Origin of the sequence: Sedimenticola hydrogenitrophicus (assembly GCF_029017505.1) — a bacterium.
Lineage (GTDB): Bacteria > Pseudomonadota > Gammaproteobacteria > Chromatiales > Chromatiaceae > Sedimenticola > Sedimenticola hydrogenitrophicus_A.
In genome coordinates this window covers 1-56,198 of sequence record NZ_JAQGEI010000031.1, presented here as the reverse complement: position 1 = coordinate 56,198, position 56,198 = coordinate 1, and the positions used below count along the sequence as shown (strand labels likewise).

General features: G+C 61.9%; 56 protein-coding genes (1 of these 56 running past the window's edge). 33 read left to right on the top strand and 23 right to left on the bottom strand.

Translation table 11 applies throughout. The features are described 5' to 3' along the window. Together soxA and soxX are read left to right on the top strand one after the other, a co-directional pair. A protein-coding gene (soxA, locus tag O9K64_RS17585; RefSeq protein ID WP_275099416.1) for a sulfur oxidation c-type cytochrome SoxA crosses the window boundary here: on the top strand, positions 1-308 show its end. The gene continues 529 nt to the left of window position 1, outside the view; 308 of the gene's 837 nt are visible here — the last part of the coding sequence; its start codon lies off the left edge, out of view; the stop codon is at positions 306-308. A gap of 27 nt (positions 309-335) precedes the next feature. Continuing rightward, the gene (gene soxX, locus O9K64_RS17580; protein WP_275099415.1) at positions 336-1,025 is read left to right on the top strand and encodes a sulfur oxidation c-type cytochrome SoxX; all 690 of its coding nucleotides are present in this window, start codon (positions 336-338) and stop codon (positions 1,023-1,025) included. A 284-nt stretch (positions 1,026-1,309) separates the two neighbouring features. Here the strand turns inward: soxX and O9K64_RS17575 are convergent, their stop codons facing one another. Both O9K64_RS17575 and O9K64_RS17570 read right to left on the bottom strand, forming a co-directional pair. Beyond that, a complete protein-coding gene (locus O9K64_RS17575) occupies positions 1,310-2,071 on the bottom strand; it encodes an ABC transporter permease (RefSeq protein ID WP_275099414.1) in 762 nt (253 codons plus the stop codon). Then, positions 2,068-2,994, bottom strand: a complete 927-nt coding sequence (locus tag O9K64_RS17570; RefSeq protein ID WP_275099413.1) for an ABC transporter ATP-binding protein — start codon at positions 2,992-2,994, stop codon at positions 2,068-2,070. Before O9K64_RS17570 ends, O9K64_RS17575 begins: the two co-directional genes overlap by 4 nt. A 229-nt stretch (positions 2,995-3,223) precedes the next feature. Here O9K64_RS17570 and O9K64_RS17565 point away from each other — a divergent pair, with 229 nt between their 5' ends. Then, a complete protein-coding gene (locus tag O9K64_RS17565) occupies positions 3,224-3,490 on the top strand; it encodes a hypothetical protein (RefSeq protein WP_275099412.1) in 267 nt (88 codons plus the stop codon). A 156-nt stretch (positions 3,491-3,646) separates the two neighbouring features. Continuing rightward, complete coding sequence (locus O9K64_RS17560) at positions 3,647-4,012, top strand: hypothetical protein (RefSeq protein ID WP_275099411.1); 366 nt, start codon at positions 3,647-3,649, stop codon at positions 4,010-4,012. A 93-nt stretch (positions 4,013-4,105) separates the two neighbouring features. Here O9K64_RS17560 and O9K64_RS17555 read toward each other — a convergent pair whose 3' ends face one another. The 6 genes from O9K64_RS17555 to O9K64_RS17530 form a co-directional block, all read right to left on the bottom strand. Continuing rightward, positions 4,106-4,297, bottom strand: a complete 192-nt coding sequence (locus O9K64_RS17555; protein ID WP_275099410.1) for a hypothetical protein — start codon at positions 4,295-4,297, stop codon at positions 4,106-4,108. A 48-nt stretch (positions 4,298-4,345) separates the two neighbouring features. Then, on the bottom strand, positions 4,346-4,966 hold the full coding sequence (locus tag O9K64_RS17550) for a WD40/YVTN/BNR-like repeat-containing protein (protein WP_275099409.1): 621 nt from the start codon (positions 4,964-4,966) through the stop codon (positions 4,346-4,348). A gap of 328 nt (positions 4,967-5,294) precedes the next feature. Then, a complete protein-coding gene (locus tag O9K64_RS17545; RefSeq protein ID WP_275099408.1) occupies positions 5,295-6,950 on the bottom strand; it encodes a GGDEF domain-containing protein in 1,656 nt (551 codons plus the stop codon). Next, the gene (locus O9K64_RS17540; RefSeq protein WP_275099407.1) at positions 6,950-8,068 is read right to left on the bottom strand and encodes a substrate-binding domain-containing protein; all 1,119 of its coding nucleotides are present in this window, start codon (positions 8,066-8,068) and stop codon (positions 6,950-6,952) included. The genes O9K64_RS17545 and O9K64_RS17540 overlap by 1 nt, the downstream gene beginning before the upstream one ends. Positions 8,069-8,165: 97 nt before the next feature. Beyond that, positions 8,166-9,215 carry a sensor histidine kinase gene (locus tag O9K64_RS17535; RefSeq protein WP_275099406.1) on the bottom strand — a complete coding sequence of 350 codons (1,050 nt, stop codon included), beginning with the start codon at positions 9,213-9,215 and terminating at the stop codon, positions 8,166-8,168. Continuing rightward, positions 9,215-10,327: an FIST N-terminal domain-containing protein gene (locus O9K64_RS17530; protein ID WP_275099405.1), complete on the bottom strand. Its 1,113-nt coding sequence runs from the start codon at positions 10,325-10,327 to the stop codon at positions 9,215-9,217. Before O9K64_RS17530 ends, O9K64_RS17535 begins: the two co-directional genes overlap by 1 nt. A gap of 178 nt (positions 10,328-10,505) precedes the next feature. Here O9K64_RS17530 and O9K64_RS17525 point away from each other — a divergent pair, with 178 nt between their 5' ends. Both O9K64_RS17525 and O9K64_RS17520 read left to right on the top strand, forming a co-directional pair. Further along, the gene (locus O9K64_RS17525; protein WP_275099404.1) at positions 10,506-10,925 is read left to right on the top strand and encodes a GNAT family N-acetyltransferase; all 420 of its coding nucleotides are present in this window, start codon (positions 10,506-10,508) and stop codon (positions 10,923-10,925) included. 4 nt (positions 10,926-10,929) lie between these two features. Further along, positions 10,930-11,190, top strand: a complete 261-nt coding sequence (locus O9K64_RS17520) for a DUF5062 family protein (RefSeq protein WP_275099403.1) — start codon at positions 10,930-10,932, stop codon at positions 11,188-11,190. Positions 11,191-11,655: 465 nt separating this feature from the next. Here O9K64_RS17520 and O9K64_RS17515 read toward each other — a convergent pair whose 3' ends face one another. The 3 genes from O9K64_RS17515 to nifL all read right to left on the bottom strand — a co-directional run bounded on the left by O9K64_RS17515 (position 11,656) and on the right by nifL (position 16,142). Beyond that, positions 11,656-12,804, bottom strand: a complete 1,149-nt coding sequence (locus O9K64_RS17515) for an IS110 family transposase (RefSeq protein ID WP_275099402.1) — start codon at positions 12,802-12,804, stop codon at positions 11,656-11,658. 139 nt (positions 12,805-12,943) lie between these two features. Then, complete coding sequence (gene nifA, locus O9K64_RS17510; protein ID WP_275099401.1) at positions 12,944-14,506, bottom strand: nif-specific transcriptional activator NifA; 1,563 nt, start codon at positions 14,504-14,506, stop codon at positions 12,944-12,946. A 4-nt stretch (positions 14,507-14,510) separates the two neighbouring features. Continuing rightward, entirely contained in the window at positions 14,511-16,142 is a 1,632-nt protein-coding gene (gene nifL, locus O9K64_RS17505) for a nitrogen fixation negative regulator NifL (protein WP_275099400.1), read from the bottom strand. A 438-nt stretch (positions 16,143-16,580) separates the two neighbouring features. Here nifL and rsxA point away from each other — a divergent pair, with 438 nt between their 5' ends. The 9 genes from rsxA (at position 16,581) to modC (ending at position 24,073) form a co-directional block, all read left to right on the top strand. Beyond that, positions 16,581-17,159 (top strand): electron transport complex subunit RsxA, encoded by a 579-nt coding sequence (gene rsxA / locus O9K64_RS17500; protein WP_275099399.1) that lies wholly within the window; start codon positions 16,581-16,583, stop codon positions 17,157-17,159. A 12-nt stretch (positions 17,160-17,171) separates the two neighbouring features. Next, the gene (gene rsxB, locus O9K64_RS17495) at positions 17,172-17,702 is read left to right on the top strand and encodes an electron transport complex subunit RsxB (RefSeq protein WP_275099398.1); all 531 of its coding nucleotides are present in this window, start codon (positions 17,172-17,174) and stop codon (positions 17,700-17,702) included. Position 17,703: 1 nt separating this feature from the next. Continuing rightward, on the top strand, positions 17,704-19,236 hold the full coding sequence (rsxC, locus tag O9K64_RS17490) for an electron transport complex subunit RsxC (protein ID WP_275099397.1): 1,533 nt from the start codon (positions 17,704-17,706) through the stop codon (positions 19,234-19,236). Next, positions 19,233-20,327 carry an RnfABCDGE type electron transport complex subunit D gene (locus O9K64_RS17485; protein ID WP_275099396.1) on the top strand — a complete coding sequence of 365 codons (1,095 nt, stop codon included), beginning with the start codon at positions 19,233-19,235 and terminating at the stop codon, positions 20,325-20,327. Before rsxC ends, O9K64_RS17485 begins: the two co-directional genes overlap by 4 nt. Then, positions 20,327-20,977 (top strand): electron transport complex subunit RsxG, encoded by a 651-nt coding sequence (rsxG, locus tag O9K64_RS17480; protein ID WP_275099395.1) that lies wholly within the window; start codon positions 20,327-20,329, stop codon positions 20,975-20,977. Before O9K64_RS17485 ends, rsxG begins: the two co-directional genes overlap by 1 nt. Then, a complete protein-coding gene (locus O9K64_RS17475; protein ID WP_275099394.1) occupies positions 20,970-21,665 on the top strand; it encodes an electron transport complex subunit E in 696 nt (231 codons plus the stop codon). Before rsxG ends, O9K64_RS17475 begins: the two co-directional genes overlap by 8 nt. A 292-nt stretch (positions 21,666-21,957) precedes the next feature. Further along, on the top strand, positions 21,958-22,218 hold the full coding sequence (locus O9K64_RS17470) for an RnfH family protein (RefSeq protein ID WP_260292423.1): 261 nt from the start codon (positions 21,958-21,960) through the stop codon (positions 22,216-22,218). 34 nt (positions 22,219-22,252) lie between these two features. Continuing rightward, positions 22,253-22,927 (top strand): molybdate ABC transporter permease subunit, encoded by a 675-nt coding sequence (gene modB, locus O9K64_RS17465; RefSeq protein ID WP_275099393.1) that lies wholly within the window; start codon positions 22,253-22,255, stop codon positions 22,925-22,927. Between the two features lie 72 nt (positions 22,928-22,999). After that, positions 23,000-24,073: a molybdenum ABC transporter ATP-binding protein gene (gene modC / locus O9K64_RS17460; RefSeq protein ID WP_275099392.1), complete on the top strand. Its 1,074-nt coding sequence runs from the start codon at positions 23,000-23,002 to the stop codon at positions 24,071-24,073. An 11-nt stretch (positions 24,074-24,084) separates the two neighbouring features. Here modC and O9K64_RS17455 read toward each other — a convergent pair whose 3' ends face one another. The 6 genes from O9K64_RS17455 to O9K64_RS17430 all read right to left on the bottom strand — a co-directional run bounded on the left by O9K64_RS17455 (position 24,085) and on the right by O9K64_RS17430 (position 29,462). Then, positions 24,085-24,528, bottom strand: a complete 444-nt coding sequence (locus O9K64_RS17455) for a PaaI family thioesterase (protein WP_275099391.1) — start codon at positions 24,526-24,528, stop codon at positions 24,085-24,087. A gap of 251 nt (positions 24,529-24,779) precedes the next feature. After that, a complete protein-coding gene (locus O9K64_RS17450; protein ID WP_275099390.1) occupies positions 24,780-25,490 on the bottom strand; it encodes an ABC transporter ATP-binding protein in 711 nt (236 codons plus the stop codon). Position 25,491: 1 nt separating this feature from the next. Then, the gene (locus O9K64_RS17445) at positions 25,492-26,694 is read right to left on the bottom strand and encodes an ABC transporter permease (protein ID WP_275099389.1); all 1,203 of its coding nucleotides are present in this window, start codon (positions 26,692-26,694) and stop codon (positions 25,492-25,494) included. Next, the gene (locus tag O9K64_RS17440) at positions 26,691-27,842 is read right to left on the bottom strand and encodes an efflux RND transporter periplasmic adaptor subunit (protein WP_275099388.1); all 1,152 of its coding nucleotides are present in this window, start codon (positions 27,840-27,842) and stop codon (positions 26,691-26,693) included. The genes O9K64_RS17445 and O9K64_RS17440 overlap by 4 nt, the downstream gene beginning before the upstream one ends. Then, entirely contained in the window at positions 27,839-28,447 is a 609-nt protein-coding gene (locus tag O9K64_RS17435; protein ID WP_275099387.1) for a TetR/AcrR family transcriptional regulator, read from the bottom strand. Before O9K64_RS17435 ends, O9K64_RS17440 begins: the two co-directional genes overlap by 4 nt. A 133-nt stretch (positions 28,448-28,580) precedes the next feature. Beyond that, the gene (locus tag O9K64_RS17430) at positions 28,581-29,462 is read right to left on the bottom strand and encodes a LysR family transcriptional regulator (protein WP_275099386.1); all 882 of its coding nucleotides are present in this window, start codon (positions 29,460-29,462) and stop codon (positions 28,581-28,583) included. 143 nt (positions 29,463-29,605) lie between these two features. Here O9K64_RS17430 and O9K64_RS17425 point away from each other — a divergent pair, with 143 nt between their 5' ends. Next, positions 29,606-29,971, top strand: coding sequence for a TusE/DsrC/DsvC family sulfur relay protein (locus tag O9K64_RS17425; protein ID WP_275099385.1), 366 nt, complete (start codon positions 29,606-29,608; stop codon positions 29,969-29,971). Between the two features lie 241 nt (positions 29,972-30,212). Continuing rightward, a complete protein-coding gene (locus O9K64_RS17420) occupies positions 30,213-31,688 on the top strand; it encodes a phospholipase D-like domain-containing protein (RefSeq protein ID WP_275099384.1) in 1,476 nt (491 codons plus the stop codon). A gap of 5 nt (positions 31,689-31,693) precedes the next feature. On the opposite strand, the gene O9K64_RS17415 is transcribed toward O9K64_RS17420, so the two are convergent. Further along, the gene (locus tag O9K64_RS17415) at positions 31,694-33,184 is read right to left on the bottom strand and encodes a sigma 54-interacting transcriptional regulator (protein ID WP_275099383.1); all 1,491 of its coding nucleotides are present in this window, start codon (positions 33,182-33,184) and stop codon (positions 31,694-31,696) included. A 210-nt stretch (positions 33,185-33,394) separates the two neighbouring features. Between O9K64_RS17415 and O9K64_RS17410 the strand changes: the two genes are divergently transcribed. The 9 genes from O9K64_RS17410 (at position 33,395) to O9K64_RS17370 (ending at position 44,556) form a co-directional block, all read left to right on the top strand. Then, positions 33,395-35,182, top strand: coding sequence for a bifunctional alpha/beta hydrolase/class I SAM-dependent methyltransferase (locus tag O9K64_RS17410; RefSeq protein WP_275099382.1), 1,788 nt, complete (start codon positions 33,395-33,397; stop codon positions 35,180-35,182). 2 nt (positions 35,183-35,184) lie between these two features. Then, positions 35,185-36,519 carry a dual specificity protein phosphatase family protein gene (locus O9K64_RS17405; protein WP_275099381.1) on the top strand — a complete coding sequence of 445 codons (1,335 nt, stop codon included), beginning with the start codon at positions 35,185-35,187 and terminating at the stop codon, positions 36,517-36,519. After that, entirely contained in the window at positions 36,512-37,123 is a 612-nt protein-coding gene (locus O9K64_RS17400; RefSeq protein ID WP_275099380.1) for a CDP-alcohol phosphatidyltransferase family protein, read from the top strand. The genes O9K64_RS17405 and O9K64_RS17400 overlap by 8 nt, the downstream gene beginning before the upstream one ends. After that, positions 37,120-38,049 carry a phosphatidate cytidylyltransferase gene (locus tag O9K64_RS17395; protein WP_275099379.1) on the top strand — a complete coding sequence of 310 codons (930 nt, stop codon included), beginning with the start codon at positions 37,120-37,122 and terminating at the stop codon, positions 38,047-38,049. Before O9K64_RS17400 ends, O9K64_RS17395 begins: the two co-directional genes overlap by 4 nt. A 31-nt stretch (positions 38,050-38,080) precedes the next feature. Then, a complete protein-coding gene (locus tag O9K64_RS17390) occupies positions 38,081-38,722 on the top strand; it encodes a lysophospholipid acyltransferase family protein (RefSeq protein ID WP_275099378.1) in 642 nt (213 codons plus the stop codon). Between the two features lie 329 nt (positions 38,723-39,051). Next, on the top strand, positions 39,052-42,507 hold the full coding sequence (locus O9K64_RS17385) for an acyl-[ACP]--phospholipid O-acyltransferase (protein ID WP_275099377.1): 3,456 nt from the start codon (positions 39,052-39,054) through the stop codon (positions 42,505-42,507). Next, complete coding sequence (locus O9K64_RS17380; RefSeq protein WP_275099376.1) at positions 42,504-43,487, top strand: amidohydrolase family protein; 984 nt, start codon at positions 42,504-42,506, stop codon at positions 43,485-43,487. Before O9K64_RS17385 ends, O9K64_RS17380 begins: the two co-directional genes overlap by 4 nt. Before the next feature lie 167 nt (positions 43,488-43,654). Beyond that, positions 43,655-44,275 carry a cytochrome c oxidase subunit 3 family protein gene (locus O9K64_RS17375; RefSeq protein WP_275099375.1) on the top strand — a complete coding sequence of 207 codons (621 nt, stop codon included), beginning with the start codon at positions 43,655-43,657 and terminating at the stop codon, positions 44,273-44,275. Positions 44,276-44,277: 2 nt separating this feature from the next. Next, on the top strand, positions 44,278-44,556 hold the full coding sequence (locus tag O9K64_RS17370) for a cytochrome C oxidase subunit IV family protein (protein WP_275099430.1): 279 nt from the start codon (positions 44,278-44,280) through the stop codon (positions 44,554-44,556). Here the strand turns inward: O9K64_RS17370 and rrtA are convergent. Further along, the gene (gene rrtA / locus O9K64_RS17365) at positions 44,494-45,216 is read right to left on the bottom strand and encodes a rhombosortase (protein ID WP_275099374.1); all 723 of its coding nucleotides are present in this window, start codon (positions 45,214-45,216) and stop codon (positions 44,494-44,496) included. The two genes, O9K64_RS17370 and rrtA, sit on opposite strands and share 63 nt — an antisense overlap. Then, complete coding sequence (locus O9K64_RS17360; protein WP_275099373.1) at positions 45,206-47,284, bottom strand: VIT and vWA domain-containing protein; 2,079 nt, start codon at positions 47,282-47,284, stop codon at positions 45,206-45,208. The genes rrtA and O9K64_RS17360 overlap by 11 nt, the downstream gene beginning before the upstream one ends. Before the next feature lie 169 nt (positions 47,285-47,453). On the opposite strand from O9K64_RS17360, the gene O9K64_RS17355 reads away from it, so the two are divergent. Further along, positions 47,454-48,053, top strand: coding sequence for a TetR/AcrR family transcriptional regulator (locus tag O9K64_RS17355; protein ID WP_275099372.1), 600 nt, complete (start codon positions 47,454-47,456; stop codon positions 48,051-48,053). Between the two features lie 221 nt (positions 48,054-48,274). Here O9K64_RS17355 and O9K64_RS17350 read toward each other — a convergent pair whose 3' ends face one another. Next, entirely contained in the window at positions 48,275-49,117 is an 843-nt protein-coding gene (locus O9K64_RS17350) for a hypothetical protein (protein WP_275099371.1), read from the bottom strand. Between the two features lie 55 nt (positions 49,118-49,172). On the opposite strand from O9K64_RS17350, the gene O9K64_RS17345 reads away from it, so the two are divergent. Both O9K64_RS17345 and O9K64_RS17340 read left to right on the top strand, forming a co-directional pair. Then, entirely contained in the window at positions 49,173-49,442 is a 270-nt protein-coding gene (locus O9K64_RS17345) for a hypothetical protein (protein ID WP_275099370.1), read from the top strand. 22 nt (positions 49,443-49,464) lie between these two features. Continuing rightward, entirely contained in the window at positions 49,465-50,385 is a 921-nt protein-coding gene (locus O9K64_RS17340; RefSeq protein ID WP_275099369.1) for a replication protein RepA, read from the top strand. 373 nt (positions 50,386-50,758) lie between these two features. Here the strand turns inward: O9K64_RS17340 and O9K64_RS17335 are convergent, their stop codons facing one another. Continuing rightward, complete coding sequence (locus O9K64_RS17335; RefSeq protein ID WP_275099368.1) at positions 50,759-51,082, bottom strand: helix-turn-helix domain-containing protein; 324 nt, start codon at positions 51,080-51,082, stop codon at positions 50,759-50,761. Then, complete coding sequence (locus O9K64_RS17330; RefSeq protein WP_275099367.1) at positions 51,079-51,441, bottom strand: type II toxin-antitoxin system RelE/ParE family toxin; 363 nt, start codon at positions 51,439-51,441, stop codon at positions 51,079-51,081. The genes O9K64_RS17335 and O9K64_RS17330 overlap by 4 nt, the downstream gene beginning before the upstream one ends. A gap of 811 nt (positions 51,442-52,252) precedes the next feature. Here O9K64_RS17330 and O9K64_RS17325 point away from each other — a divergent pair. The 4 genes from O9K64_RS17325 to O9K64_RS17310 form a co-directional block, all read left to right on the top strand. Further along, the gene (locus tag O9K64_RS17325; RefSeq protein WP_275099366.1) at positions 52,253-52,990 is read left to right on the top strand and encodes a hypothetical protein; all 738 of its coding nucleotides are present in this window, start codon (positions 52,253-52,255) and stop codon (positions 52,988-52,990) included. Beyond that, positions 52,983-53,333, top strand: coding sequence for a hypothetical protein (locus tag O9K64_RS17320; protein WP_275099365.1), 351 nt, complete (start codon positions 52,983-52,985; stop codon positions 53,331-53,333). Before O9K64_RS17325 ends, O9K64_RS17320 begins: the two co-directional genes overlap by 8 nt. Next, positions 53,330-53,881 carry a hypothetical protein gene (locus O9K64_RS17315; RefSeq protein ID WP_275099364.1) on the top strand — a complete coding sequence of 184 codons (552 nt, stop codon included), beginning with the start codon at positions 53,330-53,332 and terminating at the stop codon, positions 53,879-53,881. Before O9K64_RS17320 ends, O9K64_RS17315 begins: the two co-directional genes overlap by 4 nt. A gap of 205 nt (positions 53,882-54,086) precedes the next feature. Beyond that, positions 54,087-56,198, top strand: a 2,112-nt coding sequence (locus O9K64_RS17310) for a type IV secretion system DNA-binding domain-containing protein (protein ID WP_275099363.1), incomplete at its 3' end; no start/stop codon positions are given.

The following is a 56,198-nucleotide window of genomic DNA, read 5'->3' as shown; positions in this document are numbered from 1 at the left end:
TCTATCGCCGTGCCGGGCCGATGGATTTCAGCTGCGCCACCTGCCACACCCAGACCGGCAAGCGCATTCGCGCCTCGGTGCTGCCGAACCTGTACGAGCCGCAGGAATGGACCAAGGCGGTTTCGTGGCCTGCGGAACGTGTCGGCCAGCACAACGTGCGCAGCAGCCAGCATCGTCTGCGCGGCTGCCTGTACCAGATGCGCTATCCCAACATCAAGCCCGGTTCCGACACGGCCATAGCGTTAATCTTGTTCTGGACCGATGCGGCGCGGGGCCAACCGGCCATCCTGCCCGACCTGAAACGATAATCGCCGACGGACGAGAGGACTCGAGATATGTTCAAGAAAACTACCAACACGCCCGTCATCGCTGCCGCCACTGCGCTGCTCCTGGTCACCGCCGGCTGCACCGCAACCGGCACGGGCAAGTCCGGCTCCGCCAACGCAGAGGCGGAGGCGCTGGCCGAGCAACTGGTGTTCGCTGCCGATGGCTTCTACCAGGATCAGCCGACCCAGGAAGGCACCACCGGGCGCGTACGCCTGACCCAGGACGAGACACAGAAGATCTGCTCCGCGGTCGCGCGCAACGGCAACGGGATCGATACCCAGACGGCGGAGAAGGTCCGCAGCCTGGCGCTGGCGTCTATCAAGTACCCGGAGGGCGGGATCAAGCTCGGCGACTGGAAAAAAGGCCGCGAACTGGCCTGGTCCGGCTTCGGTTTCCGCACCGCGCACAATCCGGACAAGCATGAGACCCGCGAGCCCGGCGCCACCTGCTACAACTGCCACCAGCTGGCCACCGACCGCACTGGCGGCAGTATCGGTCCCAGCCTGACCGGCTTTGGTAAGCAGCGCGGTACCGGCGAGGAGGTACTCAAGTACGCCTACGACATGATCTATAACCCACATGCCTCCTTCCCCTGCACCAACATGCCGAGGTTCGGCGCCAACGGAATCCTGACCGAGCAACAGATCGCCGACGTCATGGCCTATCTGCTCGATCCGGAATCGCTGGTCAACAAGTAAGCGGGCACGAGCCTGGCGGCCGCTTGATCGCAACTGCATGCAAGGCCACTGATGGTGACACCAGTGGCCTTTTTTTCCTTACCTCACCGGAGTACTCTGAAGAACATTAAAGTACTAAAATACCTAGCCGTCCGGCGATCACGCCTCGCCAGCGTCAACCGGCTTCCAGTAAGGGGAAATCAAAGGCTTCGGAGCCCTTTACGCTGGGCGGTTGACGGCCAAAACAGTGAGTATCTCGACCTCACGAGCCCGGCTCTGTAAAACCAGGGCTATGTGAAATCGGATTACTGCTTGAGGCGGTACCCTGTTTTAAACATCCACCACACGATGCCGGAACAGATTCCCAGGAACAGCAGGATGACGCCCAGGCTGATGCCTACATTGACATCCGACACCTCGAAAAAACTCCAGCGAAATCCACTCACCAGATAAAGCACCGGGTTGAACAGCGTAACGGTTTGCCACACGGGCGGTAACATGCTGACCGAGTAGAAGGTTCCACCAAGGAACACCAGCGGCGTGATGATTAACAGGGGTACTACCTGTAACTTTTCGAAGTTGTTTGCCCACAGACCGATAATAAAGCCCAGCAGACTGAATGAGACGCAGGTCAGGATGAGAAACATGGCCATCCAGATCGGATGATCGATGCGTAACTCGACAAAGAAACTGGCGGTGATCAGGATGATTGTGCCGATGATCAGGGACTTTGTCGCCGCGGCCCCAACATAGCCCAGCAGGATTTCGAAGAAGGAGATCGGGGCCGACATGACCTCATATACCGTGCCGGTAAATTTGGGGAAAAAGATACCAAACGATGCATTCGAAACGCTCTGCGTCAGTATGGATAGCATCATCAGCCCCGGCACGATAAACAGCCCATAGGTGACGCCATCAACTGACTGTATGCGCGAGCCAATGGCCGAGCCGAACACAATAAAATAGAGCGCGGTGGATAAAACCGGTGATGCGATACTCTGGAACAGGGTGTGCCAAGTGCGTAACATTTCGTATTTGTAGATGACTTTTACGGCTTGTATGTTCATCGTTGTGCCTGCACCAGGTTGACAAATATATCCTGTAACGAACTCTGCGTCGTATTGAGGTCTTTCATGGATATTCCGGCTGCATGCATCGACTGGAGCAGTGCCGTGATACCGGTGTTCTTACCCTGGGTGTCGTAGGTGAAAATCAGTTCATGGCCATCATCGGAAAGTTCAAGCGCATAGGAAGCCATCGACTCGGGTATGTTATTAATCGGTTCCTTGAGTTCAATGATCAGTTGTTTACGCCCCAGCTCCTGCATCAGGTTGACCTTGTCATCGACCAGTAACAGCTCCCCATGATTGATGACGCCCACCCGGTCCGCGATCTGTTCGGCCTCTTCAATATAGTGCGTGGTCAGGATGATGGTGACACCCGAGTCACGCAGCCGGTTGACGATTCGCCACATATCCTTGCGCAGCTCAACGTCAACCCCGGCCGTCGGCTCATCCAGGAATAGGATTTTCGGCTGATGGGACAGCGCCTTGGCGATCAGCACCCGGCGCCTCATGCCCCCCGAGAGGGTGCGCAGTTCGTTGTTCCGCTTATCCCATAATGACAGATCCTTGAGCAGCTGTTCGAGATAGGCGTTATCCGGTCTTTTCCCAAACAGGCCGCGACTGAAACACAGGGTATCCCAGACCCTGTCGAAGGCCGCCAGGGTGAGCTCCTGCGGGACCAGGCCGATCTGGCTGCGGGTTTGCCGATAGTTCTCAATGATGTCGAAACCACCCACGGTAACCGTACCGGAAGTGGGGGACACCAATCCGCATATCACCGAAATCATTGTGGTTTTCCCGGCACCATTGGGGCCGAGCAAGGCGAGTATCTCGCCCTCCTGGATATCGAGATTGACCTGCTTGAGCGCCTGGTGGCCGCCCTCGTAGGTCTTGCAAAGATTGGCAATGGAGATGATCGTTGTCATGTGCGGATGATACGGTAAATTGGACGGTGATGGGAAACAGGCGATGACTTGTTTATGGGACAACCTAAGAGTTTGTATGGTTGAATGGGCGAGGCCGGATGGACCTCCGCATTGGAACAGCATCTCCCATCGGATGAGGAAACCCGGTGTTCGTGATCCGACGAAGGCAACGCCATTCGCCGATCAACAGCTATAATCTGCCTTCAGTAACAGTAACCGGATAAAGATCATGCCCTCCGTGGATGAGTTGAGTGAGGAAGCAAGAATAGCCTACCGGGCCTTTCTCGACATGAGCAATAGCAAGATCGCCCATTTTGACTACCTGGTCGCCATTGAAACCAAGTACAAGTTGGGCGGCGCACCCAGTGCCGCGGAGAATCTGGAACTGGAACGATTGCTCGCCCATCACGATAAAAACGTGCAGGCTTTCACAACGGCCATGGCCGCCGTGACGGACAGCGAGGAAAAGCAAATCTTGTTCCAACTCTTTTCTTAGCTCGAATCGGGATAGGACCCACCGTTTTGCTACTACCGGCTAAATCGGATACCCGGACGGGTGATTCAATAGGTGGAAGTCGAAATAAAGCTCATTATTGCCGGGTCTCCTAGGGTGAATGTCAACAATGACTTGGCAACTTCAGGAGGCATCTCCATGAAAACACTGACCACCGCCACCCTCTGTATACTGGCCACTCTTGTATCTTCCGGCGTGGCCCTGGCCTCAGCCGAAAGCATCGGGAAAGAGGAACAGGCCTTCCGCAACGCACTGCAGGGTACCGTTGCCTATATGGCTGAAAAGGACTTCAGATCAATGCCCGCTACCGCAGCCGGAAGCAGTTCGGTGAAGATCGGAAAAGAGGAACAGGCCTTCCGCAAGGCGTTCCGGGGTACCGTGGCCTATACGGCTGAACACGACTTCAGCTCAATGCCCGCTACCGCAGCCGGAACCGATTCGGTGAGGACCAGAATAGAGGAACAGGCCTTTCGCAAGGCGCTGCGGGGACCCAGCGGACTCTAATAAACAGCGACTGGACCGCGAACCATCCGGATGGCCTTGCCATCCGGATTTTTTATGTGCCGGAACAGACGAACCGGACCACTTGCGGCCGGATCAGAACGGCGACCACTCGATGCCACCATTTTGGCTAACGAGGATTTCCGCATCGTTGGTGATGGCATACAGGCGTCCGGGGTTGTTCGGGTCTTCGGCCAGGTGGAGCAGGTAGCGCTCGCCCCACTGAGGACCGAGCGGGCGCCAGCCGAGCGTGGATTCGTCGGCGCGCAGCAGACCCCGGCCTGCCATGAAGGCGTAGATCGATCCCCCGGTGCCGGTGTAAACCAGCGTGGCGGGCTAGCGGAAGAGATATGCGGTGCGCCAGGTTCGACCCCCATCGTCGCTGCTCAACAACCCCTGTTGCGTGGCGGCATAGAGCCGGTTGACGTCTTGCGCCGAGGCCGCGATGTCCATCAGCCCTTTCGGCGCCGGCGCCACGATGTTCCAGCTGTCTCCACCGTCCGCGCTATGCTGCAAGTTCCCCCGGTAGACACCGTACACATGACTCGGATCCGCGCGACTGACATCCATCTGGTGAAAATCGGCCGGTCCTTCAACGCCCTTGGAGACCTGCTGCCAGGTTTTTCCGCCATCGTTGGAGCGGATGAACCCCATGTTCCCGCCCCGCGCCGGATGCCCGGTGGCATAAAGAATATCGACATCCCGCGGGTGTGGCGTGAAGCCCATGTAGTCATTGCGATCCTCGGAAAGCCGTGTCGCCGATCCATCGGGCGCCAGGTGGTAAAAACCATGATGCGTCGCCAGGTAGAGGTGGCCCGGTGTCCGCGGATCGACTGCAATTCCGTGGAAATGCGTGTTTTGCCGCAGCTGGCTCAGTGGCGCGGATTCGGCCGCACCAATAGCGGGGACCAGGATCAGGGCCAGGATTGCGGCCAGGCATTCAATATTCGCTTTCACAACATTTCTCCCGGGTACCCGATGTGGCTTTTCGCAAGGACCGATCGGCATGAGGCCGGCGGCTAATTGTAGTATCAGTGGATATTCTAGCCGGGTTGATCGCTATTGCACGGTTCGAGGCGGTTGGATGGTCGCCCTGGCCGGCACCCCTTACTATCACTGCATCAGTCATGGTGTGCGGGGCCTTTCACTGCCGAATCCAATATCACCGCGACAGCGGGTTGCGCCGTGAGTGTGGCAGAAACAAGCGAAAAACGGCTGTTCGCCACCGACCGGCGGAGAGATCCGGGAATTGCGGGGCTCATAACGGTGCACCGTGCAGCCACCCTCAAGCGGCGTTCTCGGCGTCTGGATTCCAGCATACCAGGCGGTTGCGCCCGTCGGATTTTGCCCTGTACAGCGCCTGATCCGCCCGCTTCAGGGCTTCTTCGATGGTAACGCGGCTGAGATCGACCTGCACCATGCCGATACTCAAGGTAAACCGCAACTGCTCCCCGCCGCCCAAGGGGATCCGTAACGCCTCGACCGCCTTGCGGATGCGTTCCCCCGCCGCCATACCGGGAGCGCAATCGGTATCCGGCAGCAACAGCACGAACTCTTCGCCCCCATAACGGGCAAACAGATCCAGGGGGCGAATCGACCCCAGGCAGGTTTGGGCGCAGGCTTTCAACGCCCGATCCCCCGTATCATGGCCATGGGTATCATTGACGACTTTGAAGCGGTCGATATCCAGCATCAGTAGGCAGGCCGGTTTGGCATCGCGTTTGCTCTGTTCGGCGACGAGCGCCGCCCGTTCAAGAAAGCGTCTGCGGTTATCCACTCCCGTCAGTTCATCTTCGGTAGCCAACTGCCTGAGCCGCAACGCCTGGGCCAGAAACCCTTCCAGCGCCCTCGCCATGGAGGCAATCTCATCGGTTCCCGCAACCGGAACCAGGGTGTGGGACGACTTGCTGGGAACCCGTTCCATGGCGGCGCTGATCTGGGTCAAGCGATCACCAAAGCCTTTCACTACCAGCTTCCGATGGACAATAAACAGCGCCAAACTGGCCATCAGAATCAAACCCAGGGTCAACCCGATAACCTGCCGCTGGCGGGTCAACAGCGCGTCGGCTCGGAGCTGAAAGTGGTTGAACACCCGGCGGGAGTGGTCGCTGGCGACCGCCGATAACTGGGTCATCTCTTGATTCAGCTGGTTCAGGAACACCGCGATGGCGGCATCCAGCCTGATCTGCTGGCTGCGCAGGGCAAACAGGCCGGCGAAGCGCTCCAATTCAGCGAAGGGGTCGTCCGAGGTCGAGGGCTCGGCCACGTGGCTGAAATGAAAATGGCCGGCGACCTCCTGGAACTGTGCCATGTGCCGCCGGTATCGCTGATGCTGCTCTTCGACGGCGGCTTCCGAGCCGGCCACCAAACCCCGCTCGGCGCTGTTCAGCATCGCCAGCACCGTTCGGTGCCGCACCTCGGGCGGCGCGGCCTCCGCACCCGAAGCGTCCGCGGCGTGTTGGACCGCCATCTCTTGCAACCCCTGTCGGGCCCGTCGGCTCAGAGTCTCCACCTGGGTCTGCAGCAGGAGCCGTTGAGTCGACACCTGAAACACCAGCTGGGCCTGCGTACGTATCGCCTGGCTGGCCCGGTTCAGACTCAGGATATTGGTATGCCCATCTTCCTGGGACATGGCGGCCGTCAACCGCTCAAGCTGTTCCAGCAGATCGCTGGTCGTAGCGAAGTAGAGATTCAACTCCCTGCGATCACGGCCGTTCATCAGGCGATGGATATTGACATCGATGTCCCGGGCCGTGATATCCAGGTGTTTGGCGGCATTGATTTTCGGCAGGGTGTCATCGACAAAACCCTGGGTGGTGGCGAGAATATCGTTAAAGAAAACGATGGTTACCACCCCGCCGCCGCTGAAAATCAATGCCGCCGTCACAAAGACCGCCAGCAGTTTCGAGCGGATGCGATACAGTTTGAAGCAATCGAGCATCAAGGGGCTCCCCCGCTCCAGATGAGGCGATAGTAGTTGCGATAGTCGTTGGCAGGATCGAATACCTGATGAACGTTCATGCTGCCGCGGATATTGTCCCCGGTCACCAGAAAGGGAGGATTTACGTAGCCGCTCGGGGCCACCCCGGAAAAAATCCGGTTCAGCTCATCAACCAGCTGCCATCCCTGCAGAAACAGCGGTTCAGGCACCGTCGCCAACTGGTAGCTGCGGTTGCTGATGCGCATGAATGCAGAAGGACTGCCATCGCCGGCGGACACATTCGCCGGTGCCCCGTCGGGAAAGCGTCCCATCATCACCAGGGTGGCCACGGCATGATCAAAGTAGAGGTCGTTGATCCCCAGGCTGTGGGTCCAGCGCTCACCATAACGCTCGAGTAGCGATTTGGTAATCACCGGCATTGCGCGGGCCGCATCGTTGAGAGCCACATCTTCCACGCTGAGCAGGGAGCAGGCGGCGCAACGGCGAATGATTTCGGCCATTGCCGCGGATTTTTGCAGGGCGATAGCGAATCGGCTATCGGTGAAGATCACCACGCCCGCCTTTCCCTGCGAATCTTCAATCACGTACTCCGCGGCCCGGCGGGCAACGCTCAGCGAATCGGTGGTGACATTGAACAGAACCGGCGTCCCGGCGATGGGCCCGGGGGAAGGCCCCGTATGCCAACCGACCACGGGAATTCCGGCGCGCTGGAAGCGCTGCAGCTGCTCTTTATTGGTCACGGCATCCCCCCCGCCGAAGATCAAACCGTCGGGCTTAAGGGCAAGCGCCCGATCAAAGACCGCTTCGCGCTGGGCATCCGCCAAGCCTATATCCAGAAAATGCACTTGCCAGCCGATCGCTTTCGCGGCTTCGCGCACCGCTTCGCCCACCGTGAGGATACCGGCGTTTCTAAGGTCCTCGGCGATATACACCAGGGTGCGGTTCACCTGGGCGGCGGGCCCGGTCCGGGGCCCATCCCAGACCAAGGGGTCCACTGTCGCCCCCCGCTTCATCGACCCCGGCTCCATTAGCTCAGCGCCCTGCTGCGCCCAGCTCTCTGCGCTCAGCAGCAGGAGCAAAAACCACCAAACCGACTTCCCGTTGATTCTGTTCTTCATCAATAAGCCCCTCAGTGAGTGTACGCCCGGGTTGCCATAACATGCTTTTCCGTATTGGCCGGGCCGCCAAGGTCGACCGCGCCCGGGGCCGGGCGCCTCAGGAAGCCATCGGCAGCCGCACGGTAAAGATGGTTCCCTGGCCGGGTGCGGAGTCGACTGTCAATTCGCCATGGTGCTTGTCCGTCACCACGTGGTAGACGATGGCCAGTCCCTGCCCGGATCCCCGACCCACCTCCTTGGTGGTAAAGAAGGGCTCGAATATTTTCTGTCGCAACTCCATTGGTACCCCGCAGCCATTATCCTGAACCTGAATCTCGGCCCAGTCGCCGTCGCACCGGGTGGCGATGCGGATGAGCCCCATTTTGTCACCCGCGGTTTTGCCGTCGGCAATGGCGTGGGCGGCGTTGACAATGAGGTTCAACAGGACCTGGCCGAGTTCATCCTTGAGCCCGAGCACCGAGGACATTACGGGATCGAGTTCTGTTTCCAGTTCGGCGATCAGTTTCCACTCGTTGCGGCAGATCTCCACGGTGGAGCGGATGAGATGATTCAAGTCCACCGGCTGCATGATGCCGCCGCTGGGGTGGGCGAACTCTTTCATTGCGCCGACAATGCCGGAGATGCGTTTTACGCCATCCTTGCACTCCTTCAGGGCACGCGGTATCTCCTCTTTCAGGTAATGATAATCGGCCAGTTCCATGGCCCGGGCGAGCGTGCTTCGGCACTCTGGCGGGGATTCGCCATCGGGTGTTTCGGCCAACATCGATTCGCACAGCTGCAGGGCCTGCAGCAGGTCGGCAAACGATTCGGTGATGAACGTGATGTTGTCGCCCACGTACTGGGTCGGTGTGTTGATTTCGTGGGCGATGCCGGAGGCGAGCTGGCCGATGGCCTGAAGTTTCTGGGCCTGCAACAGTTCCGACTGGGCGGCCTTCAGCTCCGTCAGGGCGCGTTCCAGTTCTATGCGGTGGGCTTCAAGCTCCCGCGTGCGGGTGGTGACCACGTTTTCCAGCACAATGTTCTGCTCAAATAGCGCAAAGCCGGATATGTTGTCGGCAGTCTGTTGTTCCAGTCGTTCCGAGAGTATCCGGATGGTCTTTTCCTGGGCCGCGATTTTTTGCTCCAGCAGATGAACCTGCTCATCCATTACATTTCTCCAATGGCAAGGCCGGTGAATGTCTGGTTCATATGCAGCGCATTGAACTGTTCGCCATAGGTGCTGAAGCCGATCACCCTGTTGCGCGCCAGCAGTTCCCCCACTGGCCCGATCTGTCCGGTCTGCTCGAATTCCAGACGGCGCAGTATGCAGTCACAGCCGATAATCAAACTGGGGTTCGGCACCAGGCGGTGCACGTCGGCGAACGCCTTCTCCGCCGCTTCCAGGGGGCTGACCGCTTCTCCCAGGCGCAGCACGATGCCCTTGGCGATCGCGCAGTAGAAGGTCAGGCTCAGGTCGGCGTTGCATTGCTGTATCGAGCGGACGTAATAGTCCGTGCCCAGTTTGAACATGACCGGAAAACGCGAATAAATTTCCGGTGACAGCTCATCGACCGTGAGTCCCAGGCGCTGTGCATAGGCCAGGGCGGCGGGTTCGCCGTTGAACTCCCGCACCGTGCGGTTTTCCGAGTCGGCCTCGGTGACCACCAGCAGCTCCTTGGTGGGTACGAAATGCTGGAACTTGAAGGCCGCGAACGGGGCATCCGTCTCGAACAGCGCCAACACGGCGGCATTGGACAGGAAGCGCCCATCGGCGTACACAAAAGTGGAATGGAAGGAGAGATCGTCGCCGGCGGATCCGCCGATCAGGGGCATGTCCGGAAAGCAGTGATGCAGCGCCGCCGCCAGCCGCTCTTCCAGGCACGACAGGCCGTCCACCAGCAGTATGCCGAAACGCCGGGTCTCCTTGCGGAGAGGATCGGAGTGGATTTTCTGTCCCAGTGCGGAGACGGCCGCCTGGCACTGGTCCAGTGGATGGATCAGCTCGATCGTCACGGATACCGAGGAGCCGTAGATGCCGGTGGCCTGCAGGCCCCGGCGCTGGTAACCGCCCGGGCCGATATGGCCGGCGGTGGTGCAGCCGAAGACCGGGACCGAAAAGGCCCCGCGGAGCTCGCCGGCCAGCGCTTCCAGGTCGTAGTCTATCGAGACGAAGAGCAGCACGGCCTTGAGGCCGGCGGGGTCAAGTTGCCGTCGGATCTCCTCCACCGCCCGGGATGCATCCCGGGTCTCGGTCAAGGCAGTGTTGCTGTATAGCCCCATGAACCAGTCTCCCGCGCGGAACGTCCGCCTTGTTTCCTTAGCGGCAGGGGGGCGCCCGCCTTGAAGGGCGTGCTGCAAAGTTCCTGAATGCCCCGGGCGTTGCGCAAAGTTGTTGCGAAGTCACCCTTATTCGTGTTCAGTTGGTTCGCACCACCCTGTGAATTGCAAGAGGAGAGCGATGAGTATCGAATACAGGATCAACGCAGCGGTTTCCACCGATCAATTCATCAACCTGCTGGTTCATTCAACACTGGGAGAGCGCCGGCCAATCGATGATCGTGAGTGCATGGAAGGCATGTTGAACAACAGCAACCTGACGGTCAGCGCCTGGCATGGCGACACGCTGGTCGGCATGGCCCGTTCGATGACGGATTTTCATTATGCCTGTTATCTATCCGACCTGGCGGTGCATCTCGACTACCAGAGACGCGGCATAGGCAAGCAGCTGCAAATCATTACCCAGGGTCAATTGGGTCCGAAATGCAATCTGATTCTGCTGGCGGCGCCGGCGGCAAATTCATATTACGGACATATCGGTTACAGCAACAACCCGCGGTGCTGGGTTATTGCCCGCAATCAGCCGATCGGTAGCGAGTAGATCGATGAAGAAGATCAAGAATGAGAAGGAGCTGCTGAAAGAGGCCATCCGTGTGGGCATGATCTATGCCGAGAAACGGGGAGCCGCCGAGTTTGATGCCACCGATTCACAACAGCTCAAGGTGGAGTTCCTCTACAAGCTGCTGGTCCACGACAAGCAGATCCAGCCGCTGGCCAAGGACCAGATGGGCGATGCCGGGATGCGCCACAAGCTGGCGATCTGGATCGCCAAATTGCTGCCGGACGATCACCCGCTGAAGCGGTAGCGGGGATGCGCGGCAGGGGTGATTGATGCGGTTCGCAAGCTCACCGCATCCTGCCCCACCGAGTTCTCCGCGTGGGCACAAAAAGCGTGCCCACCCTTCTATGAGGCGAGCCCTGTCAACCCTCCATGAGGTGATTTCGCTTCGTACTACATCTTCATCATGCCGGCCTGTTGCTCACAATCTCACTGCTGTCGAAGCGTGTACTTGAAGGATTTGGTTTGAGCATCTCGTGCAGGATAAATCCTGTCACCACCTTCTATCCGCGCCGGACCCTATGCCGGCCACCCAAAACTGCATACGCCCTCAGGACTGCAGTACAACCAAATGAAGTGCGGCGCCCCTTCTACAACAAACGGTGCTTTACTGTGCACCCAGGGTGGGCTCGGGCAGCCGCAAAACCTTACTCACACGCTTACGACACACTCACTTTCTTGTATCAACCTCGTCCGCGACACTCACTCAAGCTCAGATCGCGGCCTTGAGTACCGCTCCCTCCGGCAGCAGACCCGTCTCCAGGTATCGCCACAACGCCACCAACAGCTTGCGGGCCAGCGCCACAATTCCTACTCGGCGATGCCGCTTTCCCGTGCCGCCAAAGCGTTCGCGAAACCAGCGACTGAGCGCACTGTCGGGTTGATAACGCAACCACAGCCAGCTGATCTCCACCGCCAGACTGCGCACCCGGCGGTTGCCCGCCTTGCTGATCCCCTGTTCCCGATGGGTGTCACCGCTCGCATAGGGGGTGCCCGTCAGGCCCGCCAGCGCCCCCACCTGCTTGCCATTACGAAACTGGCGCCAACCGAAAAACTCCATAACAAACACCCAGCCCGCCACCCGGCCAATCCCCTTGAGTTGCCTCAGCTGGCGGACCATCGCCAACGGCCTGCCCGATTCACCCGCCGCGCGCACCCGTCGGTCCTGCTCCTTCTCCAGCTGTTCCAATTGGCTGGCGAGTAGCGCCAGGCGCGCGCCCGCACGTTGCAGTTCTCCCCGCAGATCCTCCGCCAGGGGCTGGCCGTCAAAGGTCCGAAAACCCGCCACCTGGGCCGGCCACCCCTTCAGATTCAACTGCTCCAGGCGGATGCCCTGCGCGAACAATAGGCCCTTGATCCGGTTCACCTGGGCACTGCGCTCTTTCTTCAGCCGTTCCGCCTCGCGATGCAGGTGGCGACCCCCCTCCGCCTGGTGATCCGGCACCCGCACCACCTTCCAGACCCGCTCGCCGCCGTGGTGCTGGCGCAGCTTCGACAACAGCATCTCCAGATCCACCCGGTCGGTCTTGGTCCGCCGCGCCCGGCGGCTGACCTCGATACTGGCCGGATCCACTACCAGGTTCTCTATCCCCCAGCTCGTCAACAACCGGTGCAGCCAGAAGCCATCGCGTCCCGCCTCGTAACAGCAGTGGATCACCACCGTCTCCGGTAACTTGAACTTCGCCTTCGCCTCCTCAATGACGGCTTTCAGCCGCGCCACGTCACCGCCTTCCACATTCACCGTCCGGTGCTTGTGTCCGTAACTAAAACCGACCTTCCATTTGGACTTGCTCAGCTCCAAAGCCATGTACAAGGCCGATGCAAATGTCGTATCGTTCATCCGTAGGGCCATCTGGGTCATATCGTTCTCCTGTCCAGTTTTTTCGCCAAAACTCGGAGGATAACCCAGATGGCCCTTCATAGTTTCTACGGGTCTTGTTGGGGTTCGCAGGCTCACCCAAACCTACAAGCCGCACCCCGCTTCGTCAGTCGCGGTTCTATCAAATCTGCCGTACCTTGATGTTCAGGGTCTGGATGCGGTAGCCGATCTGGCGCGGCGTCATGCCCAGGATCCGCGCCGCCTTGGCCTGGACCCAGCCGGCCTGCTCCAGGGCGGCGATGACCCGCTCCCGTTCATCCAGGTCGGGATCGTCGATATCCACGCGGGGTACCGATGCGCCGGAGGCGGGGTTCTGGAAACTGCTCTGCAGTCCGGTCAGACTGATGACGCGGCCGTCGATGCGACCCTCATCGCTCATCACCGCCGCGCGCTCCAGGCAGTTCTCCAGCTCGCGCACATTGCCCGGCCAGTCATAGCGCATCAGCGGACCCAGCGCGCTGTCTTCCAGCACCAGCTCGCGGCCCTGGCTCTTGGCGATCTTGGAGATCAGGAAACGCACCAGATCGGGGATATCCTCGACCCGTTCGCGCAGCGGCGGGGTGTTGATCGGCATGACGTTGAGCCGGTAGTAGAGGTCCTCGCGGAAATGGCCCGCCTGCACCTCGGACTCCAGGTTCTTGTTGGTGGCGGCCACCACCCGCACATCCACCACGTTGGTGCGGTTGCCACCGACCCGCTCGAACTCCCCCTCCTGCAGCACCCGCAGCAGTTTGGTCTGGAAGGCGGGGGTGATTTCGCCGATCTCGTCGAGGAAGATGGTGCCGCCGTGGGCCTGCTCGAAACGTCCCTTGCGCTGGCTGATCGCCCCGGTGAAGGCGCCCTTCTCGTGGCCGAACAGTTCCGACTCCAGCAGGGTGTCGGGCAGGGCCGCGCAGTTGAGCTTGATGAACGGTCCGTTGGCGCGCGGCGAGTTGTAGTGGATGGCGTTGGCGATCAGCTCCTTGCCGGTACCCGACTCGCCCCGCACCAGTACCGTGGTGTTCCACTTCGCCACCTGGCGGATCTGGTCGAACACCAGGCGCATGCTGCGGGTGTGTCCCACCATGTTGGAAAAACCGTGCTCACCGCGCACCTTGCGGCGCAGCGAGTCGCGCTCGCTCTTCAGCGCGAGCTGTTCGTCCTCGACCTTGCGCGCCAGCCGCACGCTCTGGCCGATTAGATTGGCCACCATCTCCAGAAATTGCTGCTGCCGGGCCAGGGGGCTGAAACCGCCCTGCGGCTGGGCCGCCAGCACGCCCGTGGTTTGTCCGGCGATGGAGATCGGCACCCCGATGAAGGGCAGTTCCGGGTGGTAAACCCCCAGGCGATCGAGAAAGCGGTCCTCGTCCGAGAGCCGTTCGATCACCACCGGTTCGCCCCCCTCCATGATGGCGCCGACGATACCCTCGCCCGGCTTGTAATGGATCTGGTTGAAGGGCGCCGGGTTCTCATGCAGCGCGGTAACCAGCAGGTTGCCGCTGGCCTCGTCCAGCAGGGCGATCATGCCGTGGCGCAGCCCGTTGGTATCGTTCAGGGTGCGCAGCACCTCCTGCAGCGTCTCGCGAAAATCGAGCGAGCGGCTGAGCACCTGGCTCACCAGGTAGAGACTCTCCAGCGTGGTTTCCAGGATCTTGCAGTCCGGGCCCAGCTTTCCCGCTGCGGCCGATTTATCGGTTACACACATCACCTCAAACTCCTCCCATCCCGTTGATGGGCAGTCTCACGAAGACCCGGCAGCCACCGCAGAAATCGGCATCGATCTCGATACTGCCGCCGTGTCCCAGTATCACTTCCTGCGCCATGGTCAGGCCCATGCCGGCGTGCTCGCCGGCGCGCGACCAGCCGCAGAAAAACGGCTCAAATACCTTCAGGCGCATCGCTTCCGGGATGCCCGGCCCGTTGTCCATCACCTCGACCACCAGCTCCTGGTCCAGCTGCCGGGTCTGCAGGCGGATCTCCCGGTAGTCCTGGCCGGACTCGTTCACCGCCTGGATGGCGTTGTCGATGAGATACTTGAACAGGCCGCGCAGGGCGTTGGGCCGGCCGGTCACGCTCGACAGCACCGTGGCCGGGCGCCAGTCCACCACCACCCCCGAGGCCAGCAGCCGCTCGGTCGACAGCCGCATCACCTCGTGCAGGATCTCGTTGATGTTGACCATCGAGGCCTGCTCCGCCGTGCGGCTGGGCAGGGCCGCCTGCAGGCTCTCCATCGCCTCGTTGCCGCTCTCCAGGGCCTGGTGCAGCACCTGGCAGACGCCGCACTGATCGGACCCCGTACCGGGCATGGCCAGGGCCGCGCGGATGATGTTGAACGGCACCTGCATCTTGAAGATGGCGCCCGAGATCGCCTCGCGCATGGTCTCCACCATCTGCTGTTCCGCCATGCCGGCGCGGATCATGTTCAGCCGCACCTCGTTGATGCGCTTGCGGCTGCCGGTCACCTCGTTGGCGATCAACAGCAGGCAGTAGCGTGTCTGCTCCTGCTGTTTGAAATAGTTCTGCGCCGCCTCGTCCAGTTCATCGACCCGCACCGCCGAGCAGCTGAACCACCTTGGTGCAGCACTGCCCGCCAGGTCTAGGCGGATCTCCACATTGGTAAAGCCCTTGCCGGTGCGGCAGGCACCGGCAAGGTCGAAATCGATCTGCTGCTCCAGGGCATCGAGGAACAGCCCGGCCGGCTCCACGCCCCGGCAATCCCCCAGCAGCGCCTTGTAGGCGTGGTTATCCAGTAGCACCTTGCGCTCGGCGGTAATCATCGCCACCACCATGGGCGCCGCATCCAGGGCCGCCTCGGTCAGGCTCTTCTGAAACTTCAGCCGCTGTCCAAGTTGATGCACCGCTGTAATATCCCGGTGCATGCCAAGGTAATAGCTGACCTCCCCACCGGGGGTGAGTACCGGGGAGATCACCAGCTCGGCCAGGTACTCCTCCTTGCACTTTTTGTGATTGACCAGGGTGCCCTGCCAGACCTGTCTTGCCTGGATGGTCTTCCATAACTCCTGGTAGACACTGAGCGGGGTCGAGCGGCTGGAAAGCATCGATTCGTTGTGCCCGATCACCTCGTCCCGCTGATACCCGGTCAACGCCTCAAAGGCATGATTTACATAGAGTATTCTGGCTGACGCATCGGTAATTGAGATGGCCACCGGGGCCTGTTCCACGGTCTCGAGGAACAGCTTCGGCGGCAGGAACCGGCCACCGCCGAAGCTGTTGAACGCCTCGATGATTTCCGCCGGGGTACCCTCGGGCGGGGCGGCCAGAAAGCGGCTGATGGCGTCCATCACCTCACCACTGGCGGCGCTGGATTTTTGCTGGATCATGGCGGTGCTTCCCAAATGCCGATAGTTCATTACCCGGGCTGTAGCAAAAGGCATACCACCTATTGAGCAGGTCTGTTAAGGGGTCACAATCCCGTAGGGGCAACCCCCCGTGGTTGCCCTTCTGTTCACCGCGCCATCGACCCGGGCAGGCACAGGGGCCTGCCCCTACCCTCCTGTTAAGGGATCACCTGTCGACAACCCGACAAACAGACCTGTGGCGTCTGTAACAAACCCGACATGTCGCGCCCCGGCAGTTTTCCCGCCGCGAGCCCGCCGGCGTCCGCCCGGTGGCCCCCTGCCCGACCGAATAACCCATTCAAATCAGTGCAATAACCGAACAAAACCGCACCGCGTCGAGCCACGCCAAGGGCACCCCACGGGCGACTGGCATACTCCTTGCGATGGCTCGTTTGTCTTATCAACGAATCCGTACAGTCGATGGAATACTTTCTGATCATCCTTTCCAGCGCCCTGGTCAACAATGTGGTGCTGGTCAAGTTTCTCGGGCTCTGCCCCCTGATGGGGGTGTCGAACAAGCTCGACTCCGCCCTGGGCATGGGCCTGGCGACCACCTTCGTACTGACCCTGGCCGCCTTCGCCGGCTGGCTGCTGGAGCATTTCGTGCTCACCCCGCTGGATCTCGGTTTCCTGCGCATCCTCACCTTCATCCTGGTGATCGCGGTGGTGGTTCAGTTCACCGAACTGGCGATCCGCAAGACCTCGCCGGCACTCTACCAGGTGCTGGGGATCTTCCTGCCGCTGATCACCACCAACTGTGCGGTGCTCGGCGTGGCGCTGCTCAATTCACAGCAGGAGAACAGCCTGCTGGAGAGCCTGCTGTTCGGTTTCGGCTCGGCCCTGGGCTTCACCCTGGTGCTGGTGATGTTCACCGGGCTGCGCGAGCGGCTGGCGCTGGCCAATGTACCGGCCGCCTACAGGGGCACGCCCATCGCCTGCGTGGTGGCCGGGCTGCTGTCGCTCGCCTTCATGGGCTTTGCCGGACTGACCACGGCCTAGGGAGATAACGGGATGATTTCAGCCATTTTCATCATTACGGCCATGGGCATCATCATGGGGGCCATACTGGGCGTGGCCGCCACCTACCTGGCGGTGGAGGGCAATCCACTGCAGGCCGAGATCGAAGGACTGCTGCCCGGCTCGCAGTGCGGCCAGTGCGGCTACCTGGGCTGCGCGCCGGCGGCCGCCGCCATCGCCAACGGCGAGGCGCCGGTCACCCTCTGCCCGCCGGGCGGCAAGGCCCTGGTGGAGCAGCTGGCCGAGAAGCTGGGGGTCAGCGTCGATCTCTCCGATGTGGTGGAGCAGGAGCCCCGGGTCGCCTTTGTCCATGAGAACCTCTGTGTCGGCTGCACCAAGTGCCTCAAGCGCTGCCCGACCGATGCCATCCTGGGCGGGCCGAAACAGATCCACGCGGTCTTCATCGACGCCTGTACCGGCTGCGAAAAGTGTTACGAGGTGTGCCCCACCGAGTGCATCGAGATGCGCCCGATCGAGGCGACCCTGCAGACCTGGTACTGGCCGGAACCGGCCCGGGCGGCCTGATATGGATAAAGCGAAGAAGTTCAAGCTGTTCAGTATTCGTGGCGGCGTTCACCCCGAGGACCGCAAGCGGCTGAGCGCCGAGCAGGCGATCGAGCCGCTGCCCATGCCGCCGCTGCTGCATATCCCGCTGCAGCAGCATATCGGCGCGCCGGCCGAGCCGCTGGTCAGGCGTGGCGAAATGGTCAAAAAAGGGGCGTTGCTGGCCCGCAGCCAGGGCGCCATCTCCGCCCCGGTGCATGCACCCACCTCGGGACGCATCATGGGCATCGGCGGTTATCCGGCGCACCACGTCTCCGGGTTGTCGGTGCGCACCATCACCCTCAAACCCGATGGCCGGGAGGAGTGGATCGACAGCCTCGATCCGGTCGCCGAACCCTTCAGCCTGGCACCGGAGGAGATCGCCCGGCGGGTCGCCGAGGCCGGCATCGTCGGCATGGGCGGGGCCACCTTCCCCTCCGCGGTCAAACTCAACCTGCGCCAGCGCTACCGCCTGCACACCCTGGTGATCAACGGTGCCGAGTGCGAACCCTATCTCACCTGTGATGACCGGCTGATGCGCGAGCAGCCCGGGCAGGTGCTCGACGGCGTGCGGCTGATGGCCCGCGGCCTCGGCGTGGAACGGGTGCTGTTCGCCATCGAGGACAACAAGCCGGCCGCCCAGCAGGCGATGCGCGCCGCCGCCCGGGATTACCCCGCCGTCACGGTGGTCGGCCTGCCCACCCGCTACCCGATGGGTTCCGAGAAACACCTGGTGCAGACCCTCACCGGCCGTGAGACCCCGGCCCGGGGACTCACCGCCGAGCTCGGTATCGTGGTGCATAACGTGGCCACCGCGCTGGCGGTATATGAGGCGTTGCGCCATGGCCGCCCGCTGATCTCCCGGGTGATGACGGTGTCCGGGGGGGCGATCCGCACCCCGCGCAACCTGCGGGTGCCGCTGGGCACCCCGCTGTCACACCTGATCGACTACTGCGGCGGTTTCACCCGCGAGCCGAGCCGCTTGATCAGCGGCGGCCCGATGATGGGACAACCGCTGCCCGGCACCCGGGTGCCGGTGGTCAAGGGCAGCAACGGCCTGCTGGCGCTGACCAACGAGGAGGTCCAGGGGGGCCGGGAGATGCCCTGCATCCGCTGCGCCAGTTGTGTCCAGGCCTGCCCGTGCGGCCTGGTACCGCTGGAGATGGCGGCCCACATTCGCGCCGGCAGCCTGGACAGTTCGGTGAGACTGGGCCTGCTCGACTGCATCGCCTGCGGCTCCTGCGCCTATGTCTGCCCCTCCCATATCCCGCTGGTGCACTGTTTCAACTACGCCAAGGGCGAGCTGGCCGCGCGCCAGCGCGCCCAGCACAAGCAGGGCGAGACCAAGCGCCTGGCGGAGGCGCGCAGCGCCCGCATGGAGGCGGCCAAGCAGGCCAAGCGGGCGGCCATGCTGAAACGCAAGCAAGAGCAGGAAGCCAAGAAAGCATCGCCGACCGAGGCCGCGCCGGCTGAAACCACACCAGCTGAAAATGCCCAGGCCGAGGCAAACCCATGACCCTGAAGTCCCCCCGCTCCGCCCCCTATACCCATGCCCGGACCAGCATCGGCCGCACCATGGGGCTGGTGATGCTGGCGCTGCTGCCCGCCACCCTGTTCGGTTTCTACCAGTTCGGCTGGCCAGCGATGTTCCTGTTCGCCAGCACCCTGCTCGCCGCCGTGCTGGCCGAGGCGCTGTCGCTGCGCCTCGCCGGCAAGCCGCCGCGGCCCTTCCTGCTGGACGGCTCCGCCCTGCTCACCGGCTGGCTGCTGGCGCTGACCCTGCCGCCCTGGGCACCCTGGTGGATCGGCGTGGTGGGGTCGCTGCTGGCGATCGTCATCGGCAAGCAGATGTTCGGCGGGATCGGGCAGAACCTGTTCAACCCGGCGATGGTGGCGCGGGTGGCGCTGCTCATCTCCTTCCCCCTGGAGATGACCCTGTTCACCGCCCCCGCGCCGCTGTTCTCGGCCCAGGCGCCGGGGCTGGTGGAGAGCCTGGCCATCACCTTCGGCAACCCGGTCGGGATCGATGCCGTCAGCAGCGCCACCACCCTGGGCCACTTCAAGACAGAACTGGGCCGCGGGGTAAGCCTGGATCAGGCCGCCGCGGGTACTGCCAGCCTGTGGCAACTGATCGGCGGCGAGGCCGCCGGCAGCCTGGGCGAAACCTCCGCCCTGCTGATCCTGTTCGGCGGCCTGTTCCTGCTCTATAAACGCATCATCACCTGGCATATCCCGCTGGCCATGCTGGGCACCCTGGCGCTGCTGGCGAGCCTGTTCCACCTGCTCGATCCCGATCACTATGTCGGCCCCCTGACCCACCTGATGTCGGGCGCCGCCATCCTGGGTGCGTTTTTCATCGCCACCGACCTGGTGACCTCCCCGGTGTCGCTGCGTGGCCAGCTGCTGTTCGGCGCCGGTTGCGGCCTGCTGGTGTATGTCATCCGCACCTGGGCCGGCTATCCCGAAGGCGTCGCCTTCGCGGTGATGCTGATGAACGCCTGCACCCCGCTGATCGATCACTACCTGAAACCGCGCATCTACGGCCGCGACCGCAAGGGCGAGCCGTTGAGCTATACGGAGCAGGCGGAGAAGGGAGGCAATGCCTGATGGCCGGTAAACGCATCCTCTATCCGGCCCTGCTGCTGGGCGGCTTCTCGACCCTGGCCACGGTGCTGCTGGTGGCCGGCAACCTGGTCACCCGCGACGCCATCCAGGAGCGGCAGCGCGAGGACCTGTTGGTCTCGTTGCGCCAGGTGGTGCCGGAAAGTCACTACAGCAACGACCTGCTGGCCGACCCGCTGCAACTGCCCGGACCGGACGGAACGCCCGTCACCATCTATCGGGGCACCCGCGATGGGCAAGTGAGTGCCCTGGCCTACCCGATCAGCAGCCAAGGCTACGCCGGCGAGATCCGCCTGATCCTGGGGCTGGACGCGACCGGAAAGATCCTCGGCGTGCGCGTGCTCACCCATGCCGAGACCCCCGGCCTGGGAGACGGCATCGAGGTGGCGAAGAGCGACTGGATACTCGATTTCAACGGGCTCTCCCTTGGCGATCCGCCACCGGAGCAGTGGAAGGTGAAGAAGGACGGCGGCCGCTTCGACGCCTTCAGCGGCGCCACCATCACCCCGCGTGCCGTGGTGAAGGCGATCGAGAATGGACTGGTTTTCTATCGGCAGCAAAAGACCCGGCTACTGGACCCGCCCCTGAGCAAGGGCCTGCCTGTGGTCCGGGTGGAAGGAGCGACCCATGAGTAGCGACTACCGGCGTATCATCAAAGACGGCATCTGGGACAACAACATCGTGTTCGCCCAGACCCTGGCACTCTGCCCGCTGCTAGCCGTCACCGGCACCGCCAGTAACGGACTGGGCATGGGGCTCGCCTCGACCGCGGTGATGATCGCCTCCGGGCTGCTGATCTCGCTGTTGCGCAACCTCATCACCCCGCAGGTGCGCATCCCGGTGTTCGTGCTCATCATCGCCGTGCTGGTCACCCTGACGGACATGTTCCTGAACGCCTGGCTGCATGACCTGCACAAGGTCCTGGGGCTGTTCATTCCGCTGATTGTCACCAACTGCGCCATCCTCGGGCGTGCCGAGTCCTTCGCCTCGCGCAACCACGCGCTGCCGGCCCTGCTGGACGGGCTGATGATGGGGCTCGGCTTTACACTGGCGCTGGTGATCCTGGGTGCCAGCCGCGAGCTGCTGGGCAGCGGCACCCTGTTTGCCAATGCCGCGCTGCTGCTCGGTTCCTGGGCGCGGTTCCTGGAGCTGGTGCTGATCCCCGATTACAAGGGTTTTCTGCTGATCATCCTGCCTCCCGGCGGTTTTATCGTGCTCGGTTGCCTGCTGGCGGGCAAGCGGCTGATCGACCGGGCGGTGGCGGCGCGGCGCCGGCGCGCGCTGGAAGCCATCGATACGCCGGCCGGCGAAGCGGCCCGGTAGGAGGTAACAGGCCATGAACGTAGGCGTCGCCTATGCAGCCCCGTAGCCTGGATGAAGCCGCCACTACCGAAACAGGCATTAGCGCGAGCACCCGAAGCGGCGCAATCCGGGGGGATTAAAGCAGATGCCCTAAGGCCCCGGATTCCGCCCGCGCGGGGATCCGTGTTATTCGGGCTTTCGTGGGGCGGGCTTCATCCAGGCTACAAGGGACGCAGGATGCAGTGAGCAACCGCATCGATCGAAGTGTACGACTGTATACCCAAATTTACGCTGTACCAGGAGGTATTCGACCATGAACGTAGGCGTCGCCTATGCGGACAGATTCAAGCAGGTGTGGCTCAAACTGGAGGTGCCGGACGGCAGCACCCTGCGCCAGGCCATCGAGCACTCCGGCCTGCTCCGACAGTTCCCGGAGATCGATCTGGAGAAGCAGAAAGTGGGCATCTTCGGCAAGGTGATGAAACTGGACGCCCCGGCCGAGGAGGGCGCGCGCATCGAGATCTACCGCGCCATCACCGCCGACCCGGAACTGGTGGAACGGCGTGATACCTGACCCGCGCCCCGGCGCGCCACCGCGGAGATATTGAATGGCCGTTGACTGGCTGACCGTCTGGCTGACCCTGAAGCTGGCGACCACCACCACCCTGGTACTGCTGCTGCTGGGCACCCCCCTGGCCTGGTGGCTGGCCAACTCGCGGGCTTGGTGGACGGAGTTGATCGGCACCCTGGTGGCCCTGCCGCTGGTGCTGCCACCGACCGTGCTGGGCTTCTACCTGCTGCTGATGCTGGGACCGGACGGCCCGATCGGCGAACTCACCCTGGCGCTGGGTATCGGCACCCTGCCCTTCACCTTCGCCGGTCTGGTGGTCGGCTCGGTGATCTACTCCCTGCCCTTCGTGGTACAGCCGATCCGCAACGCCTTCGAGGCGATGGGGGAGCGCCCCATCGAGGTCGCCGCCACCCTGCGCGCCTCGCCGCTGCGGCGCTTCTTCACGGTCGCCCTGCCCCTGGCCCGGCCCGGTTTTCTCACCGGCGCGGTACTCGGCTTTGCCCATACCGTGGGGGAGTTCGGCGTCATCCTGATGATCGGCGGCAACATCCCCGGCCAGACCCGGGTGATCTCGGTGGCCATCTACGATCACGTGGAGTCGCTGGAGTGGACCCAGGCACACTGGCTCTCCGGCGGTATGCTGCTGTTCTCCTTTCTGGTGGTCTACACCATGTATCTGACCGAGCGGCGGCTGCGCCGGGACCGCGCATGAGTGATATCCCATGCTAGCTACTCACGGGTTGATTGGCCTGCCTTGCCAACCTCACACGATGGCTTGTATCCCATGAATGATATCGAGGTCTCGCTGGCCCACACGCTGGGCGATTTCAGCCTGGAGGTGGTGTTCAACACCCCGGCCAGCGGCGTCACCGCCCTGTTCGGCCACTCCGGCTCGGGCAAGACCAGCGTGCTGCGGGCCATCGCCGGACTGTTGCGGACGGATCATGGCCGCGTTTGCGTCAATGGTGAACTGTGGCAGGACAACGGCCACTTCGTGCCGACCCACCGGCGCCCCCTGGGCTACGTGTTCCAGGAGGCGAGTCTGTTCCCGCACCTCTCGGTGCGCCGCAACCTGGAGTACGGCTGGCGCCAGATCCCGGCCGCGGAGCGCAAGATCGCCTTCGACAGCGCGGTGGAGCTGCTGGGGGTCGGGCCGCTGCTGCAACGGGCCACCCACCGGCTGTCCGGCGGCGAGCGTCAGCGGGTGGCGATCGCCCGGGCGCTGCTCACCTCGCCCCGGCTGCTGCTGATGGACGAACCGCTCTCGGCCCTGGATCATGCCGCCAGGCAGGCCATCCTGCCCTACCTGGAGTCGCTGCATGACGAGTTCGGCATCCCGTCGCTCTATGTCTCCCACGACCCCCGGGAGGTCGCCCGGCTGGCCGACCAGGTGGTGCTGCTGGACCAGGGCAAGGTGGTGGCCTACGGCGAGGCCTCCAGCATGATGACGCGCCTGGATCTCTCGCTGGCGCGCTACGCCGACGCCACCTCCATCCTGGAGGGGAGCATATCGGCCCATGATCCGACCTACCACCTCACCTGGATCGGCATGCTCGGCGGCCGCGTCGCCGTGCCCCGGCAGGAGCTGGCGGTGGGCAAGCGCGCACGGGTGGAGATACAGGCGCGTGATGTCAGCCTGTCGCTGAAGGCCCATTCCGATACCAGCATCATCAATATCCTGCCGGCCCGGGTGGTGGATACCCGGGAGATCAGTCCCAGTCAACTGCTGGTGCGCCTGGAACTGGAAGATGGCCAGACCCTGCTGTCGCGCATCACCCGGCGCTCGGCCATGGGCATCGGCCTGCACGAGGGGTGTCGGCTCTATGCCCAGGTGAAGAGCGTGGCGCTGATCGCCTAGTTGCGGCCGCCCTATTCGGCGTAACCGAGGGCCTCGTCCAAACGGTGCTTGCCCTTGACGAAGATGCCGTTGCCGCGCGCCAGCTCCTGCCCGCGGGCGTTGTAGGCGATCGACTCGGCAATGAACTGGGTGCGGGTCTGGCTGACCACCCGGCCCACCGCGCGCATCTCGCCGCTGACGATCGGCCGGATCAGGTAGGTGGTGAAGGAGGCGGTGAGGACGAACAGCTCCGGCTCCAGGGAGCTGGCGGCGAAGAAGGCCGCGTCGTCCAGCATCTTGAAATAGACCGAGCCGTGCACCGCCCCCGCCGAGTGGTGGTACTCCTCCCGCAGCTCGATGGTGACCTCCGCCCAGCCTTCCGCGACGGTGATCTCCGGCTGGTAGAGCTGGTTGATCGGGGCCGCCAGGTACATGCGCTGCAGGGCGTGATAGTGCGGCGTCATATCGATCGACATGGTACTTCTCCTCGGGTACGGGGGTGTCCGGCCTGGAGACTCCGGGCATTCAGGAAAAAGTCTATCAGAGAGCGGCGAGGGCTGCGCGCCGCGCCGACCGGCCGCCCGATCCTCGAGCAGGAGACGCAGCTCCTCGCCGCTGATATTGACCTGGTTGCGCATGCCTGACTCCCTCGTTGGCCCGTTGAATGGCGGGGTTGAATGGCCGGGTTGAACAGCGGGCGGTGCGTGGCCGGAACAGGGCGGCCCGCCTAATCGAAGCCCCGCCCCTCGCCGGCCTCCTCGTAGGTCACGCCGTCCCGGATGTGGTAGATGCGCCGGAAGGTCGGGATGATCTTCTCATCATGGGTGACGACGATAATGGCGGTCTCGAAGCGGCGTGCCATCCGGTTCAGGATGCGCATCACCCCCAGTGCCCGCTCGCTGTCCAGCGGCGCGGTCGGTTCGTCGGCCAGGATCACCGGCGGCCGGTTGACCAGGCCGCGGGCGATCGCCACGCGCTGCTGCTCGCCGCCGGAGAGCTGCGACGGCATGGCCCGGGCGCGGTGCTGCACATCGAGCCCCTGCAGCAACTCCAGCGCCCGGCGGCGGGATTCCGCGTTCGGCTGTCCGGCCAGCATCGGCAGCAGCGCCACGTTGTCGGTCACATCGAGAAACGGAATCAGGTAGGGGGCCTGGAACACGAAGCCGATCCGGTCACGTCGCAGGGCGCGCAGATCGCCCACTCGCCAGCCGTCGTCGTAGATCACCTCGTCACCCAGGATCATGCGCCCGGCGGTCGGTTCGATGACCGCGCCCAGGCACTTGAGCAGGGTGCTCTTGCCTGACCCCGACGGCCCGATCAGCCCCACCACCTCGCCCGGGGCCACCTGCATATCGACCCCCTTCAGGGCGTCCACGGCGGTATCGCCCCGGCCGTAGCGTTTGGTCAAGCCTTCGATGCGGATACCCTTGCCGCTCATCTCAACCTCCGATCGCTTCGGCCGGGTCGACCTTCAAGGCGGCGCGGATGGCAATCACGCTGGCCAGTACGCAGATCACCATCACCGCACCGAATCCGATCACTGAATCCAGCGGCTGCAGGAGCACGTACTTGGGGAACACCGGCGCCCAGAAGGTGGCGGTGATCTTGCCCACCGCAAAGCCGATCACCCCGAGGGCGATCGCCTGCTGCAGGATCAGCGCGGCGATGGTGCGGTTGCGGGTGCCGATCAGCTTCAACACCGCGATCTCGCGGATCTTGCCCAGCGTCAGGGTGTAGATGATGAAGGCCACGATGGCCGCGCTGACAATGGCCAGGATCACCAGGAACATGCCGATCTGCCGGGCCGAGGTGGCGATCAGCTTGCCGACCAGGATCTCCTCCATCTGCGGGCGGGTGTAGACGGTGAGCCGCTTCCAGCGGCGGATCGAATCGGCCACCGTGGCCGCGGCATGTCCCGGCGCCAGTTGCACCAGCACCGCGTTGACGTAGGGGTTGCTGCTTTGCGAGTCGATCACCGCGTCCAGCAGCCCGGGCACCCCGGGGCGGTTGAAGGCGGGATTGTCGGCGGTGCGCCGACGCTCCTGGCGGATCGCCTCGTTGTCCTTGAGAAACTGCGCCTCCTGGGCATCCCGCAGCGGGATGAACACCATCGGATCGCCGCTGGAGGAGACCATGCGCCGGGTCAGGCCGACCACACGGTAGGCGTTGCGGCGGATCTGGATCCGCTCGCCCAGTTTGAATCCGCTGGCGACATCGGCCACCGCCTCGTAGTGTCCCCGGGTGATCTGCCGCCCGGCCACCAAGTGGGGCGGCCAGCCGGGCAGGCCGCGCTCGCCGGCGGTGATGCCGGTCACCATGGCGCGCACGTCGCGCTCACCCTGGCGTACCTGCATGGTGAGATAGGTGACGTTGGCAACCCGCGCCACCCCGGGCAGACCGCGCACGCCGCGCCACACATCGTCATGCAGGCTGGAGGATTCGGCATAGGGCCCGAGGGTATCCCGCTGCACCACCCAGAGGTCGGCGCCGCTGTTGTCCAGCAGCACCCGGGCGTCGTCCACCATGCCGCGATAGACACCGGCCATGGTCAGGGTGACCCCGATCAGCAGGCCCAGACCGATGCCGGTGAAGACGAACTTGCCCCAGGCATGCAGGATATCGCGGCCGGCCAGGCTGATCACGATCCGGCTCCGGACAGACGCTCCACCGGGGTAATCCGGCTCCGGGCGCTCAGCGCCCGGGCACTGTAGACAACGATACGATCTCCGCTTCTCAGCCCCTCACGCACCTGAACCCGGCCGTCGAGACCGGCAACACCCAGCTCGACCGGGGTGAAACGCAGGTCGCCCCCGCTCACCTGCCAGACCCCGAGACGGCCCTTGACCCGCTGGATCGCGGCATTGGGAATCACCGGCGCGGACGGCAACCCGGGCAGGCTCACCGTCACCTCTGCCAGTTCACCAAGCGGCGGCAACGGATCGGGAAGACGCGCAAAACTCACCTTGGCCAGGGTCTCCTCGGTGACCTGGTCGGCCAGCGGCTCGACCCGCAGCACCTGGCCCGCCAGCCGCTGCCCGGCGCGGGAACGCAGCACGATCCCGGCCGGCAGCGCCGCCCGCAGTCCCTGCGCCTCGGTCTGGTTGAAGCGCACGTTGATCCACAGGCTGTTGGTATCGATCAGCTCCACCACCGCCTGGCCGGCCACCACCGTGGTGCCGGGATCGGCGCCGCGCAGGGTCACCAGACCGTCGGCCGGTGCGACCAGTCGCAGATTGTCGCGTTGCGCCTGCAGCGCCTCCTGTTCCGCGCCGACGCGCACCAGCTCCTCGCGGGCCCCGTCCAGGGCCGCCCCGGTCAACAGCCGTTCCTGCCGTTTGCCGGCCACCACCTCCTCGCTGACCGTATGCGCAGCGAGCAATTTTTCGTATCGCAACGCCTGCGACCGCGCGTAGGCGCGCGCCGCCTCGGCCTCGCGCAACTGCGCCCGGGCGCGTTTCAGTGCCGCCGCCTGGGCCAGCAGCCGGGCCTCCAGGTCCACCGGTTCCATCTCCCCAAGTAGTTGCCCCGCCCGGACCCGATCACCGACCTGCACCTCCAGGCGCTTGACCCGTCCGGCGACCGTGGGGCCGATCCTGTAGCGGTAGCGGGCCTCGACGGTGCCGATGCCGAACAGCGCGGGTGATAGGGTGTGTTCTTCCACGGTAGCCAGGGTGACCGGCACCGGCGCCAGCGGACCGGAACGCACAGCCACGTAGACGAACAGCCCCAGCAGCGGCAACAGCACCGCCAGCAGCCCCAGGGTACGGCCCTGGATCGGCAGCCGTTTCACCGCCCACTCCCGATGCCACGCCGGTAGATGGCAAATACGCGCGGCGCATCACGGCTGATCCGTTGCACATCGCCCGCCAGCAGCGACTGCATCACCAGCCCCTGGATGGTGCCGACAAACAGGCTGACGGCCGCCTCGGTATCGAGCGCCGGATCGAGCTCCCCCGCCGCCTTGCCAGCCTCGATCAGTTTACGCACCCGCTCGCCATAGCGGCCGATCAGGGTCTGCACCATGCGTTTCGGCGCCGTCTCACCGGCGTGCTGCAGCTCGCCGAACAGCATGCGCGGCACCCCCGGGTGCTCCGCCACGAAGCCCACGTGGGCCATGAACATCGCCTCCAGCGCCGCACCGGGGGAATTGACCGACCCGATCGCCTTATCCACCCGCGACAACAGGCGCTCCGCCACCCACTCCATCACCGCGCGCAGGATGGCGTCCTTGTTGGGGAAATGGCGGAACAGCGCGCCCTGGGTGAGCCCCATGCGCTTGGCGATGGCGGCGGTGGTAATGTCGCTGGGATTCTGTTCGGCAGCCAGTTCCACCACCGTCTCGACCGTGATGGCGCGCCGCTCCTCGGCCGGCAGGTGTTTGACATGAAGTGCCATGATTGCTCCCAATAAAGATAGTAATTAGTTACTCACTTTATACCTTTTAATCGTCTTGTCAATCTGCCTGAGCGGAAGAAGACGCCATGCCGTGGGCGGAACAGGGGCCGACGCCCGACCCGAGTGGGTAGAATCAGGCGGGCGGGGCGAGGTCGTCCCGCGACTGCCGCAGGTCCTCCTCGGCCCCCAGTTCACGCAGGCCGGTGATGGCGGTGACGATGTGCGGCTCCTGCCGGTCCAGCGGATAAACCATGTAGACCGGCAGGGTAATCAGCGGGCTGTCCTCCACCGGAAACAGCCGCTGCGCGCGGATCAGGTGGCGCACCAGGCGCATGGGAAAGTAGGCGGAGCCGCCGTGATTGTTGATCAGCTGCATGGCCAGCCAGCCGATATTGACCCGTTGCGCCGAGGTGTCCATATCGGGGAAGCGGGCGGAAAACTGGGCCAGGAATTCCGGCCCCCAATCGACGTGCACATAGCTGGAGTCCTGCCAGCGGCGGTTCGGGGCGCTGGTGATCAAGACCAGCGACTCGCCGAAGATGTACTCCGCGGCGATGGTGGGCCGGCTCTGCGGGGTGTAGAGCACGCCGATATCGATATCCCCCTGCACCAGTCCCTGCATGATCCCCTCCTCGAAGCCGATCTCCAGCCGCAGCGAGATGTCCGGAGCGCTCTGGCGCATCCACTCCACCCAGTGCGGCAGGAATCCGTCCCACAGGGCGATGCGTCCCTGCAGGGTCAGCCCGGCGCTGAAACCGCTGGAGAGCCCCACGTCATGACGCGCCTGCTCATAGGTGCGCACCAGCACCTTGGCGTGGCGCAGAAAGCGCCGCCCGGCCGCCGTCAGTTCGGCCCCGCCCCGGCCGCGGCGGAACAGCGGGGTACCCAACTGCCGCTCCAGGGTCTTGATGCGGGCACTGACGGTCGATTGGGTGATGTGCAACTTACCGGCGGCGTTGACAAAGTTACCGGCGGCGATCACCGCCAGAAAGGTGCGGGCGAACTCGATGTCCATGGATGGCAGCCCTCCTCGGCCAGGTGCGGATGGCCTTATCATATCGAATATTACGATATTAAATAACAATAATATTCGTTTGTTGAATACTGCTCCCCTATTTATACTGGCTCCAGTACCGCCTGCCGCAGCGCGAGGAATCGATGAAAACCAACCCCTTTGCCATACGTACCGAATACGTCACCTTCGATAACCAGCGGATCGCCACCGATCAGGAGGGTTATATCCAGGATTTGGACGACTGGTCTGAAGGCTTTGCCCTGGCGCAGGCGGCAAAAGAGCACCTGACACTGACGGAGGAACATTGGGAGGTGATCCGTTTCATCCGCGATTACTATCACCAGCACCATGTCCAGGCCCAGGTGCGCGACATGATCAAACACTTCAGAAAGGTCTGGGGAAGCGAACGCGGCAACACCCGCTATCTGCACGACATCTTCCCCATGGGTGGGCCGCAGAAACAGGGCAACCGCCTGGCGGGCATCCGCAAGACCAAGGGTGAACACTGAGCATTCATCCGCGCCGCACCCGGCGCCAACCCACCCTCCTCTCCCCGTTTCACCAGCCAGAGCCCTTCACCTCCCCGCCGACCAACAGCGGCTGACGCATCAAATTCGGTGACCGGCCCTGTTGAGAAGGGCGGGAGTCGATTAAACTGGCGCGGTCGATCCGCTTCAATCCGGAAGCGCGATCCCCGGCACCGCCCGGCCACCGTAACAGGACCTGCTTCCACAACTTAAGAACGCATCAATGGCCCACCTTTTGACTCGTGCCCTGTTCACCCTGTTGCTGCTCGCACCACTCGTGCCTTGCTCGGCCGGGCTCCAGCTGGCCGATCTGCCCCGGATCGCCGGCGATCATCCGGGCAAGAGCGGGGTCTACCTGCTGGAGAAAGGGGAGCAGTCGTTGCTGGCGCGGGCCTGGCTGGTGGAACAGGCCAGGCGTTCCATCGACGTGCAGTACTTCATCTGGAGTACCGACAACATCGGCACCCTCTCCAGCGAGGCGCTGCTACGCGCGGCCGAGCGCGGGATAAAGGTGCGCATTATCGTCGATGACCTGTTGATCGATGCCGAAGCCGAAACCCTGCTCTCCCTGGCCGCCCACCCCAATGTGCGGATCCGCATCTACAATCCGATGCACTCGGTCGGCGTCTCTTTCTGGCAGCGCGCGTGGGGACTGGTGAGTGATTTCCGTGCCTCCAATCAGCGCATGCATGACAAGAGCGTGATCTACGATGGCACTGCGGCGATCACCGGCGGCCGCAACATGGCCGATGAGTATTACGACCATGACCAGGAGTACAACTTCCGTGATCGGGATGTGCTGCTGGGCGGTCCCGTGGTGCAACGGATGCAGCAGAGCTTTGAGCAATTCTGGGACCACCCGCTCAGCGTCCCGCTGGAGCGGCTGTTGGCGGATAAGCAGTTGAACCTGTCGGTGCAGCAGATCGACGCCTACCGCGTCTGGCTGCATGGCTACGCCAAAGACCCCGCCAACTTCGCCCCGGAGGTGCGTGACGCACTGGCCAGGATGGCCAGCGACGCACCCGCCATGATCGCGGCGATGCGCTGGACGGATGTCCGCTTCATCAGTGACCAGCCCGGCAAGAATCCGGGCCATGAGGGACTGGGCGGTGGCGGCAACACCACCCGCTCACTGGTCGAACTGATCGCCGGGGCGCGTCAGAGCATCACCATTCAGAGCCCCTACCTGGTCATGCCCGAGGGCGGCCTGACCCTGTTCAGCGATTTGATCCGGCGCGGCGTCCAGGTGCGCATCGTCACCAACTCCCTGGCCTCCACCGACAACCTTCAGGCCTATTCCGGTTACGCCAAACAGCGGGAGGCACTGCTGGCGGCCGGGCTGGAGATCTATGAGTTCAAGCCCGACGCGCCGATAGCACGGGAGTTGATGACCCGCCCGGTCCCGCCGACCCGCGAACCGCCGCTGTTCGCCATTCACGCCAAGTCCCTGGTGGTGGATGACCGGATCGCCTATATCGGCACCTTCAACCTGGACCCCCGCTCGGCCAACCTGAACACGGAGGTCGGGGTAGTGATTCATGACGCCGGGATTGCCCGTCAGCTCAGGCAGGCCATTGAACGGGATATGCAACCGGAGAACAGCTGGCGCGCCGGCGTGGACGAGCCGGACAGCGGTGGCGGTATGAAGCGGGTGAAGCTGTGGTTGTGGGAGCTGTTGCCGCTGGAGCCGTTGCTGTAGGACCGTCAACCGGACTCCGCAGTAGTCATCTCCAGGTATTTCTTCACCGTCCGGCGGTCCAGTCCCGAGTGCCTGGCGACCGCCTCATAGGTGCCATAGCGGCGGAAAAGCTGCTCGCAATACCGGCTTAGCAGCTGGCGCGCCGTCGGCGCCTGGCCGACCGACCACCCGCCGTCGTCCGCCCCCGACTCACAGGCGAACTCCTCCGGAAGCAGCTGTCGGGACAACAGACAGCGACGTATCACCTGCTCCAGTTCCCGCACATTTCCCGGCCACGGATAATCGGCAGGCAGATCCCGTGCGATAATGCCCATCACCTGATCGAGTACCTGCTCGACGGGGCCGCCCAGCATGCGTTCGAGCAGCAGCCTCACCATCAACACCAGCTCCTCCCGGGACTCTGCCAGTCGCTGGCGGAGCGAGGGCATGTGCAGGACCTGCGAACTCACCCGGTAGTAGAAGTCATCCCGGAAGCGGCCGCTCTGGCGCAGTTCCGGCAGGGACCGGTTGGTGGCGGCCACGAGGCGTCCGGAGAAGCGCTTCTCTTCATGGCTTCCCACCGGGGAGAAGCGCCGCTCCTGCAATACCTTGAGCAGTTTGATCTGTACGGTAACGCTGACATCCCCGATCTCATCCAGGAACAGGGAGCCGTAACGGCTGCAGCGGCCCAACAGCCCCGTGTGAGTGTCCACCGCCCCGGTAAACGCCCCCTTGCGATGCCCGAACAGCTCCGATTCGATGAGGTTTTCCGTAAACTGGGACAGGTTGGTGGCGATAAAGGCCTGGGTGAAGGCGCTACGGAAACAGCCGCCCTGGGGGTCGTAGGGGATATAGCCGGAGCGCCCGATGGCCGCCGCTGCCGCGCCCTTGCCGGTACCGGTCTCGCCCAGCAACAGGGTCGAGAAGTCCTCCATCCGGTCCCACAGATAACGGTCATAGAGACGCGCATCCTCGGTGAACAGCAGATTCCACAAGCCACGTCGTAGCGCCTGCATGGAGGCCGTGCGTCCCACCAGCGCCCGATCGATAAAATAGTAGGCGCGGCGCAACTGGAAAAAGAAACCGAAATAGCGCAGCGCCTCGCGAGCGGAAAAGCCACACTGCTCCAGCTCGCCCACCACCGCCTTGGCGAAGGGGACCGGCAGCGGGCGATCCGGCTGCGCCAGTTGCTGTTCGATATGCCGGTCCAGCGCTTCGGTACAGTTATGGTAGCTGCGAAACAACAGGCCGTGTTTCAACCATTCACGCTCTTCAGCGCTGAGTTGCTGCAGGCGGGTGATGCCGCGTTCCGCCAGGCCGGCCAGCATCCGCTCCAGCGGAGCCGCGATCACGCTGAAGTAGTGGGCACCGCTATCCAGCCCTTCGCGTCCTGGAGAAATACCGGGGGACACACCGGGGAAACGCGCCCCCAGTACTGCCGGATCGATACTGAACGGGTTGCTGTATATGGTCTCCTCCAGTTGCTGGAAAAACTGCCTCTCCCTCTCCTTCAGCATTATTGATCTCCTGAATTAGCCGCCGGATTGATTATACATTTTTTGTATATTATGCATGCATATTTGCATGATGTAGACATTATTCACCAGACGCAAGGCTCTGATAACTGCCTTTATCTATATGTAATATCTTGATTTTTTACTGATAACAAAAACTGGCAAGGGGGTTGCAATAGCAGCGATGCATATCAAAAACAGGAGCATCAAATCATGCACATCGCAGCAGAAAGCCTTCTAACCACCCCTGAACCCACCCCCCTGTCCGGCGAAGCGCACATGCAGACCTGGGACGGCAGCGAACTCTTCTACCGCTACTGGCTGCCGGCCCGGCCCTGCACCCGGGCGCTGATCCTGTTCCACGGCGGACACGAGCACTCGGGGCGTTTTCAGGAGCTTGTGGAGCAGCTGGAACTGAAGGATTTTGCCATTTTCGCCTGGGATGCCCGGGGCCATGGCTTCTCCCCGGGGAGTCGGGGCTTTGCCCGCCACTTCCTGGACTATGTGCGTGACGCCGAAGCCTTCGTGCGCCACCTGTCGGATGAATACCGTATCCCGCTCGAAGAGATGGCGCTCATCGGTCACAGCGTCGGCAGTGTCATCGCCGCCACCTGGGTGAATGACTACGCCCCGCCCATCCGCGCCATGGTACTCGGCTCCCCCGCCCTCAAGATCAAGCTCTACGTGCCGGCCGCCCTGACCGGACTCCGGTTGCTGCAGCGCCTGCGACCCGACGCCCATATCAGCAGCTATGTCAAACCGGGCATGCTGACCCACGACAAGGCGGAGGCAGCGGCACGCCGCGCCGATCCGCTGATTTCGCCGCGCATCGCGGTCCGGGTCTTGACCAGTCTGTTTGATACCGCCGAGCGACTGATCGATAGTGCGAATGGCATCCGGGTGCCGACCCTGATCCTCTCCGCCGGCCGCGACCGTGTGGTACAGCAAGCGGCGCAGCGGCGCCTGTTCGACAACCTGGGCAGCCGGGAGAAGGTGTTCAAGAACCTGCCCGGTTTCTATCACGAGATCTTTCATGAGCGGGACCGGCACATCCCCATCGCCGCGGCGCGCGAATTCATCACCCGCCAGTTCACCCGCACACCGACCCGGATGGTGCAGATCGGTGCCGGCGCCTATACCGGTGCCTGCAATCAAGACCGATACAGCCAGCTGCAACAACCGCTTCCCCTGCTCTCTCCCGCCCGCTGGAAGTTCGGCGCGAGCCGGTTCGGCCTGAAGACCCTGGGTCGCCTGAGCGAGGGTGTGCGCCTGGGCTGGGAGAGCGGCTTCGATTCCGGACGCACCCTCGACTACGTCTATCGCAACCAGGCAAGGGGTCTGGGCCCGCTGGGCCGGCTCATCGATCGCCACTACCTCGATAGCGCCGGTTGGGTCGGCATTCGTCAGCGCCGCCTGCATCTGGAGAGACAACTGAACCGGGCCATCGACGCCCTCCGCACACCCGAGAAGGCCGTGCATCTTGTGGACATGGCGGGCGGGCCGGGACGTTATCTGATCGAGGTGATGCGCCAGCGCCAGGATCCCGCCATCAGCGCCGTCTGCCGGGACCGGGACCTGGAAGGACTGGCAGAGGGGCGCGAACTGGCCCGCGCGTCGGGTGTGACCCGGCTGCTTTATGAACCGGGGGACGCCTTTGACCCGGACTCCATCGCGACCTTGTCGCCACGCCCGGATATCGTCATCGTCTCCGGCCTCTACGAGCTGTTCGATGACAATGCCCGGGTGCTTCGCTCGCTGCGCGCCATTCACCGGCAGATGCGTCCGGGTGGGCGGCTCATCTATACCAACCAGCCCCATCACCCGCAGTTGGAGTTGATCGCCCGCACCCTGATCAACCGTGACGGTGACCCCTGGGTGATGCGCCTGCGTCCGCAGTCGGAGATCAACGACCTGGTACGACAGGCCGGTTTCACCCCCCAATCCCAATTGCAGGACGACGACGGAATCTTCACCATCACCAGCGCCCTGAGGGAGGCCTGATCATGGACAACCCGAAGGCAACGCCCACTCACTGGGAAAAACTGTTTTGGGCGCTCGGGCTGGGCGGTCTGTTCTTCCTGGTCTACGGCACCACCAACAGCCTGAGCGCCGAGCTGAATGGACTGCCCAGCCTGTATCTGCCGTGGGAGGAACGGATACCCTTCCTCGGCTGGACCATCCTGCCCTACCTGTCGCTGGATATCTTCTTCATTCTCAGCTTTTTCTGGCTCAGGGATCGACGGGAGCTGTATGGCCATGCCGGACGGATACTGCTGGCCCTGGGCATCTCCTGCCTGCTGTTTCTGCTCCAGCCGATGCAGTTCGGATTTGTCCGTCCCGAGACCAGCGGCTGGGTTGGCGGACTATTCAACCTGCTCACACTCGACCTGCCCTACAACCAGTGCCCCTCGCTGCACGTCAGTCTGAGCCTGATCTACTGGCCGTTGGTCAGACGCATGGCCGACGGTTGGGGCCGCAGCCTGCTGGGCCTCTGGTTCTGGTTGATCGCCCTCTCCACCCTGACGGTCTATCAGCACCATTTCATCGATCTCGTTGGCGGCTTGCTGGTCGGCCTGCTGGTGATGCATACCATCCCCTTGAATGACGCACCGGGCGCGGTAGTCAACCGGCAGTCGGCGCGTATGGCGATTCGCTACGGGGCGGGCGCCCTGGCCGCGCTCGCCCTGGCCCTGCTGAGCCGGGACTGGGAATGGGGCTGGCTGCTGCTCTATCCGATACTAACCCTGGCACTGGTGGCCGGCGCCTATGCCGGCGGCCGGGCCGATTTCCTGCAGAAACGCCACGGCCGGCACTGCCTGGTCACCCGGCTGCTGTTCGCCCCCTACCTGATCGGCACGCACCTGACCTGGCGCTACTTTCGCTCCCGTGTCTCGCCCTGGAACCACCTCAGTGACGGCATCTATTTCGGTCGCCGCCTCACCGCCAGCGAGGCGGCCCGCCTCAAGCAGTTGGGAGTCGGCGCAGTCCTGGACCTGGCTCCGGAAACCGCCGAAACGAAGCGCTGGGGCGAGCTCCATTACCACCACGCCCCCCTGCTCGACTTCGCCACACCCGATCGCCAGGCACTTCAGGCCGCCGTGCGTTTTATCCGCCAACACCGCACCGGGGTTTACATTCACTGCAGCCTGGGACTCTCCCGTTGCGCCCTGGTGGCGATCGCCTACCTGATGAGTGAGGGCATGAGCCTGGAATCGGCCTACCGATACACCAGGGAACACCGTTCTGGTATAGTGCTGGACGATTACGCTCTGGGTACACTAATCGCGGACACTGCAAACACGGATATGATCACCAGGAAGGGGACGGCTCATGCCTAGCATCTATGATCTCAAACCGGCCTTTCAGGGCCTGCTGCGACCGCTCTGTGCCCGCCTGGCCGCCGGCGGCATCACCCCCAACCAGATTACCCTGGCCGCCCTGCTGCTCTCGCTCGCCAACGGCACCGCCCTGGCACTCTATGCAACCGAAGCCTGGCCGCTGCTGTTGCTGCCCGCGGTGCTGCTGGTGCGCATGGCGCTCAACGCCCTCGACGGCATGCTGGCCCGGGAGCACGGGATGCAATCCCGCCTCGGTGCCGTGCTCAACGAACTGGGGGATGTGTTGGCCGATGCCGCCCTCTACCTGCCGCTGGCACTGGTGCCCGGCGTACCCGCTACGTTGGTCGTGTTACTGGTTTTCCTCGCCATCCTGACCGAATTTGCCGGCATCCAGGCGATCCAGATCGGGGCAGAGCGTCGGTATGACGGCCCCTTCGGTAAAAGCGACCGCGCGCTGCTGTTCGGCGCCATCGGTCTGCTCCTGGGTCTGGGCTTCTCCCCGGGCCCCTGGCTGATGCTACTGCTGGCGCTGGCTGCCGTGCTGGCCTTGCTTACCGTTCTTAACCGGGTTCGCCATGCCCTGCTGGGCGGGAGGCAGGCATGAACTTCCATCCCCACGCCCTGTGGGCGCTGGCCGGCGTTTTCGGCATCCTGATCCTCGCCACACCGGCCGCCCACCTGATCGAAAAAAGGCGCCAACTGCCGACCGCCGGCGAACTCACACTTCGCGTCCGCTCCTGGTGGATCATGGTCAGTCTGTTCTCCGCCGCCGTGCTGTTGGGAGCGACCGTCACCACCTGGCTGCTCGGTTTCATCAGTTTCCTGGCCCTGAAGGAGTACCTGTCACTGATCCCCACCCGACGCTCCGACCGGCGGGTGCTGTTCTGGGCCTACCTGACCATCCCACTGCAGTACTACTGGGCGGCGATCGGCTGGTACGGCATGTTCATCATCTTTATACCCGTCTACGCCTTGCTGGTTATCTCCGCACGCAAGGTATTGATCGGCGAAACCGAGGATTTCCTGCGCTCCATGGGTACGATCCACTGGGGGCTGATGATGACGGTGTTCAGTATCAGCCACGCCGCCTATCTGCTGGCGCTGCCGGAGGACGTTGCCCCCGCCGGCGGTGTCGGCCTGCTGATCTACCTGGTGCTGCTGACCGAACTCAACGATGTGGCCCAGTATGTCTGGGGCAAGCGCTATGGCAGGCGCAAGGTGGTGCCCCGGGTCAGCCCCGGCAAGACCTGGGGGGGACTGATCGGCGGCTGTGCCACGACCCTGGCGGTCGCCCTCGCCAGCGCCCCCTTCCTGACACCGCTTAACCCGATCGAGGCAGTGGGCGCCGGCCTGATCATCGGCCTCTCCGGCTTTCTGGGTGACGTGGTGATCTCGGCGGTAAAACGGGATATCGGCATCAAGGACAGCGGCAGCCTGCTGCCGGGGCACGGCGGCATACTCGACCGGGTGGACAGCCTCACCTTTACCGCGCCGCTGTTTTTCCATTACCTCTACTACTTGTACTACTGATGGGCACTACTGATGGCGGGAGATGGAAATCATGAAAGACTGGCCTAAGCTGCTCTTCTTCACCTGCATTGTGCGCCCCCTGGTGCTGATCATACTCGGCCTCAATATCCGCCATCGGCAACACCTGCCCGCCACCGGACCGGCGATCGTCGTCGCCAACCACAACAGCCACCTGGACACCCTGGTGTTGATGTCGTTGTTTCCGCTCGCCCAACTGCAGCGGCTGCGTCCGGTGGCCGCGGCCGACTACTTCATGGCCAATCCCCTGCTGGCCTGGTTCGCCACCCGGGTAATCGGCATCATCCCCATTGAACGGAAGAACCGAGATGGCCATCACGACCCGCTGGCCCCGGTGCAAGCGGCCCTGGAGCAGGGCGACATTATTATCATTTTCCCCGAAGGCACACGCGGCCAGCCGGAACGGATGCAGAAGTTCAAAAGCGGCGTCATCCATCTGGCGAAGGCACACGCCACGGCCCCCATCATCCCGGTGTTCCTGCACGGCCTGGGCAAATCCCTGCCCAAGGGCGAGGGGCTGCTGGTACCCTTTTTTTGTGATGTGTTTGTCGGCCCGGCCCTCTATTGGCAGGGTGACCGCACACTGCTGATGCAACAACTTGAACAACAGATGGAGGCCCTGGCCTCGGAACAGGGGCATGCGGCATGGGATTGAACCCGCGTAGGCCGAAAATTACTTTTTCCAATGTCAGTAACTACTCACCCGGTTTATAAGTGATTGGCCTGCCTTGTTGGCCGATCTTGATGGCGCCTCGAATCCGGCCCCATTTTCAGCGCCTGCCCAAGCCGCTCCCGGCCATCCATGGCCTCCGCGGCAAAAGTCCAACCGTGGACAAAACTCGCTTCGCTCAAACAAGGGCAGGCTTGAATCTGAAAAAGGGGCCGGATTCGAGGATAAAAGCCATCGTGTGAGGCCGGCAAGGCAGGCCAATCATCCCGTGAGTAGTTACCAATGTCATATTTAACCTTCACCAGGCACTGAGCATGGACAAATTAACCAAATTGCGCGGCTTCACTCCCTTCATCCTGATCATCTTTTTCAATGCCTTTATCGACCTTGGCCACAAGATCCTGATCCAGGACACCATTTTCAAGATCTATGAAGGGCAGACCCAGATCATCCTCACCGCCGTGGTGAACGGGCTGATCCTGCTGCCGTTCATCCTGCTGTTCACGCCGGCGGGTTTTCTCTCCGACAAGTTCCGTAAACCGCGGGTGATGCAGATCAGCGCCGCCGTGGCGGTGGCGCTGACCCTGCTGGTCACCCTCTCCTACTACCTGGGCTGGTTCCGGTTCGCCTTCGGCCTCACCTTCCTGCTGGCGGTGCAGAGTGCGTTCTACTCACCGGCCAAGTACGGCTACATCAAGGAGCTGACCGGCAAAGAGAATCTCACCTCCGCCAATGCCGTCGTGCAGGCGGTGACGATCGTGGCCATTCTTTCCGGCATCTTTGTCTTCTCGGTGCTGTTTGAGCAGCGCCTGGCCGGCACCCGCTACAGCGACAGCCAGCAGCTGCTGCAGGCCATCGCGCCGATCGGCTGGGTGCTGGTGGCCTGCGCCGTGCTCGAACTCCTGCTCACCCTGCGACTGACGCCGGTGCAGGCGGAGGCCCCCGAGTTGCAATTCGACTGGCAGCGCTATCGCAGCGGCCACTGCCTGCGGGACAACGTCAGCAAACTGCGGGGCAGCCGTGCCATCTGGCTCTCCATTGTCGGCCTGTCGGTCTTCTGGGGCATCTCCCAAGTGGTACTGGCCGCCTTCCCGGCCCTGGCCAAGGCCTCCCTCGGCCTGGACAACACCGTGGTGATCCAGGGCATCATGGCCTGCACCGGGATCGGCATTATCGTCGGTTCGCTGGTGGCCGGAAAGGCCTCGAAACACTACATCGAAACCGGCCTGATCCCGCTGGGCGCGGCGGGCGTGGTCATCGCCCTGTCATTCATCCCGCAACTGCGCTCGACCGGACTGCTGATCGTGGATTTCCTGTTCCTGGGTGTGTTCGGCGGCCTGTTCATCGTCCCGCTCAATGCCCTGATCCAGTTCCACGCCCGGGATGAGGAGTTGGGTACAGTGCTGGCCGGCAACAACTGGGTGCAGAACCTGGTGATGCTGGGATTTCTCGGCCTGACCGTGCTGTTCTCGATCCAGGGCATGGGCACCCAGGGACTGTTCCATCTGCTGACGCTGACGGCACTACTCGGGGCCATCTACACGACTTATCAACTGCCCCAGTCCCTGGTTCGCTTCGTCATCGCGCGCCTGTTCTCCAGCACCCATCGTATCGAGGTGATCGGTTTCAAAAACCTGCCGGCCCAGGGCGGGGTGCTGCTGCTGGGCAACCACATCAGCTGGCTGGACTGGGCGATGGTGCAGATTGCCTGCCCCAGGCCGGTCCGATTTGTCATGGAACGATCCATCTACCAGCGCTGGTACATTAAGTGGTTCCTGGACCTGTTCGGGGTGGTGCCGATCGCCAGGGGCCAGAGCAAGGAGGCACTGGAAACAATCAATGCACTGCTTCGGGCGGGCGAAGTGGTCTGCCTGTTCCCCGAGGGGGCCATCAGCCGCAACGGTCAACTGGGCGAGTTCAAGCGCGGCTACGAACGCTGCGTCGAGGGGGTGGAGGGGGTCATCCTGCCCTTCTACCTGCGCGGCCTCTGGGGCAGCCGCTTTTCACGCTCCAGCAAAAAACTGCAGGAGCTTCGCAACAGCGGTCTTCGCAGCAACGTCATCGTCGCCTTCGGCAAACCGTTGCCGATGACCACGCCCGCCGACGCGCTCAAGCAGCAGGTGTTCGAGCTCTCCATCGACAGCTGGGAGCAGTACACCCAGGGCTTGGACAGCATCCCGCTGGCCTGGATGCGCAGCGCCAAACGCATGGGCGCGAAAACCTGTCTCAGGGATGCCCAGGGCGGAATGCCGCTGACCGGGCACAAGGTGCTCACCGGGGTAATCGGCTTGTCCAGACTGATCCGCAAACGCAGCCCGGAACAGCATATCGGGCTACTGTTACCCGCCAGCAGTGCCGGCGTGATGACCAACCTGGCCGCGCTGCTCAGGGGCAAGACCGTGATCAACCTGAACTACACCGCCAGCACCGAAGCGATGCTGGCGGCCGTCGAGAAGGCGGAGATCCGCAGCCTCTACACCTCCAGCCGCTTTATCAGGAAACTGCAGCAGCGCGGTATCGATCTCGAGCCGCTGCTGTCACGGGTCGAGGTGCATCATCTGGAAGAGATGAAGGAAGCGATCACCCCTGCAGCCAAGCTGCTGTTGATGACCGCCTCCACGTTGCTGCCGGCCCGCCTGCTGTTCGCCCTGTTCGGCAAGCCGGTGGATATCCGGCAGCCGGCGGCCATTCTCTTTTCCAGCGGCAGCGAGGGTGATCCCAAGGGAGTGGTCCTGAGCCATCACAACATCATGGCCAACATCCGCCAGGTCACCGATGTGCTGGATGCCCGTCACGAGGATATCGTCATGTCCAGCCTGCCGCTGTTTCACGCCTTTGGCCTGACCGTGACCGGCCTGATGCCGATGGTGGAGGGGATACCGGCGATCTGCCATCCCGACCCCACCGACGTACTGACCATTGCCAAGGCGATCGCCCGCCAGCGCGCCACCATCTTCTGCGGCACCTCCACCTTCCTGCGACTGTTCATCCGCAACCGCCACGTCCATCCCCTGATGCTGGAGTCCCTGCGGGTGGTGGTGGCCGGCGCCGAACGACTCAATCCCGAGATCCGCGATGCCTTCAAGCTCAAGTTCAACAAGGAGATTTACGAGGGCTACGGCAGCACCGAAACAACCCCGGTGGCCAGCGTCAATATTCCCGACCGCCTGGACCCGAGGGGCTGGCAGGTTCAGGAAGGAAACCGGCCGGGCACCGTAGGCCTGCCGCTGCCGGGTGGCAGTTTCCGCATCGTCGATCCGGACACCCTGCAACCGCTGCCGGCCGGAGAGGACGGCCTGATCCTGTTTGGCGGCACCCAGGTGATGCTGGGCTATCTCAAGGACGCCGAAAAGACCGCCGAGGTGATTGTCGAGTCGGAGGGCAAGCGCTGGTACAAGACCGGGGACAAGGGGCACCTGGACAGCGATGGCTTCCTCACCATCGTCGACCGCTATTCCCGTTTCGCCAAGATCGGCGGGGAGATGATCAGCCTGGGGGCTATCGAGGGGGCGATCGGCTCCCGCCTGCCCGAGGATACGGAGATCCTGGCCACCGCGGTGCCGGACGAAAAGAAGGGTGAGAAAGTAATCGTGCTGTTCGCCGGCAACATTACCCAGGATGAACTCAAGGCACTGATCAATCAGACCGACCTCAGCCCGCTGATGAAACCGGCCCAACTGGTGGCCGTTGAGACGATTCCCAAGCTGGGCAGCGGGAAAAGCAATTTCAACAAGGCCAGAGAGATCGCGCTGGCGGCGGGGGTAGCATGAAGACCATTGACATCCATACCCACCTGCTCAACCCCAGCGTCAGTTTCCATCGCCTGTATGACAAGATCACCATCCCGCTGTTTGCGCGCAGCCTGGGCGCGGATCCAAAACAGCTGCTGAGACAGCCATACGAGACCTATGTCTCGGCCATGGCGGCATCGATAGAAAACTCGGTCCATGTGGAAAAGAGCTGCCTGTTCGGGGTCGATGTACGCCTGGATGAGCGGGGCCGGGAGATTGATCGCGACCGGACGGTCTGCGCCACGACCGCGGATGTGCTTGCCGTGGCCAGGCGCCACCCGGACCAGTTCATCCCCTTCTTCTCGGTCAATCCACGCCGCCCCGATGCCCTGGAGCTGATCGAACAGCATATCCAGAGTGGCTGCCGGGGGGCCAAATTTCTGCAAAACTACTGGGGCGTGAATCTCAATGACGAGCTTTTTATCCCTTACTACGAAAAGATCAAGGCACACAACATCCCGCTGATCATCCATGTCGGCAGCGAGTACAGCATCGACTCCTTCAGCCAGTACGAGGGGATCGGGATGCTCGACCTGCCCCTGGCCACCGGCGTCACGGTGATTGCCGCGCACATGGGACTGGGACGGCTGAATTACAAACTGCAACTCTGGCGAAATGTGTCAAAAGATCCCCGCTTTTTCGATGCGGACTACTTTCAGCTGCTGGAGAGACTGACAGTGTACCCCAATCTCTATGCGGATATTTCTGCGATCCTGGCCCCCATGCGGGCACGGGCATTAAGACACCTGTCCGAACAGACCGATGTGCATCACAGACTCCTGTTCGGCACCGACTATCCGGTACCCTTTACCGTGCGGTTCAACAGCTACGACCTGCCAAAGCACAGAAGAAAACAGATCAACCAGGTGGACAATCCGTTCGACCGCTATGTCGCTGCGATACGCGACTATTTTCCCCACGACAACCCGATCTACACCAACCACATGAAGCTCATCTGAGGATCCGGCGCGGGCACAACCCGGGGGGGATATCGGCCCCCTGACGCCCCAAGCGCTGGCGGTGGCACCGGGAGCGACGATCCCACCCGGCATCAACCCACGGTCTGCGGCGGGTGCGGCCACGGTTTGACCTTTGTCATGGCTCTACCTGAGGGTGTTCATGAATAATGGACACCATGGACCCCGCCTGCGCAGCCCCCCTCGCCACACTCCCTGGTGCCAAAATCGACACCGATAACCGGGTGCCCGGAAACAGCGGCATCTGGGTCGGCATTTTTTGTGTGCTGGTGGAGTTTCTGCTGCTGTTCATTGTCTACTTCGTGGCCAAGGCCCATCACCCCGAGGCGTTTCAAACTGGACCGGACAAACTGGTCACCCTGGCCGGGGTGACCATCACCATGCTGCTGCTGACCAGCGGCTACTGCATGGTCAAGGCGGTCGAGTCGATACGCCGGGACGCCTCCGGCGCGGCGTTTCGCTGGATCGCGCTGGCGTTTCTGCTCGGCTGCGGCTATCCGCTGGTGAAGTACTTCGAGATCCGCTGGAACATCGCGCACGGCATCGACGGCGAGACCGGTATCTTCTACACCGTCTATTACTACCTCACGCTGAATCACCTGGTGCATGTCTTCTGGGGCCTGCTGGGACTCGCCTGGGTCGCACTGCGGACCAGCCGCGGCAGCTACTCGTCAACCGATTACAGCGGACTGGAAGCGGCGGCGGTCTACTGGCACACCACCGATGTCATCTGGCTGGTGATCTTCCCCTTTTTCTACGTACTGAGGTGAGCATGGGGCATGCGGAGAGAGTCTGGCTGCTGCTGATCGCCCTCACCCTGGCCGGGGCCTGGTTCGCCGAAACCGGGCACGCCGGCTGGCCGCTGACCCTGCTGGTGGCCGGCCTGATCGCGGTCAAGGGGCGGATGGTGATCGACCACTACATGGAGATGACCCGCGCCAACGCCCACATCCGCCACGTGCTCTACGCCTTCGCCACGCTGGTTCCGCTACTGGTCATCTTCACGCATGGCTGGGGCGACCTGCTCCGGCGACTGACAACGCTGAACTGACCCGGAAAGAGGTCGCGTGAAAATGCGCCGCGCGTTCGCCGGATCATCGAGGCACCATCGAACAGCACGCTGAGTAGCTCGGCGATGTTCGAACAGGAGAAACATCCCCGCGGCAGTCACACCGGCCATATGAATGCCGGGCAAACCCGGCCAGGCGGTACTGGTAAATAGAGCTTGATCCAACACAGTTTCAACAACCAGTTTTCCCATGTAACCCAACCCGGCGACAACAATCAGGGGATGCGGGTTATCGCGCCATAGCTGCCAGAACACCAGCGTCAACAGTGTATTGAGTACGCCGGACAGACCGCAATAATAATCCAGATCCGTCACTCCCCACCAAAGCCAGGCATCCAGAAACAGCAAACTGAACAGCATCGCCCGGCAGAGCCGCTTTCTGTCCCGCCGCTCCAGAATGGATGCGCTAAGACCAAGGGCGAGGATGTCCCAGAGGGCATGGGGAACATCGCTGTGCACCAGGTGACCGCTAAGCAGCCGCCACCAATCCCCCTGTAAAATTTCCTCGCGCCCGTACACCAGTGCCTCCGGCGCGGGCCCCGCCAACAGGTACAGCCCTGTCGCCACAAGTGCCAACCCGAACGAGAGCCACGGCAGCCCGTTGCTGCCGTGGCCCGTCGTTGTCCCGGCATTAACCGCCATCAGGCTTCACCCGGTGATTTCGAGCGACGTATATGACCAGCAGTGGCAGGAGGAGCAGGAGGCTCCAGGGGTCCATGGCTCCGCCGCCCCGACTGTGACTGGCCCGCGACTGGGTGTACAGGGGCTGCCGGGTATCCACACGCCGCGACACCACAGGGCGTTGGGCACGTTGTTGCTGTGCCGCCTGCTCATTGGTAAGGCGCTGCTGGTTACGGCGCTCGATGCCCCTGGCCTGAAACTGCTCCTCCCGCAACACCACCATGGAGGTGTAATCGGTCACCAGGTTGTACTCCAGGGCGATATCGGTCGCCGCCTGTTTGATATCGGGCTGCTCACCGAAATTCTCCATTTCGGTCTGCATCTCTTCGATGGCAGCATATGCCCACAACCGTTCGATCTCCGGATTCTCCTTGCCGATGGCCGGAAAGGCAAAGCGCGTCCGGTATATCTTGTCTGTACCGGATATCCGGCCGCTCAGCTCCACCTCGGCATCCCCCTCTCCCCAGTAGTGTCCGAACAGCACCAGTTGCTGTCCCCGATACAGGCTGCCTATCTCCCTGGGTGTGATATCGGCGGTCTTGACGCCCTTGATCTTTAACTCCACACCATGCAACGCCTGGTGCCCGACCTTGCTGACGGCGGTGAGTAACTGACCCACGATATCATCGCTGTTGGAGATGCTGACCGCGAAACCGCCGGAGGCCCTGGTCATGGCCTCGAGCATGGGGCGATTGGCGCTGTTGCCCATGATAAACGTGAACAGCCGGGTGTCTTTTTTCCGGATCAGCTCGATAAATTTACGCTGCGCCGTTTCCCCCACATTGGCAACGCCGTCGGTCACCAGCACGATGGCGCTGGTACGGTCCGCTTCAAGTGAGTTGAGCCCTTTTTTCAGCCCGGCATACAGATCGGTGCCGTTTCCCGGCTGGATACCTGCCACCTGGCTGGCGTAGTGTTGAACGGCTTCCCGGGTGGCGTTGACATATCCCCGGGTCAGCTCATGCGCGGTGTTGTTGAACAGCACGATACGAAACCGGTCTTCGGGACGCAGCTTTGCAAGCGCCCGCTCCACACCGTTCGCCAGCGTCGCGTACTTGCCACTCATTGATCCCGAGATATCCAGTACAAAAACCCAGTCACGCCCCTCGGTTATCGGTTTAAGGTCATCCCCCGGGGTGATGGTCAGCATGTAGGTCCCACGCTGTTTCGGATCCGGCTTATAGGTGACCAGATCGACACTGCCGGGCAGATTGGCCTGATGGCGCCAATAGACCACGAGGTCCTTATCCAGGGTAAACGCCGCACCGGACTGCGGCTGTTGCGGATTGAAGGAGTTGCCCTGGGCACCCTCCTCTTTTCTGGCACCGGCGCTGTTTGCCAATTCAACCAGCCAATCCCCATCGGGCAGCTGCTGGACCTGTGCAGCGGCCTGATTGGGTAAACGCAGGGCATCCACCGGATAGGAAGAGCGCAGCAGCAAGCGGAAACTGAACGCTTCCTCAACCGTTTCGTTGGCCGTCCAGAAGGCCAGTTTCTCTTCATCCACACCGCCCTCCTCGAGGGGGTAGACATATCGGCCAATACCCGTATCCACGACGGCAGGCTGTATATAAACCAGGCGAATACGCGTATCGCCGCCGGCCCGCACCGGCGCCACACTGATGTCGAAGGTCTTGTAGCTCTCCTTCTCGGTAATACCGGCATCGCGCCCGGCCGACTTCTCCTCCTCATAAACCCGACGCGCCGCTTTTTTCTCCAGCACTTCTCCGGAGACGGGTTTGCCATCTATCCACAAAGTGAATTCGGATACCGCGCCATGCTCCGGTACCGGAAAGGAGTAGACCGCCTCCAGATCCTGGGCATGGGGGTTATGGAAAGTCTGCTCCACTGTGGTGACGGCATAGCCGTCCTCGACCACCACGGAAACATGGTGTTCCTTGATTCCCAGTGGAGGCAGACTGCCGTCACTGGGAGAGAGCAGACCGGCTGCAAGCGCCGTGTGTCCCAGTAACAGCAAGGTAAAGGCAATGATTGCACGCTTCCAAGGTATGTATTCAATTAGTCTCATGATCAGGCTCCGTTTAATTAAACTATGTTTAATTTAATCCCGGCAAGAGACCCCTATGGGGCCTCTGGCTTTATTGAACGATGTTCAATTACAGCTTTTAGCACACAATTGAACAATGTTCAATGCTTCGCTAAACTGACGCCATCCTTTCCCAGACCAGGTACGAAATATGGGCCGCCGCAGCGATCACAGCCGTGAAGAGATACGCCAACTGGCGCTGGGCGCCGCCGAGGCCATTGTTGCCGAGGGTGGTTTCAAGGCGTTGACCGCACGCAAGGTTGCCGCCGCAATTGGCTACACCGTGGGGACCCTTTATCTGGTATTCGAGAACCTTGATGACCTGGTATTTCAGCTCAACGGCCGGACCCTGGATCAACTCTATCAACGCATGCTGGATGAAAAGCGCCATAGCTATTCAGGCAAGAAGGCGTTGTATGCCCTGGCGACCGCCTACATCGATTACGCGGAAGCGGAATCCCCGCGCTGGAACATGTTGCTTGAATATGTGGCTGGCAAGGATGAGGTGATGCCGGATTGGTACCTGGAGAAGCTGGGCCAGGTATTTGGCCTGGTCGAAGAGACGCTGGCATCGACGGTTGGCAACCAGGACGACAAAACCATCAGCCAGGCGGCGAGGGTTTTATGGGCGAGTGTGCACGGCATCTGCATTTTGAAGATCCGCCAGCGGCTCGATCTGGCCGGAGGGCAGAGTACCGGGGAGATGGCCTGCATGCTGATCGACAACTTTGTCGAAGGTATGAGTCGATAGAAATTTCGAAAGGGAAAGCGGCTACGCTGTCGAACCTGGCTTGTTTGAAGTCACAGGTTCGAATGCGCTATCTGAAAACGAAAAACCCGGACGCGAGGTCCGGGCTTCGTTACCAATTGGTGGGCCATGTAGGATTCGAACCTACGACCAATGGATTAAGAGTCCATAATATTACCAATACTATCAATAGTAAAGGCAATGCATTCCCAGTGTGTGTGCAATTATTTGGCTTTCGCACATGATATGCCTTTATCTTTTTTCCTGTAGGCACGCTGGGCGAGTGTTAGCCTGCACCGGTCAGAGCAGGCGCTTTTGGTCTTGCGGATCTTATGAAAAACCTGCCGGCAGGTGTCTAATGCACATACGCCGATGTATTCCTGTGAGTCCAGGATGGCAGGTGCCAGCCATTTCCACGGACTGGGGTTGGTCCTTATGAGCTTGTTATCATGTACCCATAAATCACTGCCGTCTGGGATTTCCCATCCCCTACCATTCTCTCGGATATACCGAAGCCTAAATTCTTTTAGGCTGAATTTGAAATGTTGGTCGAATCTATTGGGATCGGCCTCATTGAGTTCCATCCATTCCTCGGTTTCTCGTCGAGCAGACCCCTTGACGAGATCTTTCGTTTTTTGTTGGTAGTTTTTGCTCTTAGCACGATTCAAATACTTAACTAAATCTACTATTTGTTGAACGACTTCCGTTTTTACAAAGACTCTAAATTCGGCATTCCCAACAGTTATTACAGAACTGGGAAAAATTGATTTAGATTTTTTGCCTGCAGCCAACTCCACTATTAATTTTGCGCGATCGCGTCTGATTATCTCGCGGCGGCGAGAGTTTGAGGCGCTCAGAGATACAGAGCGCATAATGATTTCATCGTCGATTTTCAAAAGTTCGGCACGTAGATCAAACGGTCCTCTTTCCTCTTTTTCGGTTTCAATTTGAAACCGATTTTCCATCATTTCCTGTAAAAAATCTTGGCGATTCCGGCTCATTTTTGGATCCATGTCAACGATTATTGTAAGCGTATGCGGTAACTGCCCCATATAAAAGTAATTCATTACCTTTTGCCGATTATGCACAATGTTGCTCAGGACATCAACGGAGCACATACAAATGAACGTAAATGAACAACGTCAGCAACATCCTCAATCATGGGCGAGGCGGGTTGCAGAGCTGGAGGGTCAGCTGGTTGAGCGGTACGCGCCGATCCTCAGGATTGAGGATGTTGCTGACGTGCTGGCCATCAGCCGCCGAGCTGCACAGGTTGCTGACCAGCGTGGCGCACTCCCCATAAAAATGAAAAAAATTCCCAATCGCCGAGACAAAATTGTTTCCGCCCGGCTGGTCGCAGAATACCTGGTCAGTCTCGAAAAAACAGTCTGACCTAGCAGTGAACGGTAAATCAATGCTCCCACGTCATCGCCAGTTGATCGGGGACGCCCTGGAGATCGAGCAGGAGGAAGCGAGGGCGGCCGGCGCGCTTGGGTACATGGCCCGCACGCTGGCACAGGCCACTTTGCCCCATACAGACCCGAAGTTACCTGCCGGCACGATCTACAGCCGCGACACAGGCCGCCTTACGCTGTCAGTCGCGCCGACCAGTCGCCGGCATGGCATCCCCTACGGGTCGATTCCCCGCGTGATTTTGGCGTGGATCTGCAGCGAGGCAGTGAAAACGAAGGAGCGCACGCTATCTTTGGGACACTCGCAAAGCGACTTTCTGGAACGCATCAAGTTGCACAATAACGGCCGCGACATTACTCGCTTCCGTGATCAGGCCTTGCGCCTGTTCAAGGCGGTTATTTCCGTAGAATACACCGACGGTCGCGACGGCGACCTATCGGCCCGCTTGCTCATTTCCGAGTCGGCGCATGTGTTCTGGCACCCCAGGACCAGTGGGCAGCGCGGCCTTTGGGAGAGTTCGCTGGAGCTGTCCGAGGGTTTCTTTAGGGAGGTCATGGCCGCGCCCGTGCCGATTGATATACGCGTGTTCCACGCATTGAGCAAGTCGCCCTTGGCGATGGACGTTTACACATGGCTGACCTATCGGATGTTCGTTTTGCGCCGGTCTGGCCGCACGTCTGCCTTTGTGCCGTGGGCCGGTCTGAAATCCCAGTTTGGGGCTGGCTATCCGGGCACCGATCAGGGCTTTCGTGACTTCAAGAAGCGTTTCCGTTTGCGCCTGAAAGAAGTCTTGTTGTTTTACCCGGCAGCACAGGGCCACATTCAGGAAACGCCCGTGGGGCTGGCCTTGACGCCTTGCAAGCTGCACATTTCCCACACCAACGGGGCCAAGCTGTCGAATCTGCCCAAGGCCAAGGCTTGATTGGCTCACCCCGGCGCGGCCGGGGCCGGAGCCGGGCTTGTGGAAAACCTTGTGGGTATCAGGAGTTATCCACGTGTAATCTGTCCCGCGACCAAAAAGCCCACCACCCAAGGGACTGCGGCCGATTCTGGAAAATCTCCACGTGTAATCTGTCCCGCCTTGACGTGTAATCTGTCCCGCCTTGACGTGTAATCTGTCCCGCGCCCAACTTTTCCACAGCTAGCAAACCCGCGCCACGCCTAGCTTTGCGGGGTTGTCCACCGCTCCTACAAGTAGCTTGCTACAAATAGTCTTTTTCAAATATTTAAAAACAAGTAGCTAGGAGGCCCAAAACGGTGGAAAACTCTCCATCGGCCACCAGATCCAGGTGGAATCATGCTGAGAACACCACGGCAATGCGGCCCGCCGAGGTGTTGCGGCGAGCTGGGCCGACGACGATCTGCACGTCCCGGCCGAGCCGCGCCAGGCAATCGAGCATCTTGGCTTCGCTGATTCCCCGGAACTGACCGCGCAGCATCTTGGAGAGCTTGGGTTGTGACAGCCCGAGCACATCGGCGGCTTTCTGCTGGGTCCACTTCCGGGCCTTGATGATCTCAGCGATCTTGGTGGCGAGCTGGGCCTTGACCAGCATTTCGTCGGCGTCTTCATGGCCAAGGTCGGCGTAGACGTTCCCGGTGCTTTGTTCAAACTTAATCATTTCCGTTCTCCTTTGGCGTGCGATTCCGCCGCCTTCAGCCGCTCGCGTATCAAGTCCAGATCGGGCTTTGGCGTGGCAATGCCTCGCGTGCTTTTCTTCTGGAAGCAGTGGAGGACATACACAGCGTCGGAGAGCCGCACCGTGTACACGGCCCGGTACGTGCTGCCGGCGTCGTCCTCGACCACTTCCAACACCCCAGCTGACCCGAAGCCCTTGAGCGGTTTTGCCTGCAGGTGCTTTTTGCCGGTTTGCGCCAGGTGCAAGGCGTACCCAAAGGTGTCCTGCACATCGTCCGGCATCGACTTGAGGTCTTTCTTGGCAGAGCCGACCCAGACCAGCGCTTTGTTTTTTTGTTCCATACTGCAATTATACCTATATGGGCATAATCCGCAAGTTTGCGGCTAAAGGCGTAGTGAGAGCAAGAGCAAGAGCAAGAGCAAGAGCAAGAGCAAGAGCAAGAGCAAGAGCAAGAGCAAGAGCAAGAGCAAGAGCAAGAGGACCACACCCGACCCACCAAGGGTGTCCCGACGGCTGCGCCGACGGGGAGAGCAACAGAGACCGCAGACATTCCGAGCCTATTCGGTGCATACCCAATGCACCACGCGCCACCCTGGCGCGTGGCTATGCGCCCCCCATGCGAGGTGTTCGCGCAGTTTGAGCGAGATTCAGCCGCCTAGGCGCGAGGTCTGCGCGGCTGGTTTTGCTGATCTAGATCAATAACCCTCGTTTTTTTCCGCCTCCGTTTGTTGTTCGTAGTGCATCACAGTTGCCTATTGTTGTTCTCTGTAGTGTGTTGTGAAGTGTTGTAACTATTTGATTTTCAATAGTTTTAGTGGATTTGCAGTGTATACTGGGCACACATCATGACAACAACCAGTGGAGCACACCTGATGAACGTAACACCAACACCTGCCGAGGCCCACAAACTTGCTGCCAACGTGCCAGGAAATCGGGGATGCGCTCGCTGTCATGTTCACCCTTGTGCTGGAGTGCCCGAGGAACCATGGAAAATCCAGGGAGAAGGTTCAGGTGATCCTGGAATGCCTTGACATCGCCGGCAGCGTGTGCACTGCCGCTGGTCTGTCCCCCCTACACTGATGGCCATTATTGACTGATGAGGGGCGCCCCGGGTTTTGAATCGGGGCCACTCAACAACCGGAGGAAAACGAGATGAATATTATTTTTGTGCATGGAGAAAAAGGTGGAGTCGGCAAATCAATGAGCGCCATGGCTCTCATCGAGCACTGCCGTGGGCTGGGCCTCAATCCATTCCTGATCGAAGGCGACACGGGCATCCCCGACGTGGCCTCCCGGTACAGAGGCGTGATCGATGGTGTCCAGATCCCATTGAGCCGCCCGGACCTCTCCGAGGAGGCCATCGGGGAGCTCCTGGAGCTCCTTGAATCGAATCTAGACGACCTAGCCGGCCGGCCGGTTGTGGTCAACCTCCCCGCTGGCGCGGCGTCCACGGTCGATCGATCAGCCGCGATGATCCGGGCGGTGTGCGATGCAGCAGGCTGGGAGGTGGTCACCCTTTACCTCCTAGGCGCAGGCATCGAATCCTCGACGTCTGCCATTGAATCCCTGAGCGCCGGGCTGGCCGGAGTCTCAGACCGCAAAATCGCGTTGCGCAATCTGGCATTTGGCGATCCCAATCGGTGGCCCTGGACCAGGGATGGCCACCAGGAAGCATGGATATCAGCTGGAGGCCAAGCCCTTGATTTCGCCGAACTCACCGGGCGGACAGTTGAAAAAATCCGGGGCAGCGGCCCTCTAGGGCCGCTGATCTCCGGCGAGGAACCGGGGCTGTTCCTCGTTGATCGCTCGATCCTGCATCGCTGGCTCTCCGCGTTCGAGCCAATCATTGAGGCTGCCGGGCTGGTGGGTAGAGGTGGTGACGATGAGTAGCCGATCGATCAACGAGGAGCTCAAACGGCTGATCGAGTCCGCCACCACAGGCGCAACTGCGGGCGGCCCGAGAATCACCAAAACTCGGATGATCCTGAACCATCTGGATCAGATCGAGGAGGCGCTGCAGCGCGGTATCGGCCGGGCTGCGTTGGCACAGGTGTTTGGTTGGTCACTCGGCGAATTCGACTCCGGCCTGTATCGCGCGCGACGAATGCACCGCGCCGGCGGCGACCAACGGTTGAAGGCGGATCCCCCCACCGCCGAGACGCCCGCCGAGACGCAAGGCAACAAAACCACCAATAGCCCCACCCCCACCAATTCATTGAGGAAACCATTGTGACCGAATCTGTGAATGAATCAGCCCAGGACGTTGTGTTGTCCAATTTCCCTCCCGAGCGCCGCGAGACACTGCTCCGCTGGGCTAGCACTCACCAGGTTCACCCCGACGATCCCATCTGGTCACTGGTGGACCAGGCGGGCCTGCTCCACGAATGGCAGCTGGAATCCGTCCGTGAACTGGAGACCGCCCAGCGGTCGGCCACCGCCCGGATTCATCAGACCAGCCTGGCGGCCACCCGCTCGCTCCGACAAGCCGCCCTGGTGGCCCGTGAGGAGGTGCCCGAGGGCCTGGGAGATGAGGTGCGCCAGCTGATGGCGGACGAGACTCGGCGGGCGCTATCGCGGGCCAGCCGGGGCACCTGGCTACACAAAATTGCCCACTGGGTGGGCCCTGCCCTGCTGGGGCTGATGGTGGCCTCCGGCACGGCCGCCTGGCTGGTCCACAACCAACCCAGCCGCGAAGACCTGAACCTGGCCCAGGGCCTTAAAAAAGCTTGGCCGCGCCTGCCGGCCAGCGCCCAGCAGGTCATCAGAGAGGCCCTGAAATGAATAAATTTGAGCCCCCCGCAGACATGCGCCGCCCGTCGCCCGAGCGGCGGAAATACCTCGCTCGCCACCGGCTCTCCTCCCTGCTGAAACATTGGGAATTCACCACCAATAAGCGGTTGCAGACGCAACTATTACGCCGGGGGATCGACCCCGCGCCGCACGTGGCCAACTTGACCAGATGGCCATACCTGCAGGAGGGCGAATCATGAGCATCACCCGCGCCACCATTGCCCGAGACACCCCAACCCCAGACATGGGCCTCACCCTGCTGGTCAGCCTGCTGGCCAGCGTGGCCACGTTGGCTGGGGCCTGGGCCGCCTACCTGAAATATTGGCTGACTCTCCCAGTTTGGCCGGTAACCAAAAATCTGTTTATCGCCATCCCGGACCTGGCGTTCCAGGGCCATACCCTGCCCCCCTCGATCATCCAGGGCCTAATCATCACCCTGGTGGCCACCCTGCTGGTGGTCATCGTGGTGGCCCGCTGGATGATCCGGATCACCACGTCGCCGGCGGAGGTCCAGCTGGCTGGACGGACAATCTCAGACAGCCCCCGCGAGGCCCTGTGGGAGGCCCGCGCAGAGGTCAAAATCCACGGCCGAGGCCTGGATATTTTCCCCGGCATCCCGCTCAGCATGGAGCGTGAAACCCGTCATTTTTTGGTCTTGGGCGCACCGGGTGGCGGTAAAAGTACCATCATCCGCCCGCTGATCGACCAAGCGCGAGCAAGAGGCGACAAGAGTATCATTTTCGATAACAAGAGTGACGTGACTAAAGCGTTGGATTTTGATTCTGAAGCCGGAGGCACTGCCATTCTGGTGGCCCCCTGGGACAAACGCGGGGCAGCCTGGGACGTGGCCAGGGACGTACAAAACAAAGCGGACTCGCGGGAATTTGCGGCCGCCCTGATTGCTGAGGGCAAAGACCCGATGTGGTCGAATGCCGCGCGGCAGGTGCTAGTCGCCATGGTGCGCAAATGCCAGGTTGAAAATCCTGGTCGATGGGGTTTTCTGGACTTGGCTTCGGCGGCTGCCAGCGGTGGGCCTGGTCTTAAAAAAGCGGTCCAGCAATACAACCCCGAAGCCTCGGCGATTCTGGAGGACGTGGCCAGCAAAACAACTCAGTCAGTTTTAACTAACCTTATTTCATTCATGGCCCCGATCTTCGATTTGGCCGACGCCTGGGGACGTTGTCAGCCACCAACAAAATTCTCAATTCGCGATTGGCTGCAGGACGATTACAAGGGACCCAGTACCATTATCCTGCAGGGTAACCAGCGGTTTTCGCAGCTTCAAAAGGGTGTTTCCCAAGCACTGATTAATGCGTTCAGTCGCGAGATGAACTCCCCGGCGATAACGGACGTGAGGCCCGACGAGCGGCGCGTGTGGATGTTCCTCGATGAGTTTATACAGCTTTCCAAGTTGGATAACTTCAGCCAGTTCCTGGAGGTCGGGCGATCCAAGGGTATCCGAATTGTGATTGGTGCACAGGATCTGGCACAGATCAAAAGCCTCTACGGCGCCGACACAATGGAGACCTGGGCCAGCATGGTGGGTTCGTACATCATCACCCGTACGCAAGGCGTGGAAACACCTCAGTGGATATCAGATCTCATTGGCACCAAGGTTTTCAAAAAATACGCACCCAGCTACTCCGCCCCGGTCTATTCCTTGTATTCAACAGAGTCCCCCAGCCGCACGGATCAATACCAACGACACGAGGAACCTGTGATCCGCCCGGATGAAATCGCGTCCAGCTTGAAGGCGACAAAAAAGGGCGTGATCGCCCTCTGGCTGCCGGGAGGCGAAACTGTTTATCGATTGATATGGCCACATCTCACCAGTGAACAGAAAAGCGAGCTACGCCCCGCGCAGATCCCCGCCCGTTGGACCGCCCCGGATTATCCATCGGCCAGGGATCAAGCCCTGGCAGGGGCCCAGGCCGCCCTCCCCGAACCTAAACCAACCCCTGCGCCCCAAACAAAAACAAAACAGCTACCAGAGGAGCGGCGGACCACCATCGAGCTGAAAATTCGGTCGCGAGCGCAGCAGGTTGAGCAGGGGGGAAAATTCGGTGAACTGGCAAAGGAAATCGGAGAGGAAGCGATCGAGCACAAAGCCCTGGATCTGCTGTCGGTGCCCGAGATCCCCATCCTGGACCCCGGCCTGGGATCGATAAAAATCGCCCTGGCAGCGCTAGATTTAATCTGTGCAGACACTCCCCCGGTCGAGGTGAGGGTCCTGGGGGTAGATGAGCGAGTGGTCTCCAAAAAGAAAAAACGCAAATTTTTACAGATGCAACTGTCATCCGAGGCTGAG

Excerpts from the sequence above, each read along its gene's own strand:
- soxX (WP_275099415.1), top strand. The coding sequence starts at position 336 with ATGTTCAAGAAAACTACCAACACGCCCGTCATCGCTGCCGCCACTGCG.
- O9K64_RS17575 (WP_275099414.1), bottom strand. The coding sequence starts at position 2,071 with ATGAACATACAAGCCGTAAAAGTCATCTACAAATACGAAATGTTACGC.
- O9K64_RS17570 (WP_275099413.1), bottom strand. The coding sequence starts at position 2,994 with ATGACAACGATCATCTCCATTGCCAATCTTTGCAAGACCTACGAGGGC.
- O9K64_RS17565 (WP_275099412.1), top strand. The coding sequence starts at position 3,224 with ATGCCCTCCGTGGATGAGTTGAGTGAGGAAGCAAGAATAGCCTACCGG.
- O9K64_RS17560 (WP_275099411.1), top strand. The coding sequence starts at position 3,647 with ATGAAAACACTGACCACCGCCACCCTCTGTATACTGGCCACTCTTGTA.
- O9K64_RS17555 (WP_275099410.1), bottom strand. The coding sequence starts at position 4,297 with ATGGCAGGCCGGGGTCTGCTGCGCGCCGACGAATCCACGCTCGGCTGG.
- O9K64_RS17545 (WP_275099408.1), bottom strand. The coding sequence starts at position 6,950 with ATGCTCGATTGCTTCAAACTGTATCGCATCCGCTCGAAACTGCTGGCG.
- O9K64_RS17540 (WP_275099407.1), bottom strand. The coding sequence starts at position 8,068 with ATGAAGAACAGAATCAACGGGAAGTCGGTTTGGTGGTTTTTGCTCCTG.
- O9K64_RS17535 (WP_275099406.1), bottom strand. The coding sequence starts at position 9,215 with ATGGATGAGCAGGTTCATCTGCTGGAGCAAAAAATCGCGGCCCAGGAA.
- O9K64_RS17530 (WP_275099405.1), bottom strand. The coding sequence starts at position 10,327 with ATGGGGCTATACAGCAACACTGCCTTGACCGAGACCCGGGATGCATCC.
- O9K64_RS17525 (WP_275099404.1), top strand. The coding sequence starts at position 10,506 with ATGAGTATCGAATACAGGATCAACGCAGCGGTTTCCACCGATCAATTC.
- O9K64_RS17520 (WP_275099403.1), top strand. The coding sequence starts at position 10,930 with ATGAAGAAGATCAAGAATGAGAAGGAGCTGCTGAAAGAGGCCATCCGT.
- O9K64_RS17515 (WP_275099402.1), bottom strand. The coding sequence starts at position 12,804 with ATGACCCAGATGGCCCTACGGATGAACGATACGACATTTGCATCGGCC.
- nifA (WP_275099401.1), bottom strand. The coding sequence starts at position 14,506 with ATGTGTGTAACCGATAAATCGGCCGCAGCGGGAAAGCTGGGCCCGGAC.
- nifL (WP_275099400.1), bottom strand. The coding sequence starts at position 16,142 with ATGATCCAGCAAAAATCCAGCGCCGCCAGTGGTGAGGTGATGGACGCC.
- rsxA (WP_275099399.1), top strand. The coding sequence starts at position 16,581 with ATGGAATACTTTCTGATCATCCTTTCCAGCGCCCTGGTCAACAATGTG.
- rsxB (WP_275099398.1), top strand. The coding sequence starts at position 17,172 with ATGATTTCAGCCATTTTCATCATTACGGCCATGGGCATCATCATGGGG.
- rsxC (WP_275099397.1), top strand. The coding sequence starts at position 17,704 with ATGGATAAAGCGAAGAAGTTCAAGCTGTTCAGTATTCGTGGCGGCGTT.
- O9K64_RS17485 (WP_275099396.1), top strand. The coding sequence starts at position 19,233 with ATGACCCTGAAGTCCCCCCGCTCCGCCCCCTATACCCATGCCCGGACC.
- rsxG (WP_275099395.1), top strand. The coding sequence starts at position 20,327 with ATGGCCGGTAAACGCATCCTCTATCCGGCCCTGCTGCTGGGCGGCTTC.
- O9K64_RS17475 (WP_275099394.1), top strand. The coding sequence starts at position 20,970 with ATGAGTAGCGACTACCGGCGTATCATCAAAGACGGCATCTGGGACAAC.
- O9K64_RS17470 (WP_260292423.1), top strand. The coding sequence starts at position 21,958 with ATGAACGTAGGCGTCGCCTATGCGGACAGATTCAAGCAGGTGTGGCTC.
- modB (WP_275099393.1), top strand. The coding sequence starts at position 22,253 with ATGGCCGTTGACTGGCTGACCGTCTGGCTGACCCTGAAGCTGGCGACC.
- modC (WP_275099392.1), top strand. The coding sequence starts at position 23,000 with ATGAATGATATCGAGGTCTCGCTGGCCCACACGCTGGGCGATTTCAGC.
- O9K64_RS17455 (WP_275099391.1), bottom strand. The coding sequence starts at position 24,528 with ATGTCGATCGATATGACGCCGCACTATCACGCCCTGCAGCGCATGTAC.
- O9K64_RS17450 (WP_275099390.1), bottom strand. The coding sequence starts at position 25,490 with ATGAGCGGCAAGGGTATCCGCATCGAAGGCTTGACCAAACGCTACGGC.
- O9K64_RS17435 (WP_275099387.1), bottom strand. The coding sequence starts at position 28,447 with ATGGCACTTCATGTCAAACACCTGCCGGCCGAGGAGCGGCGCGCCATC.
- O9K64_RS17430 (WP_275099386.1), bottom strand. The coding sequence starts at position 29,462 with ATGGACATCGAGTTCGCCCGCACCTTTCTGGCGGTGATCGCCGCCGGT.
- O9K64_RS17425 (WP_275099385.1), top strand. The coding sequence starts at position 29,606 with ATGAAAACCAACCCCTTTGCCATACGTACCGAATACGTCACCTTCGAT.
- O9K64_RS17420 (WP_275099384.1), top strand. The coding sequence starts at position 30,213 with ATGGCCCACCTTTTGACTCGTGCCCTGTTCACCCTGTTGCTGCTCGCA.
- O9K64_RS17415 (WP_275099383.1), bottom strand. The coding sequence starts at position 33,184 with ATGCTGAAGGAGAGGGAGAGGCAGTTTTTCCAGCAACTGGAGGAGACC.
- O9K64_RS17410 (WP_275099382.1), top strand. The coding sequence starts at position 33,395 with ATGCACATCGCAGCAGAAAGCCTTCTAACCACCCCTGAACCCACCCCC.
- O9K64_RS17405 (WP_275099381.1), top strand. The coding sequence starts at position 35,185 with ATGGACAACCCGAAGGCAACGCCCACTCACTGGGAAAAACTGTTTTGG.
- O9K64_RS17400 (WP_275099380.1), top strand. The coding sequence starts at position 36,512 with ATGCCTAGCATCTATGATCTCAAACCGGCCTTTCAGGGCCTGCTGCGA.
- O9K64_RS17395 (WP_275099379.1), top strand. The coding sequence starts at position 37,120 with ATGAACTTCCATCCCCACGCCCTGTGGGCGCTGGCCGGCGTTTTCGGC.
- O9K64_RS17390 (WP_275099378.1), top strand. The coding sequence starts at position 38,081 with ATGAAAGACTGGCCTAAGCTGCTCTTCTTCACCTGCATTGTGCGCCCC.
- O9K64_RS17385 (WP_275099377.1), top strand. The coding sequence starts at position 39,052 with ATGGACAAATTAACCAAATTGCGCGGCTTCACTCCCTTCATCCTGATC.
- O9K64_RS17380 (WP_275099376.1), top strand. The coding sequence starts at position 42,504 with ATGAAGACCATTGACATCCATACCCACCTGCTCAACCCCAGCGTCAGT.
- O9K64_RS17375 (WP_275099375.1), top strand. The coding sequence starts at position 43,655 with ATGGACACCATGGACCCCGCCTGCGCAGCCCCCCTCGCCACACTCCCT.
- O9K64_RS17370 (WP_275099430.1), top strand. The coding sequence starts at position 44,278 with ATGGGGCATGCGGAGAGAGTCTGGCTGCTGCTGATCGCCCTCACCCTG.
- rrtA (WP_275099374.1), bottom strand. The coding sequence starts at position 45,216 with ATGGCGGTTAATGCCGGGACAACGACGGGCCACGGCAGCAACGGGCTG.
- O9K64_RS17360 (WP_275099373.1), bottom strand. The coding sequence starts at position 47,284 with ATGAGACTAATTGAATACATACCTTGGAAGCGTGCAATCATTGCCTTT.
- O9K64_RS17355 (WP_275099372.1), top strand. The coding sequence starts at position 47,454 with ATGGGCCGCCGCAGCGATCACAGCCGTGAAGAGATACGCCAACTGGCG.
- O9K64_RS17350 (WP_275099371.1), bottom strand. The coding sequence starts at position 49,117 with ATGAATTACTTTTATATGGGGCAGTTACCGCATACGCTTACAATAATC.
- O9K64_RS17345 (WP_275099370.1), top strand. The coding sequence starts at position 49,173 with ATGAACGTAAATGAACAACGTCAGCAACATCCTCAATCATGGGCGAGG.
- O9K64_RS17340 (WP_275099369.1), top strand. The coding sequence starts at position 49,465 with ATGCTCCCACGTCATCGCCAGTTGATCGGGGACGCCCTGGAGATCGAG.
- O9K64_RS17335 (WP_275099368.1), bottom strand. The coding sequence starts at position 51,082 with ATGATTAAGTTTGAACAAAGCACCGGGAACGTCTACGCCGACCTTGGC.
- O9K64_RS17330 (WP_275099367.1), bottom strand. The coding sequence starts at position 51,441 with ATGGAACAAAAAAACAAAGCGCTGGTCTGGGTCGGCTCTGCCAAGAAA.
- O9K64_RS17325 (WP_275099366.1), top strand. The coding sequence starts at position 52,253 with ATGAATATTATTTTTGTGCATGGAGAAAAAGGTGGAGTCGGCAAATCA.
- O9K64_RS17320 (WP_275099365.1), top strand. The coding sequence starts at position 52,983 with ATGAGTAGCCGATCGATCAACGAGGAGCTCAAACGGCTGATCGAGTCC.